Source organism: Streptomyces sp. HB132, from assembly GCF_016909575.1.
Taxonomy (GTDB): domain Bacteria; phylum Actinomycetota; class Actinomycetes; order Streptomycetales; family Streptomycetaceae; genus Streptomyces.
The window spans coordinates 513564-570882 of the sequence record NZ_JAFBGA010000002.1; the positions used below are offsets into that span (position 1 = coordinate 513564).

Genomic DNA, 57319 nt, shown 5'->3' on the forward strand with positions numbered 1-57319 from the left:
CGGCTACGGTCGCCGCCGACCTCTTGCACATCGTTGCCGAGGCGGAGCCCAGGATCCCGGAGGCATGGCGCCCGCTGCCCGAGGTCGACGAAGAACTGCTGGCCCTGACCGGGCCCTGGTACTGGGGTACGCAGGTCCACGGCCTGAGGCTGCTCGCGGACAGGGAGCTCGAGTTCCAGCCGCTGCGGGGAGTGGGTCGCGCGGCCCGGTTCCGAGCATGCCCCGACGGGACCTGGACGGGTCTGAACGGTTACTACGCGGGGGAGACGCTCCGCGTCGTACGCGCCGACGACGGCTCGGTGGACCACCTCGACCTCGGATCGTTCGTCTTCACGCGGGAGCCCTACGACCGTGGTGCCGGCATTCCCGGTGGCGTGGACGAGGGCGGCTGGCGAGGGCTGACCACCTGAGGTGCTCGGGCGGCGTTTCACGTGAAACGCGACAGGCCGTCCCAGCTACGGCCGTGCTCATCGGGGTGAATCGATCAGCCCGCCAGCTCGCGTTCCAGGGGCGTGCGGAAGCGCGGAGTCACCCGGACGTCGCCCGTCCACGCCGACAGCCGGGCAGCCTCTGCCTCGATGAGCAGCGAAGCCTCACGACCGACGTCGGACAGCAGACGCCAAACCGGCTCGCCATCCGGGCGCTGGGCCCAGCCACCCACGATCCCGCCGTTCCACCACACCGTGGGGCCGATGTTGCCGGCACGGTCGAAGAGCGCGGCACGATGATCGGCTGGCAGTTGGAAACCGCGATCGGCCCAGCCCATCGCGCTCGGGTCCAGGGCGGGGAGCAGGGCCGCCCAGGGCTCCGGAGAAGGTTCCGTGGTGTGATCGCCCGGGGCGGCCCAGCCGACGGCTCCGCTGTCGAGCAGGACCTCCTCGGCGCCGGCCGCGGCCAGGGCCGTACGCGTTTCACGGATACCCCAGCCGGTCCACCACTTCAGATCGCCTTCGGTCGCCGGGCCGTAGGACCGGAGCCATCGTCCGGCCACCTCTGCCCTGGCCTCGCCGGGATCCGACGCGGGCCACGGTTCGGCCGTCGTCCAGCGGAACTGGCTGGAGGTCCATGAACCGCGGGGCCGGTCCCGGCGTATGCGGCCATCAGCGGCCAGCACCCGGATCACCCGGGAAGCCACTCCCTGCACTGTCTCCTGCTTCGTCCCGGGAAACACGGTGATCTTCGTGCGCAGGGCGGGTACGGCGGCCGAGAGCTCGCTGCCCGTGGCACGGCCCCGAGCGGCGAGAGCAGCGAGCGTCTGCCGCTCGGTATCGGCGAGCCATCGCTCGTCCAGCCCGTTGCCGTCCTCACGCAGATGTCGGAGGAGCTTCTGACGTTCCTTGGCCGCTACGGGCCGTGCGCTCGACGCGTCGACGGCAGGCGCGACGTCCGCGGACACCGTGAACAACGTGTTTCGCATGGACAGCAGCCGTACCAGTGAGACGTCCTCGTACAGCGCGTCCTCGACTGCTCCGACTCCGGGCTCGGACAGTCGGGCGCAGATGGAGAGATAGACCGTGGCGGGGTCGGTCGCATGCAGGGCGACGACGGCGTCGGCCACCGCGACCGCAGAGGCGGCCCGTACGGACGGAGCCAGGAGGTGCCGCCGTCCGAGCCTGATCCTGCGCTGCTCGTCGCTGACGCGGTACACGTAATGCCTCCCGGAGTGGCGAGTTGGCCGGAACCCGCGTGGTTCACAGAGCGAGTTTGAACCCCACGTGGCTCGAGGTGAAGCCGAGCCGTTCATAGAAACGGTGGGCGTCGGTACGGGTGGCGTCCGACGTCAGCTGCGCCAACTGGCAGTCCTGACGCCTGGACTCGTCGACCGCCCACTGGATCAGCTGGGTGCCGAGGCCGCTACCGCGCTCGTCGGCGTGGACGCGGACACCCTCGATGACGGAACGGGTCGCACCACGTCGGGAGAGTCCGGGAACGATCGTGAGCTGGAGGGTCCCCACGACACGGCCCTCGCGCACGGCTACGACCAGATGCTGGTTGGGGTCGTCGGCAAGTCGCCGGAACGCGGCCTGATAGGGGCCGAGGTCGTCCGGGGACTCGCGCTCGGCACCCAGAGGATCATCGGCGAGCATGGCCACGAGTGCGGGGATGTCGGCGAGTGTTGCGGGACGTATGTCGAGATCGCTCATGATCGGCAGACTACGCAGAACCGCTGTCTCAGGCAGGGACCTTGAGCGCCTCGACCGTGCGGACCAGTGGGGTGAGCTCCGGGTTCTCCGCAGCTTCGTCGAGAGCGGCCCGGAGTGCGGTGTCGTTCGTCGGCCTTGCCTCGTTCAGTAGCGCGAGGCCTGCCTCGGTGACGTCCGTGTAGATGCCTCGTCGGTCCGTGTCGCACAGATACCGGGTCAGCAGTCCACGGTCCTCGAGCCGGGTGACCAGCCTGGTGGTGGCGCTCTGGCTGAGGACCACGGCATCCGCCACCTGCTTCATCTGCAGGTGGCCGCCCGTGCCGCTGTGCTGGCGGCTCAGGACGTCGAGCAGGGAGAACTCGCGCGCGCTCAGGCTGTGCCGGGACTGCAGGGCCCGCTCGATACGGGCTTCGATCTTGCCGTGGAGCAAGGAGAGGGCGCACCAGCTCTGCGCGAGGGCCGTCAGTGCGGGATCTGCCGCTGTCATGGGTCTCTCCTCCGTGCGGGAGCTGCTGCTTGCCTCCAGGATAGGGCACGACTGCAATAGTCGGCGCTTGCAAATAGGCGGCGTCTGCAATTATTGTGGACGCTTGTAAGGCGCACACGCAATCGTCAGGAAGTGACACTCATGCCGCTCGCGCTCCTCGCCCTCGCCATAGGGGCATTCGGTATCGGCACCACCGAGTTCGTGATCATGGGATTGCTCCCCGATGTCGCGGCGGACTTCCAGGTCACGATCCCCGCCGCTGGGTTCCTGGTCACGGGATATGCCCTGGGTGTGGTTTTCGGTGCCCCGCTGATGACCGTCCTGGGCACCCGGGTGACCAGAAAACGCATGCTGATGTTCTTGATGGGGCTGTTCATCGTGGGGAACGTGATCTCTGCCCTCGCCCCCGTCTTCGGTGTGATGCTTGCCGGACGGGTGATCGCCTCACTCGCCCATGGAGCCTTCTTCGGCATCGGATCGGTCGTGGCTGCGGATCTGGTCGCTCCGGAGAAGAAGGCGGGTGCCATCGCCATGATGTTCACGGGGCTCACCGTTGCCAACGTCGTGGGGGTCCCACTGGGGACCTCGATCGGCCAGAACTTCGGCTGGCGCGTCACATTCCTCCTCGTCGCCGGGCTCGGTGTCCTGGGGCTTCTCGGTGTGGCCAAGCTCGTTCCGGAGCAGCCGAAACCTGAAGGCGTCAGGATCCGCCACGAACTGGCGGCGTTCCGCAACGTTCAGGTGCTGCTCGCCATGGCTATGACGGTTCTGGGGTTCGGTGGAGTCTTTGCGGCGATCACCTACATCACCCCGATGATGACCGAGACCGCCGGTTTCGCGACGTCATCGGTCACCTGGCTGCTCGTTCTCTTCGGGCTCGGCATGGTCGGCGGGAACCTGCTCGGCGGCAAGTTCGCCGATCGCCGTCTGATGCCGATGCTGTATGTCTCACTCGGCGCGCTCGCCGCGGTCCTGGCCCTCTTCACGCTGACCGCGCACCACAAGATCGCTGCCGCGGTGACCATCGTGCTCATCGGGGCCCTCGGCTTCGCCACCGTCCCGCCGCTTCAGAAGAGAGTCCTCGACCAGGCTGCCGGTGCGCCCACCCTGGCCTCGGCGGTCAACATCGGGGCCTTCAATCTCGGGAATGCGCTCTCGGCGTGGCTCGGCGGCATGGTCATCGCGGCCGGGTTCGGGTACACCGCACCCAACTGGGTCGGCGCCGCGCTCGCAGCCTCGGCATTGCTCCTGGCGGTGCTTTCCGGTGCGATCGAGCGCCGGACCGTCAACGATGGACGGCCGGGTGTCCCGGGCTCTCCCGACCCCGCCGCGAGTGGCAACCTCCAAGGCGCGGTCCACCCGGCCTCGGTGTCGGTACCGCGGTGATGAAGCCGCACAAGGCCGTGGCCATCAAGAGTGCGGCAGCCGGAGCCCCGTCGGTCGCACCTCGGATCAGCCGACAGAGCGGTCGAGTGGTTTCACGTGAAACACGGCGGCCCGCGCCGCGCCGAGCGGGCTGTGATCCGGGGCGTCAGCCCAGATCGGGGGCGTGCATCGCCCGGATCCCCTCGATGTTGGCGTCCAGGTAGTGCCGCAGCGAAAGCGGCACGAGATGCACCGCCGCGATTCCCATACGGCTGAAGGGGACGCGAACGATCTCGTACTCCCCACAGGGTTCATCGATCTCCGGCCCGTGACGGCGTGAGAGGTCCATCGAAGCCAGTCGGCAGACGAAGAAGTGCTGCACCTTCACGCCTTTGACTCCGCCGCCGGCGATGTGCTCGACGGTATCGACGAAGCAGGGCACGACATCGAGGACCTTGGCGCCGAGCTCCTCGTCGACCTCGCGGTGCAGTGCCTCGACGACGGTGGCGTCCTCCGGCTCGACCCCACCGCCCGGTGTCAGCCAGTACGGGTCAACACCTGGCTTGGTGCGCTTGATCAGGATGAGGTCATCGCCGTCGAGCAGGACGGCGCGGGCTGTGCGCTTGACCACGGGACGTTCGGTCATGGCAAGAGAGTGGCCCAGGAAAGCGGGTCTGAAACTCCTGTCGGCCGACCGGTCACCAGTCCACAGCAGCACGCACCAGCCATTCGTGCGCCCGCGCAATGTGCGGCAGGCCGAGTGTGCCGGCCCTGGCATTGAGGAAGTACGTGCGCAGGGGCGGTATCGGAGGGTCCAGCAGCGCTACGACTTCTCCTCGCTCCAGCGCGTTCTCACAGAGGTAACGGGGCAGCACGGCGAGGCCGGCGCCCGCTGCCGTGCTCTCCAGAACCGCTCGTAGATCCGGTGCGATCACGGCGGCGGAGGCGGCGGGACGGCTGTCGAAGACCGTGGCCCAGTAGCGGCTGACCAGAGGCAGGCTCTCGTGGACCTCGACCACCGGCAACTGTTCCAGCAGTACGGAGCCCTTGTGCCGCAGAGTCCCCGGCCCCAGTCGTCCTGCCCAGCGTGGCGCCGCGACCAGTACGTGCTCTTCGTCGCAGAGGGTGGTCGACGTCAGCGGTCCACCGCGCGGACGGGTGGTGGTGATGGCCAGATCATGATGTCCGGCCGCCAGTCCTGCCAGGGTGTCCTCGGCGTTCACGGCGAAGGTGCTGCGCAGGGCGAGCCCTTGGGAGACCAGCGGAGTGAGAGCCGGAAGCGCTCGTAGGGAGGTGAACTCGGGGGGCCCCGCCAGGTGCAGTGTCCTCGCCCCCGAGACGTCGTCGATCCCTGCCTCGACGATGTCGACCAGCGCGTCCAGGTGAGGGGCGGCACGGTGGGCGAGGTCGTCGCCGGCAGTGGTCGGGGTCACCCCCCGGGCCCTGCGCAGAAACAGCGGCCGGCCCAGTTGCCGTTCCAGGGCGCGTATCTGTGAGGTGACGGCGGGCTGGGACAGTCCGAGCAGCGCGGCGGCACGGGTGAACGAACCGGCCCGGTGCACCGTGACGAACGTGCGCAGCAGGGCCAGGTCCATGGTCCGCCCCCTTCACCTCGCGGACGCCGCGCCGTCCCGCACCGCCCCTCACGACTGCTCCAACCATAAATATGTCGATAGGCCGCTGTCGCTACTGTGATTGGACACTGACGCACAGTCAATTAGCCTTGCTCAGGCGGTTCTCAGTGCAGGAACCGGGGTGGTCCGAGCCATGAGGGGGGAGGCTCGGACCGCCCGCCCGCCCGGTCAGGACCGTCCCGGTGGACGGGGGGCGCTCGTCCCGGACCGGTCCTGACCGGACTGCGAGGGGCCGTTCAGCGCACGGACTCGTCCAGCGCGCGCTGCACGTCTGCCAGCAGGTCCTCGGGGTCCTCTGCGCCGACCGAGAACCGCACGAAGCCCTCCGGCACCGCGTCTCCACCCCAGCGCGCCCTGCGCTCAGCCGTGGAGCGCACGCCGCCGAAGCTCGTCGCGTCGTCGACCAGCCGCAGTGCGGCCAGGAAGCGTTCCGCGGTGTCCTCGTCCGCCAGCACGAACGAGACCACGGACCCGAAGCGCCGCATCTGCCGGACGGCGGTCGCGTACGAAGGGTCGCCGGGGAGCCCCGGATACCGGAGACCCGCCACGTCCGCCCGCTCGGCCAGGGCTTCCGCGAGAGCCAGCGCGGTCGTGCACTGGCGGTCGACGCGCAGTTGCAGCGTGGCCAGCGACCGGTGCGCGAGCCAGGCTTCCATGGGGCCGGGGATGGCGCCGACCACCTTGCGCCAACGGCGTACTCCGGCTGTGAGCTGCGGGTCACGGCAGCTCACATGGCCGAGAAGGATGTCCCCGTGCCCGGTCATGCCCTTCGTGTCGCTGGCCACCGAGAAGTCCGCCCCGAGCTCGAGTGGGCGCTGGCCGAGGGGCGTCGCCAGGGTGTTGTCGACGGCGACCAGTACGCCCGCGGCATGAGCGGCCTCGACCAGCCTGCGCACGTCGCAGACGTCGAGTCCGGGGTTGGAGGGCGTCTCGATCCACAGCAGCTTCGCCCCGTCGAGAAGGGCCAACTGTGCATCGCCGCCGGTCGGTGCGGTCCGCACTTCGACGCCGTACGCCTCCAGCTGCTCACGTACCAGGGGAAGTGCCTGATAGCCGTCGTCCGGCAGTACCACGACGTCGCCCGTACGCGCCTGGGACAGCAGCACGGCCGAGACGGCCGCCATTCCGGAGGCGAAGACCGTGGTGCCGACCCCCTCCCCCGGCGCCTCCAGTTCGCCGATGGCTCGCTCCAGGTGGGTCCAGGTCGGATTCGTCTCCCGGCCGTAGGTGTAGGGGCCGACCGGCTCGCCGGACAGATGGAAGTGCGCGGCGAAGACCGGGCCGGGAAGCGTGGGCTCGTACTGCTCGGGCTCGGGCAGCCCGGCTCGCACCGCTCGTGTCCCGTCGCCTGTGGTGCTCATTCTCACTACCTCATCTCTCCCCGGCGTTCACCGGTCCGCTGTGCACTGTGTCATCGGTGGACGGTTCAGTCCTCGTCGGGGAGCACGACGTTCAGGGCCCAGGAGACGACCGAGATGATCAGGCCGCCCAGGACCGCGGTCCAGAAGCCGTCGACATGGAAGTTCAGATCGACGACACCGGCCAGCCAGGAGGTGAGCATCAGCATCAGCGCGTTGACCACGAGCGTTATCAGCCCGAGCGTCAGGATGAACAGGGGCAGGGTGAGCAGCTTCACGACGGGCTTGACGACGATGTTCACCAGGCCGAACAGCAGCGCCACCACGATCAGGGTGAGCACCTTGCGCCCGGTGTTGTCACCGGTCAGCGTGATGTCCTGGAGCAACCAGATGGCTACGGCAAGCGCACCGGCGTTGGCGAGCGTCTTGACTACGAAATTCTTCATGTGTCTGATCGTGGCAGACATGATCGGTGGCGGACACCGCCGGGACGGACGAGCACGGGCGCGAGGGGCGGACTGACGATGAAGGCATTCAGACTGGACGAGCTGGAGGCGGAACGCGCCGCCAATGACGGCGCCTATCTGCAGTTCATCCGGGAACGCACGATGTCCGTGGGCCTGTACGCCCTGGACGCCGGTGCACTGGATCCCCAGCAGCCGCACAAGCAGGACGAGGTGTACCTGGTCGTCAGCGGCCGGGCCTCGATCACGGTCGGTATGGAGACCACGCAGGTGGGCCGGGGGAGCGTCGTGTTCGTACCGGCGGGGACCGCCCACAAGTTCCACCACGTCACGGAGGACCTGCGGGTCATGGTGATCTTCTCCCCGCCGGAGGGCTGAGAAGGGCGTTCCCGACGTCCAGTCCGGTGCCCGAGCCCGCCCGGGGGCTCGCTGTTCCCTAGGGGATCGCTCAGGGGACTTCAAGGGCTCCCGGCCTCCGCGGGCCGCCTCCGCGCATCTAGCATCGGAGCAGGTACTCACAGAGACGAGGTAATGGCGATGGCTGTGCGGGAGATTTTCGCGGGGATGCCCTGGTGGGTGAAGTGGGTCGCGGTGCCTCTCATCGCGATCGTCCTGTTCGGCGGCCTGATCGCCAGCGTGGTCGGCTTCGTCATCGGCCTGCTGTTCAAGGTGCTCGTATTCGTCGTCCTCGTGGGTGGTCTGATCTTCGTGGTGCGGAAGTTCATGTCCTCGTCCGAGCGCGGCGACCGTTGACGTCGGTGAGCTGACTCCCGATCGCGTGGCGATGCGCCGGGTCCGCGTGACGGGTCCCGGCTTCGGCGATTAGCCCAGCTGAGCTAAGTCCACGACGAAACCTCACTCGTGACTCTACGTACGGATACAGTGGCGTACCGCTGCCGCCAGCTGGGAAATGACGGTCCGTCACCATCCTGCCCAGTGGTTTGTGCGACCGTCCGGTCTCCGGACCCCAGGCTCGCGGCGGGCCCGTGGGGGCGGCCCCCGCGGGAGGGCTGAGAGCCCGTCACCATGCCTGGGGGTGACCTGTGACCACGGCATCGAGCACCACTGTCCCGACGTTGATCGGTTCGGTTCAGCGGGCGTTGAGACTTATGGAGGCTGTGGGCACCCATCGTGACGGCGCGCCGGCCAAGCAACTCGCCCGGGAGGCCGGGTTGCCCCTCCCCACCGCCTACCACCTGCTGCGCACCCTGACCCATGAGGGGTATCTGCGCAGGGAGAACGGCGTCTTCCTGTTCGGAGCCGCGGCCGAGCGGCTCGGTGGCGGCCCCGCGACTCCGCGTCCCGGTGTCATCGTCGACTCGCTCGCGCACTGGGCGGACGTCATCGGCGCCCCGGTCTACTGCGCCCTGTACAAGGATGGCGAGATCGAGATGGTCGCCGTCGCCGAGATCCCCGCCGTTCCCGCGGTGCGCGAGTGGGCCTCGTTCCGCGAGACGGGCCATGCCCACGCCCTCGGGCAGTGTCTTCTCGGGCAGCTGGACGAGCGTGCGCGCGAGGATCATCTGGACCGGCACCCCGTCCGGCCGCTGACGCGATACTCCGTAAGGGATCGTCAGGCGCTCCTGGACCGCCTGAGATCGATGAAACGTACGGAACCTGTCATCGAACGGCAGGAGTACGCAATGGGAACTGTCTGTGCGGCCATTCCGATCACGGTCGGCTCAGCCGTTGCGGCCATGGCTGTTTCTCTCCCTCTGCACCAAGAAGAACGGTTGCTCCCCGCAGTCGAACAACTACGCTGCGAAGTGACCACCCTCTTGCGCTCGTTCGTGTTCTCTATCAGTATCTGAAAAATCACTCCTTGTGATCTGCTATCGCGTGCACCACGATGGCGTCAATAGGGCCATGGGGGATCATTCCTGGCCAGTTTCATCTACTGCGGGGTTGAACGATGCGCGAGTCGGTTCAAGCAGAGGTCATGATGAGCTTCCTCGTCTCCGAGGAGCTCTCCTTCCGTATTCCGGTGGAGCTCCGGTACGAGGTCAGCGATCCGTACGCGATCCGAATGACCTTCCACCTGCCGGGTGACGCCCCCGTCACCTGGGCATTCGGCCGTGAGCTGCTGCTCGACGGCCTCAACAGCCCCAGTGGTGACGGCGATGTGCACATCGGGCCGATCGAGCCCGAAGGGCTGTCGGACGTCCACATCCGCCTGCAGGTCGGTGCGGACCGCGCGCTCTTCAGGGCCGGCACGGCGCCTCTAGTCGCATTCCTCGACCGGACGGACAAGCTGGTGCCACTGGGGCAGGAGCACACGCTGGGTGACTTCGACGGAAATCTGGAAGAGGCGCTGGGCCGCATCCTCGCCAAGGAACAGAACGCCGGCTGAACCCGGAGGTCCGGCTGAGCAGCGAACGCCGACGACCCGGGGTCATGCGTCCGGTGGCCGGTCTCACGCCTTGCGGCGTCGGCCCCTCCCGGTCCGTGCGGGTGCAGGAGCTCCGGCTTCCGCGCCGAGCCCCGTGCGGTCCGCGGAGACCACCAGGGCCGCTAGCGCCGTCGTCACCGGCACCGAGGCGACCAGTCCGATCGATCCGACCAGGGTCCGGACGATCTCCTCGGCGACCAGTTCGCTGTTGGCCACCGTGCCGACGCTGCTCTGCGCGATGGAGAAGAGCAGCAGCAGGGGCAGCGCCGCGCCCGCGTAGGCGAGTACGAGCGTGTTGACCACCGAGGCGATGTGGTCGCGCCCGATCCGGATGCCCGCGCGGTAGAGCCCGCGCACGCCCATCTTCGGGTCGGCCTGGTGCAGCTCCCAGACCGCTGACGTCTGGGTGACGGTCACGTCGTCGAGCACCCCGAGCGATCCGATGATCACACCGGCCAGCAGCAGACCGCTCATATCGATGTCCGGGTACAGCCCGTGGATGAGGCCGGTGTTGTCGTCCGTGTTCCCGGTCAGACCAGCCCACCCGATGAAGAGCGAGCCCAGCAGCCCGATCAGCAGCAACGAGATGAGCGTGCCGATGACGGCCACCGAGGTGCGGGCCGTCAGCCCGTGGCAGGTGTAGAGGGCGATCAACATGATCGCGCTGGCCCCGATCACCGCGACGACCAGCGGATTCGATCCCTGCAGGATCGCCGGAAGGATGAAGAGGGTCAGAACGCCGAAGGAGACGGCGAGAGCGATCAGTGCCATCAGCCCGCGCAGCCTGCCGACCGCGACCACCGCGAGCGCGAAGATGCCCGCGAGCAGCGCCATCGGCACGGTGCGGTCCACATCGGTGACCGAGTACTGCAGATCCCGGGGTGCGTCGGGTGCGTACGCCACGACCACCCCCTGGCCCTCGTGCAACTGCCGTGGTGCATCGGGCTGGACGACCTCGACGAACGTACGCCCCTTGTCCTTACCGGTCGTCACTTCGACCGTCGCCTTCTTGCACTGACCCGACTGCTCGTTGACGGCCTCCCGTCCGGAGGGCGTGGAGGTGTCGCCGGTCGCCGGCACCTGGGAGGCGTTGACGTCGGCGCAGTCGACCGAAACGACCTTCGTCACCTGTCCGTCCTGGGTCTGCCGGTCGAATCCGACGCCGGTGCGCTCATGGGCGGGAGCTCCACCGGGCCAGAACGCCACGAGGCCGACCAGGACCGCGGTCGCGAAGGGGATCACCACGGCCGCGATGACCTTGCGCAGATGCTTGGACACCGGCGCGGCCGGGCCGTGGCTGTGGGTATGGCCATGGGCATGACTCGGCGTGCTGCCTGATGCGTGGCCGTGGGGTTCGGGGGCGCTTCCGGGGGACGTCACCCGCCGATCATCCCAAGAACGGTGGAGGCCCTCTGGCCAGCACGCCAGAGGGGAGGTTAGCGTGGAGGCGCATTTGTACACGCGGGAGCTCGGAGCACCGGGCTGAGAGGGCGCTGACCTCCGTATATCCATACGGGACACGCTGCGCCGACCGCCGAACCTGTTACCGGGTAATGCCGGCGTAGGGAGTAGGTCTCATGACCACAGCGGACGCACGCACGCCTGCCTCGACGCAGAATGCACAGAACGCGCCGTCACCGGCGGGAAACGCGGACACGGCTGACGCCGTGGACTCCGCGAACGGCGACGGTGCGGGGAGCGAAGAGCCGGGAAGGTCCATCGGCTGGCACAAGGGGTACGTCCAGGGCTCACGTCCTGACCTCCGGGTGCCGGTCCGTCAGGTGCACCTGACCAACGGCAAGGACGTGACGTTGTACGACACGTCCGGGCCGTACACCGATCCCGCCACCGACACCGATGTGAGCCGAGGGCTCGACCCGCTCCGTGCGGGCTGGATCACCGCCCGCGGGGACACCGAGGAGTACGCGGGGCGTCCCGCGCGCCCCGAGGACGACGGACTCAGGCGCCCCTCGCCGCGAACGGCGTCTCCCCTGCACGGGCGGAGGGGAGAGCCGGGGGAAGGTCTGCGCAACCTCGACGCCGTCTTCCCGGGCCGCCCGCGGCAACCCCGTCGCAGCCGTGACGGCCGGCCCGTCACACAACTCGCTTACGCCCGGCGGGGGGAGATCACCCCGGAGATGGAGTACGTCGCGATCAGGGAGAACGTCGAACCGGAGGTCGTGCGCGAGGAGATCGCGGCGGGCCGGGCGGTCCTGCCGGCGAACGTCAACCACCCGGAGATCGAGCCGATGATCATCGGCAAGCGCTTCCTGGTGAAGGTGAACGCCAACATCGGCAACTCCGCGGTCACCTCCTCCATCGAGGAGGAGGTGGACAAGATGACCTGGGCCACCAAGTGGGGGGCCGACACGGTCATGGACCTCTCCACCGGCCGCAACATCCACACCACCCGCGAGTGGGTCCTGCGCAACTCCCCCGTGCCGATCGGCACCGTCCCCCTCTACCAGGCGCTGGAGAAGGTCGACGGCCGGGCCGAGGAGCTGACGTGGGAGATCTACAAGGACACCGTCATCGAACAGGCCGAGCAGGGCGTCGACTACATGACGGTGCACGCCGGTGTCCGGCTGCCGTACGTTCCGCTGACGGCCCGGCGTAAGACCGGAATCGTCTCGCGCGGTGGGTCCATCATGGCGGCCTGGTGCCTGGCGCACCACAAGGAGTCGTTCCTGTACGAGCACTTCGAGGAGCTCTGCGAGATCCTCGCGGCGTACGACGTGACGTACTCGCTCGGTGACGGGCTGCGCCCCGGTTCCATCGCCGACGCCAATGACGCGGCGCAGTTCGCCGAACTCCGCACGCTCGGCGAGCTCAACACCGTCGCCAAGCGGTTCGGCGTCCAGACGATGATCGAGGGCCCGGGGCACGTCCCGATGCACAAGATCAAGGAGAACATCGACCTGCAGCAGGAGATCTGCGAGGAGGCGCCGTTCTACACGCTCGGCCCCCTCACCACGGACGTGGCTCCCGCGTACGACCACATCACCTCGGGCATCGGCGCCGCGATGATCGCGTGGTGGGGTACGGCGATGCTCTGTTACGTCACGCCCAAGGAGCACTTGGGGCTGCCGAACCGTGACGACGTGAAGACCGGTGTCATCACGTACAAGATCGCCGCCCACGCGGCGGACCTCGCCAAGGGGCATCCCGGGGCTCAGGAGTGGGACGACGCGCTGTCGGACGCGCGGTTCGAGTTCCGCTGGGAGGACCAGTTCAACCTGGCGCTCGACCCCGACACCGCACGGGAGTTCCACGACGAGACCCTCCCGGCCGAACCGGCCAAGACGGCGCACTTCTGCTCGATGTGCGGTCCCAAGTTCTGCTCGATGAAGATCAGCAGAAGCATCTCCGAGCAGTTCGGCGGCGACGCGGATGCCACCTCGGAGGAGATCGAGGCCGGGATGCTTGAAAAGTCCAAGGAATTCGCCGCAGCCGGCAACCGGGTCTACCTGCCGCTGGCGGACTGAGCCGGTGGGCGGGGCTCTGCCGTCCCGGCGCCTCGCCCACCACCGGGGCGGCGAAGACCGGCAAGAACCAGCCATGAGGTCCATGTTCTCGGCAGACTGGGGCCATGACGACGAGATCCCTCAGCAAGGGTGCCAACGTATCCGTGGAGTCTTCGGCCCTGCGCGTCGAGCTCGTCTGGTCCCATGGACCGGGCGTGCCCGACGTCGATGCTTCGGCATTGCTGCTGACCTCGACCGGCCGGGTCCGTGACGACGGCGACTTCGTCTTCTACAACCAGCCGCGGCATACGTCCGAAGCCGTGGCGCACCTGGGGAAGCAGAGCGCCGCCGGTGTCACCAGTGACACCGTGGCAGTGGACCTCCGCTCACTCGACCCCGAGGTCGAGCGCGTCGCGTTGTGCGCCTCGGCCGACGGCGGAACCTTCGGTCAGGTGCCCGGGCTGACGCTGAGACTCCTCGACGCGGCTTCGGGGAGCGAGGTGGCGCACTTCGCCATGACGGCCGGCACCGAGACGGCGTTCATCTGCGGCGAGCTGTACCTGAGGCAGGGGCAGTGGAAGTTCCGGGCGGTGGGCCAGGGTTACGCCGCAGGGCTCGCCGGTCTGGCCACGGAGTTCGGCATCTCGGTCGACGAGCCGTCCTCCGACGCCGCGCCGCCGGCGCCCGCGCCCACGGCAATGGTTCCGCCCGCCGTACCGGCATCGAGCGTGTCGTCCGGGGGCCCGCGCCTCGGCAAGGGCGAGGAGCATCTTCCCGTTGACATGCGCAAGCGCCTGTCGCTGCGCAAGGAACAGGTGGCGGTCAGCCTGCGCAAACAGGGCGCGGAGGGGGTCGTCGCGCGTGTCGTCCTGGTGCTGGACGCATCGGGCTCCATGAGCTTCCTGTACACGCGGGGCGTCGTGGCCGACGTGGTGGAGCGGATGGCCGCGATCGCCGCGCAGCTCGACGACGACGGTGAGATGCAGGCATGGACGTTCGCCTCTCAGCCGGCCCGTCTGCCCGACCTCCGACTCGGTGAACTCCCGGATTGGCTGCGCCTGCACGTACGGGTCGGACAAGTGGGTCTCTTCCGTCGCAACAAGAGGCCGAGGGGGCTGGAAGCCGGGCAGGTCGACATGCGGGCCGTGGGCATCCAGAACGAGGAGCAGCGGGTCATCGCGGAGGTGCGTTCCCACGTCGCCCAGAATCCCACGACCGCCCCCACCTTGGTGCTGTTCTTCTCCGACGGTGGTGTCTACCGCAACGCCGAGATCGAGCGGGAGCTGCGCGCAGCGGTGGAGGAGCCGATCTTCTGGCAGTTCGTCGGCCTGGGCCGGTCCGACTACGGAGTGCTGGAACGGTTCGACTCCCTGCCGGGACGGCGCGTCGACAATGTCGGCTTCTTCGCTGTCGACGACATCAGCACGGTCCCCGACCAGGAGCTCTACGACCGGCTTCTGTCCGAGTTCCCGAGCTGGACGACCGCGGCGCGCCGGGCAGGCATCCTCTGAACGGGACCTGCCGGGCTGTGTCGTGAGTGGGGCGGCCCTGGATGAGGATCGCCCACGGCATCCGGCCGGAGCACAGGAGTGAAGAGGCCGAGACCGGGACGACGCCGCCTCTTCTCCGGGACCGGACCGGTCGGGCAGGCGACAGGGCAAGCAGGCGAAGTGGGCGGCCCCGGCACCGAGCCCGCTCAGGAACACCGCCGCCCCGGCACCGAGCCCGCTCAGGACCACGCGGTCGAAGCCGTGCGGCGGCCGGATCACTCCGGCTGGTGTTCGGGGCCGCCGAAGTCCGGGCTGGTGAAGTCGGGGCTGGTGAAGGTCGGACGGGGCCCGGCGGAGGGCCCGTCCCCCGGCCCTGAGAAGTCCGGCCTGCTGTAGCCGATCTTCGGGATCCTGCGGGCCGAGTGGTGCGGTGTCCCAGCGGCGGGCCCAGCGGTCGGGTCTGCCAGCGCGTCCCGGAGGAAGGGCAGGATGCCGCGTTCCAGCAGGGCGTGGCGCCATGCCTCCCGGGCGCGCGCCACGTCCTCCGGCAGTTCCTCCTCCTCGTCCACGGCGGGCAGCGCGGTGGCGCCGTTGCGCAGGGCGGTGACCAGGAGCCCCACGGCGGCGACGAGGATGGCCGCGGCGGCCACGGCAGCGAAGAACCAGCCGGCGGCGACCATGGTCCTGGCGAACGCCGGGGCGGGGCTGAGAGCCATCAAGGGGTAGCCGACGAGCAGGAATATCAGAGCCGCCGTACCCGCGAGGACCGGAGCCAGGACAGCGAGCACCGCGAGCGTACCGGCGCCCGTGGGGTCGGCTTCGTCCGCGGCGGGTCCGAGGACGGATCCCTGAGCGCCCGGGTCGTCCGGCCCGCGCAGCTCGCCGCGGACCTTCACGTAGTGGTCGTACTCGGTGGCGGCCGCCGCGGTGATCAGGGACGTGGCGTCGAGAGCCATCGTCCGGAGTTGTTCCGCGTTGAGCCGGTCGCCGACTCCGTCCAGATCCGGTCGTTCGTGAGCATGACGCAGTGCGTCGGCAAGGATCCGCTCATATTCGGGGCGGTCCTCGGCCAGCAGGTGCGGAGCGCTTTTCATGTGCATCCCCCGATGCTCCGTAGGGCCTGATCGACCGTGTGGACCGGATGATCGGGTGAAACGGAGGAGAGCCTGCTACTGATACGCCGATGGTAGAGCGCCTACGGCACAGGGTGACAGGGGGTTTACGGAAATAGGTGCGTCCGCCGACGGTACCGGGGTGTGGGGGTTCCTCCCCGGCGACCGTCAGTCACGCAGGGGAAGCTGGACGACCAACAGCTTTCCGGCCATGGTCACTCCGCCGTCCATGGCGATGGCGAGGCCGTCCGCGTAGACGTGTGGTCCGTCCACCACGGGCCGTGCCGCGTCCTCGCCCTCCTCCGATCCGACCTCGCCGAGCAGGTACGGAATGGGGCTGTGTCCGTGGACGACGCGCCGGCCGCCGTACGTCGCCATCAGTTCGCGGACGGCCTCCGCACCGCCCTCGTCGCGGAAGGCGAACCGCTTGGTGAGTTTGCGGAAGAGGTCCCAGCACTCATCGGCGTCGTTCCGCGTCAGAATGGCGTGCACCGTGTCGTTGACGTCCTCGATGGTCGATCCGTAGTCGAGGTAAGCAGTCGTGTCGGAGTGCATGAGCAGATGCCCGTCCTCCTCGACGACCGCGTCGAGCCGGGCCATCCACTGGAGATGGACGTCCTGGAGCCGCTCCATGTCCGTCTTCTGGCCGCCGTTGAGCAGCCAGGCGGCCTGGAACGTCGCGGTCCCGGCACCGGAGTTCACCGGGGTGCCGCCGAACCTCTTCGCGCCGAGCAGCAGCAGTTCGTGGTTGCCCATGAGGGCCTTGCAGTAGCCGCCGGCCGCCGCTGCCTCCGCGGAGAGGCGCATGACGAGATCGATGACGCCGATGCCGTCCGGACCGCGGTCGGTGAAGTCGCCGAGGAACCAGAGCCTGGCGTTGTCGGCCGCCCACCGGCCGTCCGCGTCGACGAGGCCCTGCGCACCGAGAGCGGCCAGGAGTTCGTCCAGGTAGCCGTGGACGTCGCCGACGACGTACAGCGGACCTGGGCCGGACTCGCCGGTGGGACGGGTCTCCGGGACGGCCTGCACCTGGACGGTGTCGCCGCGGTTGATCACGGGCAGATCGCGCTCGGTGGGTGTGTACCCCTCCGGGGGCTCGTGGCCCACCGCGACGTTGCCCGGGTGCGGCAAGGGCGCGTTCATCGGCATCTGCGCATACGGCGGTACGCGGAAGTCACGCAACGTCGCAGTCCGCACTACGGGTTCCTGACCGGCCCCCTGAGTCATCGACCCCTCCACCACCGTCGCGCCTCCGTACACCTGACGGGCCCTGCCTGGTAGAGGTGGTCCGCGGTGTCGTGCGCCCATCATAGGAATGCGGATCGTGCTGTGTGACGCACCAGGGGTGGTGAATCCTCGCGCGCACCCGGTTCATCGGCCGTTTGGTCCGGATTAATCCGATCAATCCCCGGCGGGGGATCGCGGAGCGCTGACCGTGGTGCGTGGTGGACGCCGCTGGGAGGACGTCCGGACGATGAGCTCAGTCGGTATGACCTGCTCCACCGGCCCGTCGTGTTCGACCCCTTCGATGGCGTCGATGAGGAGTTGGACGACCGCCGTACCGATCCTTCGGGGCTTCAGCGAGAGTGTGGTGATGGGGGGTTCGGTCGACGCGTACACGGTGGATTCGCTGCAGCAGACCAGCAGCAGGTCCTCGGGGACACGCAGACCGTAGCGCCGTGCGGCGGCGAGCAGATCTGTCCCGTTGGGGTCGAAGAGCCCGTAGACGGCGTCGGGGCGGTCGGGACGGGCGAGCAGGCGGTCCGCGGCCACGGCGCCCGCGCAGGGGTCGTGGGCGGGATAGGACTCGTAGACGGGATCCTGGCCGACCCGCTCGCACCAGTGGAGATAGGCGGTGGTGGAGAGGCGGGTGTACGTGTCGGTGGTCGTGCCGGTCAGCAGCCCGATACGGCGGGCTCCCGCGGCCGCGAGGTGGTCCAGGAGGTCGAGGACGGCCGCCCGGTGGTCGTTGTCGACCCAGGCGGTGACCGGAAGGGTGCCCGCCGGGCGCCCGTCGGAGACGACGGGCAGACCCTGGCGGACGAGTTCGGTCACCACCGGGTCCTGGTCGGAGGGGTCGATGACGACCGTTCCGTCCAGCGCGACGTTCGACCAGACGTCGTGGCGCGAGGTGGCGGGGAGGATCACGAGGGCGTAGCCGCGGGCGAGCGCGGCCGATGTGGCGGCTCTGGCCATCTCCGCGAAGTACGCGAACTCGGTGAAGGTGAAAGGTTCATCCCCGTACGTGGTCACGGTCAGGCCGATGAGCCCGGACTTGCCGGTACGGAGGGTTCGGGCCGCCGCGGAAGGGCGGTAGCCCAGTCGTTCGGCGACCTCGCGGACGTGGCTGCGGGTGGCATCCGGGAGCCTGCCCTTGCCGTTGAGAGCGTCGGACACGGTCGTGATGGAGACTCCGGCCGCCGCTGCTACGTCCCGGATCCCCGCCCGTCCTTGTCGGCCGCTTCGCCGGGGCGTCTCTGTCCGGCTCACCTGGTGCTTCCCTGCTGCTGTCATGGCGAGCCGATAGTAGGGCTCCGGCGGTGGGTAGGGCCGGTCGCATATGCACACGTCGGCAGGCACGTTTCTGCATGGTCAGGAGGAGCTAAATGCCTTGAGAATAAAGGGTGTTGAGGGTGCCAGGGTCGATGTGTCATGCATCGACGCGTGCGAACCTGCTGAATGGTCCATGTCTCGAAGAGGTCTCAACTCACCTTTTCGAGGGATGCGCGCCACGGCGTGAGCGACCGGCGCGCGGAGGGACGCGTGACGCTCCCCCTCTCCGGGCCGGTCGACGTCTGCCGGAGCGACGCGTGGTCGGCGTCTCATGCCGGAGAGGTCAATTCCGGATCCTGGCCATTCGCACAGGTGCCCAATCCTCATAAGGTGAGCAGTATTGATGTGTACGGATGGTCGAGGAGGACCTGCGGTGAGCGAGAAGAGCCCCAAGCTGCGTGCCGAGCTGGACGGCGTTCCTGCGTATGTGCCGGGCAAGCCGGCGTCCGCGGAGGGACCGGTCGCCTTCAAGCTGTCCTCCAACGAGAACCCGTATCCCCCGTTGCCCGGCGTCATGGAGTCGGTGCTCTCCGCGGCCGCGGCGTTCAACCGGTATCCGGACATGGCCTGCACCGGTCTGATGAACGAGCTGGCCGAGCGGTTCGGTGTGCCTGTTTCCCACCTGGCCACGGGTACGGGCTCGGTCGGTGTCGCCCAGCAGTTGCTGCAGGCCACCTCGGGTCCGGGTGACGAGGTCATCTACGCCTGGCGGTCGTTCGAGGCGTACCCGATCATCACGCAGATCAGCGGTGCGACGTCGGTCAAGGTGCCGCTGACCGCCGGCGAGGTGCACGACCTCGACGCCATGGCCGGGGCGGTCACCGACCGTACTCGGATGATCTTCGTCTGCAATCCGAACAACCCGACCGGAACCGTCGTGCGCCGGGCGGAGCTGGAGCGGTTCCTGGACCGTGTCCCGGAGGATGTCCTGGTCGTGCTCGACGAGGCGTACAAGGAGTTCATCCGCGACGCCGATGTGCCGGACGGCATCGAGATCTACCGTGACCGGCCCAATGTCGCGGTGCTCCGGACCTTCTCCAAGGCGTACGGCCTCGCGGGGCTGCGGGTCGGCTTCGCGGTGGCGCACGAGCCCGTGGCGGCGGCCCTGCGCAAGACGGCCGTGCCCTTCGGCGTCAGCCAGGTCGCCCAGGACGCGGCCGTCGCCTCGCTGCGTGCCGAGGACGAGCTGCTGGGGCGGGTGGGATCGCTGGTCGGTGAGCGTGCCCGGGTGTACGACGGGCTGGTGCGGCAGGGCTGGACCGTCCCCGAGTCCCAGGCGAACTTCGTGTGGCTGCGGCTCGGGGGCCGCACGTTCGATTTCGCCGGGGTCTGCGAGCGGGCGGGTGTGGTCGTGCGGCCCTTCGCCGGTGAGGGCGTGCGGGTCACGATCGGGGAGGCGGAGGCCAACGACGTGTTCCTGAAGGTGGCGGAGTCCTTCCACCAGGAGAAGTAGCGGCGCGGCCGACGGACCACCGGTGGCCCCGGACCTCGATCACCGAGGTCCGGGGCCACCGCTCTTTTCGAACCGGGACTGCGCCTGTGACGCCTGTCCGGTTTCGGGCGGGTCGGCAGGATCGGCCGGAAAGCACCCCCCACTCGAAACCTTCGAAGACATGTGCGCCATAATGCTTGTGAATGTGAACGCGTTCACAAGCGCGCCCCGTTTCCTCCCTTGATCGGGTGGATTGACCGGGCACTCTGCGGCTGTGATCACGGCGACGTAAGGAGAAGAGTCGTGGACCTGGCTCTGGCACCAGAGACTCTGGCGCGATGGCAGTTCGGCATCACCACCGTCTACCACTTCCTGTTCGTCCCTCTGACGATCTCTCTCGCCGCGCTCACGGCCGGCCTGCAGACCGCCTGGGTGCGCACGGACAACGAGAAGTACCTCAGGGCGACCAAGTTCTGGGGCAAGCTGTTTCTGATCAACATCGCCATGGGCGTGGTCACCGGCATCGTCCAGGAGTTCCAGTTCGGGATGAACTGGTCCGACTACTCGCGGTTCGTCGGTGACGTCTTCGGCGCCCCGCTCGCCTTCGAGGCGCTGATCGCGTTCTTCTTCGAGTCCACCTTCATCGGCCTGTGGATCTTCGGCTGGGACAAGCTGCCGAAGAAGATCCATCTCGCCTGCATATGGATGGTGTCCATAGGCACGATCCTCTCGACGTTCTTCATCCTGGCCGCCAACTCCTGGATGCAGCACCCGGTCGGTTACCGGATCAACGAGGAACGCGGCCGTGCCGAGCTCACCGACTTCTGGAAGGTGCTCACCCAGGACACCGCGCTCACCCAGTTCTTCCACACCATCACGGCGGCCTTCCTCGTCGGCGGCGCCTTCATGGTCGGCATCTCCGCCTTCCACCTGGCCCGCAAGAAGCACATCCGGGTGATGCGCACCTCGCTGAGGGTCGGGCTGGTCACGGTGGTGGCGGCAGGGATGCTCACCGCGGTCAGCGGAGACACCCTCGGCAAGGTGATGTTCAAGCAGCAGCCGATGAAGATGGCCGCGGCGGAGGCGCTGTGGGAGGGCGAGGACGGTGCCCCCTTCTCGCTCTTCGCGGTCGGGGATGTCGCCGAGGGGCACAACGACGTGGAGGTCTCCATACCCGGAGTGCTCTCGTTCCTCGCGGACAACACCTTCACCTCCTACGTTCCTGGCATCAACGACATCAACAAGGAACTGCAGGAGACCTACGGGCCCGGTGACTACCGGCCCAACATCCCGGTCGCCTTCTGGAGCTTCCGCTGGATGATCGGCTTCGGCATGGCGTCGTTCGGGCTCGGTCTGCTCGGGCTGTGGCTGACGCGGCGGAAGTTCCTGCTGCCACCGGCGTTGCGCACGGACGAGGACGAGGTGCCGAACCTGGTGCTGTTCAGGAACAAGGCGCTGAGCCCGAAGCTCGCCAAGCTCTACTGGATCACAGCCCTGTGGACCATGCTCTTCCCCCTGATCGCCAATTCCTGGGGCTGGATCTTCACCGAGATGGGGCGGCAGCCCTGGGTGGTGTACGGGGTGTTCCAGACCCGCGACGCGGTCTCACCGGGGGTCTCGCAGGGGGAGGTCCTCACCTCCATGATCGGCTTCACGGCGCTCTACGCGGTGCTCGCCGTCATCGAGGTCAAGCTCCTCCTGAAGTACGTCAAGGCGGGTCCGCCCGAGCTCACCGAGGCCGACCTCAACCCGCCCACCCGGATCGGCGGCCACGACGAGGACGCCGACCGGCCGATGGCCTTCTCCTACTGAGATCAAGCGGAGCTGAGAGATGGAACTCCACGACGTCTGGTTCGTGCTCATCGCCGTCCTGTGGACCGGCTACTTCTTCCTGGAGGGATTCGACTTCGGAATCGGGGTCCTCACCAAGCTGCTGGCCCGGGACCGCAAGGAGCGCCGCGTCCTGATCAACACGATCGGGCCGGTCTGGGACGGGAACGAGGTGTGGCTGCTCAGCGCGGGCGGTGCGACCTTCGCGGCCTTCCCCGAGTGGTACGCCACCTTGTTCTCCGGTTTCTACCTGCCTCTGCTGGTCATCCTGCTCTGCCTGATCGTGCGGGGGGTGGCGTTCGAGTACCGGGCGAAGCGGCCCGAGGAGCGCTGGCAGACCAACTGGGAGCACGCGATCTTCTGGACCTCGCTGATCCCGGCCGTTCTCTGGGGCGTGGCCTTCGGGAACATCGTCCGCGGCGTGAAGATCGATGCCGACATGGAGTACGTCGGCAACCTCTGGGACCTGCTCAACCCGTACGCCATCCTGGGTGGGCTGGTCACGCTCTTCCTCTTCACCTTCCACGGAGCGGTGTTCGCCGCGCTCAAGACCGTCGGTGACATCAGGAAGCGTGCGCGCGGGCTGGCCCTGAAGCTGGGCCTGGTCACCGCGGTGCTCGCGCTGGGCTTCCTCCTCTGGACCCAGGCGGACAACGGCAACCGCTGGAGTCTGGCAGCGATGATCATCGCTGTCCTGTCGCTGGTCCTGGCAATCGGCGCCATCGCGGCGGGACGTGAGGGCTGGTCCTTCGCCTTCTCCGGGGTGACCATCGCTGCGGCGGTCGCGATGCTCTTCCTGACGCTCTTCCCGAACGTCATGCCGTCTTCGCTGGACGACGCCTGGAACCTCACGGTCTCCAACGCCTCCTCCAGCCCGTACACCCTCAAGATCATGACCTGGTGCGCCGGCATCGCCACGCCGGTGGTGCTGCTGTACCAGGGGTGGACGTACTGGGTGTTCCGCAAGCGCATCGGTACGCAGCACATCGCCGATACGCACTAGTCGCCCTGACACCCTGGGGAGCTGTTTCACGTGAAACCGATCGACCCTCGTCTGCTCCGGTACGCCCGAGCCACCCGGTTCTTCCTGGCGGCCGTGGTGGCACTGGGCGTGGTCGGAGCCGCACTGGTCATCGCCCAGGCCATGCTCGTCGCCGAAGTGGTGGTGGGCGGATTCGAGAACGGGCTGACCGTTGCCGGGCTCCGCACCCCACTGCTCCTGCTCGCCGCTGTCGCTCTGGGACGGGGGTTCGTGGCCTGGCTCACCGAACTGGCCGCCTACCGGGCCAGCTCCGCGGTCAAGTCCGAACTGCGCGGCCGCCTCATGGAACGGGCCTCCGAACTGGGGCCGGACTGGCTGAGCGGGCAGCGCACCGGGTCGCTGATCGCCCTGGCCACCCGGGGCGTCGACGCCCTTGACGACTACTTCTCGCGCTATCTCCCGCAGCTCGGACTCGCAGTCGTCGTTCCGGTGGCGGTGCTGGCCCGGATCGTCACCGAGGACTGGGTCTCGGCGGCGATCATCGTCGTGACGCTGCCGCTGATTCCGCTCTTCATGATTCTGATCGGATGGGCCACCCAGTCCCGGATGGACCGGCAGTGGAAGTTGCTGTCACGGCTCTCAGGGCACTTTCTCGACGTGGTCGCCGGGCTGCCGACGCTGAAGGTCTTCGGGCGGGCCAAGGCCCAGGCCGAATCGATCCGCAGTATCACCTCGGAGTACCGCCGGGCCACGCTGAAGACCCTCCGGATCGCCTTCCTCTCCTCCTTCGCCCTGGAACTGCTGGCGACTCTCTCCGTGGCCCTGGTGGCGGTGACGATCGGAATGCGGCTCGTCCACGGAGAACTCGACCTCTACACGGGACTGGTGGTCCTCATCCTGGCGCCGGAGGCCTATCTGCCCATCCGCCAGGTCGGCGCGCAGTACCACGCGGCTGCCGAGGGACTCTCGGCAGCCGAGGAGATCTTCGCCGTACTGGAGACCGAGCCGGCGGCCGACGGCACCCAGGAGGTGCCACAGTCGCTGCGGCTGGAACTGGAGGGAGTGGCGGTGCGGCACCCGGGCCGGACCGAGCTTTCCCTGGCTGCCGCATCCCTCGTGGTGGAGCCGGGGGAAACGGTGGCCTTGGTCGGCCCCAGCGGAATCGGTAAGTCCACGCTCCTCGGTGTGGTGCTGGGGTTCACCACGCCCGACGAGGGGCGGGTAAGGGTCGGCGGAACCCCTCTGTCCGACCTCTCCCCCGAACGTTGGCGTGAGCAGATCGCCTGGGTGCCGCAGCGTCCGCACCTCTTCGCCGGGACGATCGCGGAGAACGTTCGACTGGCCCGCCCGGACGCGGACGATGCGGCGGTCATGGCCGCGCTCCGGGACGCAGGGGCGCTGGAGTTCGTCGACGCGTTGCCGGGCGGCGCCGGGACCGTACTGGGCGAGGACGGTGCGGGACTCTCCGCGGGGCAGCGGCAGCGGCTGGCGCTGGCGCGGGCCTTCCTCGCCGACCGGCCTGTGCTGCTGCTGGACGAGCCAACGGCGAGCCTGGACGGCGAGACGGAGGCCGGCATCGTCGAGGCGGTGCGAAGGCTGGCCGCGGGACGAACGGTGCTGCTGGTCGTGCACCGGCCGGCGCTGCTCTCGGTCGCGGACCGGGTGGTGGCGCTCGAGCCGGGTACGCGCGATGCGCCGCCCCAAAGTGAGGAGCCGGACGGTGGGGCGGCCCCTGGGCCTGTCGCTCCGCGTGTCCCGGACAGCCCCGAGGGGCTGGGTGCGGGGGAGCCCGCGCTGCTCAAGGACACCGTCCCGAGGGCCGGCGGCCGCGTGCTCACGCGGGTCCGGGAGGCCGCCGGTTCCCAGCACGGGAAGCTGGGGTTGGCCCTGTTGCTGGGCAGTCTCGCCGTGGGGTCCTCGGTCGGACTCATGGCCGTCTCCGGATGGCTGATCTCACGCGCTTCCGAGCAGCCGCCGGTGCTGTATCTGATGGTCGCGGTCACCGCGACCCGGGCGTTCGGTATCGGCCGGGCCGTCTTCCGCTACGCGGAGCGGCTGGTGTCCCACGACGCTGTGCTGAGGATGCTCGCCGAGCTCCGGGTGTCCGTCTATCGAGGGCTGGAGCGCATAGCGCCCGCCGGTCTTCGGGCCACGCGGCGGGGCGACCTGCTGTCCCGGCTCGTCTCCGACGTCGACGCCCTGCAGGACTACTGGCTGCGCTGGCTGCTGCCCGTGGGAACCGCCCTCGCGGTGGGGGCGGGGTCGGTCGCCTTCACCGGCTGGATGCTTCCGGAGGCAGGTGCTGTCCTGGCCGCAGGGCTGCTTCTCGCGGGTGTGGGCGTGCCGTGGCTGAGCGGAGCGTGCTCCCGTCGTGCCGAGCGCCAACTGGCCCCCGCGAGGGCCGCGCTGGCCGTCCGGGTCGCCGACCTTCTGGGCGGGACGGCCGAGCTGGCTGTCGCCGGCGCACTGCCGTCGCGCAGGGAACAGGTGCGCACGGCGGACGCCCTCCTCACCCGCATCGCCTCGCGCGCCGCGTCCGCGACGGCGCTCGGCGGGGGGCTGTCCGCCCTGATCTGCGGGCTGACCGTCGTGGGTGCGGCGATCGTCGCGCTGCCCGCCGTGTACGACGCACGGCTGGCGGGTATCGAGCTCGCCGTCGTCGTGCTCACCCCCCTCGCCGCGTTCGAGGCGGTGACGGGGCTGCCGCTCGCGGTGCAGTACCGCCGGCGGGTCGAGCGGAGCGCCGACCGGGTCTTCGAGGTGCTGGACGCCCCTGTACCGGTAGAGGAGCCTGCCGCACCGGCCGAGGCGCCGGCTTCGCCCTTCCCGCTCGACGTGCGAGGTCTGTCGGCCCGGTACGAGGGCGCGGAACGCGATGCCCTGCACTCCGTCGGTCTGACACTGCACGCCGGCAAGCGCGTGGCTGTCGTGGGACCGTCCGGCTCGGGCAAGACCACGCTGGCACAGGTCCTCCTCCGCTTCCTGGATCCTCGTGAAGGGACGTACCGTCTCGGAGGTGTCGAAGCTTCCGTGCTGGACGGGGACACGGTCCGCACCTTCGTCGGGCTGTGCGCCCAGGACGCCCACGTCTTCGACAGCTCCATCCGCGAGAATCTGCGGCTCGCCCGCACCGGTGCGACGGACGATCTGCTGAGGGAGGCACTTGCGGGCGCCCGGCTTCTGGACTGGGTCCAGTCACTTCCGGACGGCCTCGACACGCTGGTGGGTGAACACGGGGCCCGGCTGTCGGGTGGTCAGAGGCAGCGCCTGGCGCTCGCCCGTGCGCTCCTCGCCGACTTCCCCGTACTCGTCCTCGACGAGCCCGCGGAGCACCTCGATCTGGCGACGGCGGACGCGCTGACCGCTGATCTGCTGGTGGCCACTCAGGGGCGTACGACCCTGCTGATCACCCATCGCCTGGCCGGACTCGAAGCGGTGGACGAGATCCTGGTGCTGGACGCGGGCCGGGTCGTGCAGCAGGGCCCGTACGCCGCGCTCGCCGCCCAGGACGGTCCGCTGCGTCGGATGCTCGAGCGTGAGCAGGACCCGGTGGGCACCGAGCAGGATCAGATGCGTCCGGCCGCGGCGGCGTCCGCACGGGCCTGAGGACAGGGGCCGACTTGAAATCCGACTTTCCGGAACATTAGGTATTTATTAGGCTCAGGTCATGCCTCAGCAGGATCCGAAGTACTCGCCCGGAGCCGCGCAGCAGACCGCCGGAAGCCTGCGAGGCCTTTCCGCGGAGTTGACCGCACGCGTTCCGCAACTGCTGAAAGCGACGAGGTCCGTCGGTACGGGTCTGGAACTCCACTCGACCCTCGAGCGCATCTGTGAGACCGCGGCGGAGCTCGCCCACGCCCGCTATGCGGCCATCGGCGTCGTCGAGAATCCCGGTGAGAGCCTCAGCGACTTCATCACTCATGGGGTATCGGAGGAGACCGCCCGGGCGATCGGCCGCCCGCCCGACGGGCACACCGGGCTCCTGGGCGCACTGATCAAGGACGGGGTTCCCATTCGGCTGGAGGATCTGGAGGCCGATCCGCGTTTCGCGGGATTCCCGGCCGCGCATCCGCGTATGCGCACCTTCCTCGGGGTCCCGATCCGGGTCCAGGGCAGGATCTTCGGCAATCTCTACGTGACGGAGAAGCAGGGCCACGGCGCATTCGGCGATGACGAGCTGCACATTCTGCGCGTGCTGGCCACGGAGGCCGGGATCGCCATCGGCCACGCTCGGACCTACGAGGCGGCCCGGCAGCGGGAACAGTGGATCGAGGGCTCGGTGGCTGTCACCACCGCCCTGCTCTCGGGCGGGGACGCCGACGAGGCGCTCGCCGTCGTCGCCGAACAGGCGCGCCGCCTCGCCGACGCCGCGGCCGGCATCGTGCTGCTTCCGGCCGCAGGGGGAGGTCTTGAGATCGTCGCCGTCGCCGGGGACAAACCGTCCGCCTCCCTCGGAGTGATCATTCCGCCGAAGAGCCCCGTGGTCGCTGCGCTGCTGAGGGGCGAGGAGGTGTACCTGGAGGACCCGGTGGCCGACCCCCGCATGATCACCAGGCTGGCCGGTCAGTTCGGCCCGCACGTGCTGCTCCCCCTCCGCAGCGGTGGCCGGGTGCTGGGGGCGCTCTCCATCCCCCGGGCCCGGGGCGGCAGGCCGTTCACCCGGGCGGAGAGGCTGCTCGCCACCCACTTCGCCGCCCAGGCCGCACTGGCCCTGAAACTGGCCGAGGCCCAGCGCGACCGGGAGAGGCTGGCCGTGTACGAGGACCGGGACCGCATCGCCCGCGACCTCCACGACCTCGTCATCCAGCGTCTGTTCGCCACCGGGATCATGCTGGAGGGTGCTCAGCGGCGCTCTCCGGTTCCCGCGGTGCAGGACGGCATCGGGCGGGCCGTCGACGAACTGGACGTGACCATCCAGGAGATCCGTACGGCCATCTTCGCGCTGCAGCACGAACCGGAGGAGGCGCCCGCCGGGCTGCGGACCCGAGTGCTGCGGGAGATCAACATGGCGGCGGTGCCGCTGGGGTTCATGCCCTCGCACCGATTCCTCGGCCCCGTCGACTCACTGGTGGGGGAGCTCCCGGGCAAGAATCTCATCGCGGCTCTGCGCGAGGCGCTGTCCAACACGTTCCGTCACGCCGGAGCGTCACGCGTCGAGGTGAGGGTGGACGCGACCGCTGTACTGCCCGACGGGCGCGACGCGGTGCGGCTGACGGTCACGGACGACGGGGTGGGCATCCCCGACGGCGGGCGGCGCAGCGGACTGCGCAACCTCGCCAGGCGGGCCGAGTCGCTGGGCGGCGAGAGCTGGTTCGGGCCGGGGGACGGCGAGGGCGACAGCGGTACGACGGTGACGTGGCAGGTCCCGCTCTGACGGCACGGTGGGCCCCAGGACGCGTCGGCTCACAGTGCGCTTCGGGTGAGCGGCCCATGAAGGGCCTCGTCAGGCGGCCTCGGTGAGCGGCCTCGGCCGGTGGTTCGGCGGCCGCTTCGGCGTGTGGTTCAGCGGCCGCTTCAGCGTGTGGTTCGGCGGGCGGTGAGGATCCGCTCGATGACGACCGCGACACCGTCCTCGTCGTTCGTGAGCGTCACTCCGGACGCGGCGGTCACAGCGGCCGGGTGGGCGTTCCCCATGGCGAACGAGGCACCGGCCCAGCTCAGCATCTCCACGTCGTTGGGCATGTCCCCGAACGCGACCACCTCGTCCGGAGCGATCCCGCGCTCCGCGCAGCAGGCTGCCAGCGTGCGGGCCTTGGAAACCCCGAGGCCACTGATCTCCAGGAGCGCGGTGGGGCTGGACCGGGTGAACGAGGCCTGGTGTCCCGCGATTTCGCGGGCCAGCGCGAGGAAGGCGTCGGGGGCCAGTTCGGGGTGGTGGGCGAGGACCTTGAGGACCGGCGTACCGGTGCCCGGAGCCTCCTCGTACAGGAGCTTCTCCGCGACGGCGACCGTGGCGCCCGGGTCCATGTGGAACGGGGGGTAGGCGGGTTCGTAGTGGATGCCGGTGGCCAGCTCGACGGCGAACGACACTCCGGGGGCGGCTTCGCGCAGAGCATCGACCACGCCCAGGGCGATCTCGCGGTCCAGTGGATGGACACTGAGCAGCCGGCCGTCGCGGAGATCGGCGACAGCGGCCCCGTTCGCGCAGATCGCCATGCCGTGGCCCTGTACGTACGGGCTGACGACGTCCATCCAGCGGGCGGGCCTTCCCGTGACGAAGAAGACTTCGATTCCGGCCTCTTCGGCGGCTGCCAGGGCGGCGATCGTACGGTCCGACAAGGTCTTGTCGTCGCGCAGGAGCGTGCCGTCCAGATCGGTGGCGATCAGCCGGGTCACGGCAGGCAGGGGCGAGTCGGTAGCTGAGGTCACCCGCTCATTCTCCCGTACGGAGTCGCACGGGCGTGCAGAGGGGCGCCCATTTGAGTAAGCGCGCCCCTGAGCTGCGGAACCTGACAGAGGCATATGCCGACGGCGCCCCGGGCGCGCCGCCGGGCCGGAAACGGTGCACCCGGAGCGGCGGCCCGTCCTCGCAAGGGTCGTCGGACGCGGGGTCGGGGCCTGTCCCGGCCGCCCACGGGAGCCGGACGGAGGTCAGCTCAGCTGGGCCAGTGCCTCGGTGGCGATACGTTCGAACACGTCCTGGTCCTGGGCGAAGTCGGAGTCCGGCACGGGCCAGTGGACGACGATCTCGGTGAAACCGAGGTCGAAGTGCGTTCCCGCGAAGTCCACGAACGCGTCGAGCGACTGCAGGGGGCGGCCGGGGGTGAAGCCGGTGAGCAGGATCTTGTCCAGCTCCGACACATCCCGGCCGATCTTCTCGCAGGCCGCACCGAGCCGGGCGATCTGGCCGCGGATGGCTGCCACGGACTCCTCGGGGCTGCCGGTCCCGAACAATTTCGGATCACCCGTGGTCACCCACCCCTGGCCGTACCGCGCGGCGAGCCCGAGTCCGCGTGGTCCGGTCGCGGCGACCGCGAAGGGCAGCCGCGGGCGCTGTACACAGCCGGGGATGTTCCGGGCCTCGTTCGCGGCGTAGAACCGGCCCTCCTGCGTCACTGAGGGCTCCCGCAGCAGCCGGTCGAGCAGAGGGACGAACTCGTCGAAGTGGTCGGCGCGTTCACGTGGGGTCCACGGCTCCTCGGCACTCCCGCGCAGTGTGGTGGCGTCGAAGCCGCTGCCGCCGGCACCGATGCCGAGCGTGATCCGTCCGTCGGAGACGTCGTCCAGGGTGATGAGGTCCTTGGCGAGCGTCACCGGGTGCCGGAAGTTGGGTGAGGTGACGAGCGTGCCCAGGCGCAGCCGCTCGGTCGCGGCGGCCGCTGCCGTCAGCGTCGGTACGGCTCCGAACCACGGGCCGTCGCGGAACGTCCGCCAGGCCAGGTGGTCGTAGGTGTACGCGGCGTGGAATCCCAGCTCCTCGGCGCGTACCCACAGCGGTCGGCCGCCGTCGTGCCAGCGGTGGATGGGCAGGATCACTGTGCTCAGTCGACGGGAGGAGGTCATGGCCACGACTCTACGGCGACGACGCCGTGGCATCGCCGACCACCCGAAACGGTGGGAACCACGTGCGGATCGCTGCCGGGAGCGGGTGGCAGTGGTTGCCGGGGTGCGGAGCCGGGGCGACGCTGGAGAGGAACCCGGCCGGCCCCGCCCGCGCGTGTGCACGGCACCGGGCGTGGTTCCCGGAAGGAATGAGTCGTCATGAGGATGCTGCTCACCGCACAGATGGACACCGAGACGGCGAACAGGGCGGCAGCCGACGGGACGATGTCCAAGATGATCGAGGAGATCGTCGAGCGGCTCAAGCCGGAAGCGGCGTACTTCACCGTCCAGAACGGTCAGCGCGGCTGCCTGATGGTGTTCGACATGCAGGACTCCGCCCGGATGCCCCCGCTCCTGGAGCCGCTGTTCCAGGCGGGTTCCAGGATCGACCTGCGGCCCGTCATGAACCTCGACGACCTGCGTGCGGGCCTCGGTGGCATGGAGCGCTGATCGCTGAGGCGCGTCATTCGCGCAGGCGGAGGTAGAGCGCCGGCACGGAGTCGGTGAGCCATACCCCGTTGGCGCTGACGTGGAAGTGGTGACCCGCCCGGTGCATGGCGCCCGCGTCGACGGCGAGGACGACCGGCGCGCCGCGCCGGGCGCCCACCCGGACCGCGGTCTCGCGGTCGGCCGAGAGGTGGACATGGTGACGGCTCATGGGCCGGAGCCCCTCGGTGCGGATGGCGTCCAGCACACGCGCCACGGTGCCGTGGTAGAGGTACGCGGGCGGCTCGGCCCGGGGCAGGTCGAGGTCCACGGTCACGGAGTGCCCTTGGTTCGCTCGGATCCGTCCGCCCTCCACTGCGAAGCGACGCTTGTCGTTGGTCGCCACGACGTGGTCGAGCTCGCCTCGGGTGATCGGGAACGCGTGCCGTGCGCAGGCGCGCAGCAACTCGTCGACTGGCACCCACCCATTGGGGTCGAGACTGAGCCCGATCCTGGCGGGTTCGTGCCGCAGATGCTTCGAAAGGTACTTGGACACCTTGACGGTGCGTTGTTCGTTCATCCCGCCAGAGTGCGCGCGTCGCGTCCTCCCGTGCATGCCAATTTTGACCAGGCTTTGGAGACTCGTTGCCGACGGCAGGTTTGATCCACAGCCAACTCAACTTATCCACAGAGGTGTTGGCCATTCTGTGGACAACTAGTGTGCCGATTAAGCGCTTTGCGCAAGTAGCTCTCGCTTGAGCCAACTTGCGTATTTGCGAAAACTGTCCGTCACCCAAGGGTCGTGCACAGGAAGGGCTGTGGCGAAGTCCGCTGCGCCGCAGCCGTGTTGGCGCCGCCCGCTGCACGGCCGAATCAACCCGCTGTCTGGGACGTTGTGTTGACGTAAAGGAAGGGCGCCGCCGCGGCACCGTTCAGAGCGGCAGCCTCAGTCGAGCGACGCCTCGTAGAATCCGAGGACTGATCCGCGACAGCAGCCGCGCACCATGAGCCTCAGGTGTCACCGGCACCACCGCCCGGTTGTGCACCACGGCGTCGAGAATCGCCCGAGCGACCTTTCCCGCAGGATAGTTGCGACGTCCGTAGAGCTGGGCAGCCCGTCCGCGAAGGCGCTGCTCCTCCGTCTCGTCGGCCCCGGCGAAGTGTGCCGTCCCGGTGATCCCGGTGTTGATGAGGCCCGGGCATATCGCGCTGACCCCGATCGACCGGTGGGCCAGTTCCGCGCGCAGGCACTCGCTGAGCATCAGCACAGCCGCCTTGGACGTGCTGTAGGCGGGCAGGGCGCGTGACGGCTGATAGGCGGCCGCGGAAGCGACGTTGACGATGTGGCCGCCCTGGCCCCGGTCTGCCATCTGCCTGCCGAAGACACGACAGCCGTGGATGACTCCCCACAGATTGACGTCGAGAACATTCCGCCAGTCCTCGCTCGTCGTGTCGAGGAAGGAACCCGCAAGTCCGATACCGGCGTTGTTGACCAGGACGTCCACGACGCCCAACTCGGCGGCCACCTTCTCCGCGAGCTTCTCCATGGCCTGTTCGTCTCCGACGTCCACCACCTCGCCCCACGCGGTGGGTGCGCCGATCAGTCGTGCGGTCCCCGCCGTCCGGGCAACGCCCTCCGCGTCGCGGTCCACGGCAACGACCCGCGCTCCCGCCTCCGCGAACGCCAGCGCCGTGGCGCGCCCGATGCCTGCTGCGGCACCCGTCACCAGCACCAACCGGCCGCCGAAACGCTGCGCGTGGGCGCCTTCGACCGTTGCGCCGGATACGCCGGTCGCAGTGGGATCATCCGCTCCGCCGGTTTCGCCCCCTTCGACGAACTCGCTGATCCAGGCGGCCAGCTGATCCGGCCTGGTGCGCGGGACCCAGTGCTTCGCCGGCAGAGCGCGGCGTACCAGCCGGGGCACCCACTGCTCCAGTTCGTCGTAGAGCGACGGAGACAGGAAGGCGTCGCCGGTCGGTGTGATCAACTGCACCGGCACATGAGCACGCGCGTCCGGGCGAGGCCGACGCAGGCGGGCCCGGACGTTGTCACGGTAGAGCCAGGCTCCGTGCGCCGCGTCCTGAGGGAGGGACGTCGTCGGATACCCGTCCGCGGGCACCTTTTCCATCAGCCGCAGGATGCGTGGCCACTGCCTGCCGAGTACGCCGCGCCAGGCCATCTCGGGCAGAACCGGCGTGTGCAGGGCGTACACGTACCAGGACTTGGCGCCCTGGCCGAGCAGCTGTCCCACGCGACGCGGGCTCGGGTGGGACAGCCGTCCTTTGATCCAGTGCCCGAAATGGTCGAGGGACGGGCCTGACATCGAGGTGAACGAGGCGATGCGGCCCTTGGTGCGCTCGACCGTCGCGAATTCCCAGGACTGGACCGACCCCCAGTCGTGGCCGACCACATGGACCGGCCGGTCCGGGCTCACGGCGTCCACGACGGCGAGGAAGTCGTCGGTCAGCTTCTCCAGCGTGAAGCCGCCGCGCAGCGGCGCGGGTGCCGTCGACCTGCCGTGTCCGCGGACGTCGTAGAGAACCACATGCCACCGCTCCGCCAGTCGTCCGGCGACCTCGGACCAGACCTCCTTGCTGTCCGGATAGCCGTGCACCAGCACGATCGTCGGCTGTGTCGCATCGCCCAACTCGGCCACACACAGCTCGATCCCGCCCGTACGTACCCAGCGCTCACGCGCGCTTCGCAGCTCCACGCCGCCTCCTCGTCCAGTGCCGGCGTCGCGGTACGCGTCCGTAACGTGGCACCGCTGAATGTGGCAACCGACCCGCGGCCGCGTCAAGGGATGGCCCGCACCTGTGGACAACGCCATGTGGACAAGCCTGCGCGGGACGTTCGGACGGTCGGCCCCCGCACGCCGGACGGGCCGGCGTCGCGGCCCGCGCCCCGGGCGGCGCCCCACCGGTCGTGCGCCGCGGGCCTCCTCCCTCGTGGGGTCCCCCTACGGGCCCGTACGCCTCGAGTCGGACGTCGATACAACCGTCTGGTCTGACGACTCCTGTCGGTGCGCGCCATTACCTTCGAAGACGTGACTGTGATCGCAACCGAAAGCCTGAGCAAGCGGTTCCCGAGGGTGACCGCGCTTGACCGGCTCTCCTTGGACATCGGACCGGGCGTAACCGGCCTGGTGGGTTCCAACGGGGCCGGCAAGTCCACGTTGATCAAGATCCTGCTGGGTCTGTCCCCCGCCACCGAAGGCCGGGCCGCGGTGCTCGGGCTCGATGTCGCCACCGAAGGCGCCGCGATCCGGGAACGGGTCGGGTACATGCCCGAACACGACTGCCTGCCGCCCGACGTCTCGGCGACCGAGTTCGTCGTCCACATGGCGCGGATGTCCGGACTGCCGCCGACCGCGGCGCGTGAGCGCACCGCGGACACCCTGCGGCACGTCGGTCTCTACGAGGAGCGCTACCGCCCGATCGGCGGTTACTCGACCGGAATGAAGCAACGGGTCAAGCTGGCCCAGGCTCTGGTCCACGACCCGAAGTTGGTCCTTCTCGACGAGCCGACCAACGGGCTGGACCCGGTCGGCCGTGACGAGATGCTCGGTCTGATCCGCCGCGTCCACACCGATTTCGGCATCTCCGTGCTGGTCACCTCCCACCTCCTGGGAGAACTCGAGCGGACCTGCGACCACGTCGTCGTCATCGACGGGGGCGCGCTGCTGCGTTCCAGCTCGACCAGCGACTTCACGAAGACCACCACGACGCTGGCGGTCGAGGTGACCGACAGCGACACCCACCCCGACGGCACGGACGCCCTGCGCAAGGTCCTCACCGGAGCCGGGACGAAGCTCGTGGGGCATGACGGACTCGACGCCGAAGGGCTGCCGGGCGCGGGTCACATCCTCCTGGTGGAGGCTACGGGCGAAGAGACCTACGACCTGGTCCGCGACAGCGTCGCCGAGCTCGGGCTGGGGCTTATCCGGATGGAACAGCGACGTCACCGCATCGCCGAGGTCTTCCGCGCCCAGGAGGCGCCCCAGGCGGCTCCGGCCGCGGCAGCCGGTGTCGGACAGGAGAAGGGGAGCGGTCAGGATGAGCACTGAGACCGGAACCGTGGCCGGGAGCGACAGCTCCCGCATCCACAACATCGGATACCGCTCCTACGACGGTGTCCGGCTGGGCCGGGCCTACGCCCGGCGCTCGCTCTACTCGCAGTCCCTGCGGGGCTCGTTCGGGCTGGGCAGGTCCGCCAAGTCCAAGGTGCTGCCGATGCTCCTGTGCGGGGTGATGTGCCTCGTGGCGCTGATCCTCGTCGCGGTCGCCATCGCCACCCCCAACATGACGAAGCTCCCGATCAAGTACACGGACTTCGCCATCTACCTGCAGGCCGTGATCGGGCTCTTCATCGCCTCCCAGGCCCCGCAGTCCGTGTCCAGGGACCTCCGCTTCAAGAGCGTGCCCCTGTACTTCTCGCGCCCGATCGAGCGGGTCGACTACGTGCTCGCGAAGTTCGCGGCCATGGCGTCGGCCCTGCTCATCCTCACCGGGCTGCCCCTCGTCATCCTCTACGCGGGCTCGTTGCTCGCGAAGTTCGACTTCGCCGACCAGACCAAGGGCTTCGGGCAGGGGCTGGTCTCCGTGGCACTGCTCTCCGTGCTCTTCGCCGGGCTGGGTCTGGTCGTCGCCGCTCTGACACCGCGACGTGGCTTCGGGGTCGCCGCGGTGATCGCCGTACTGACCATCACCTACGGCGCGGTGTCCACGGTCCAGGCCATCGCCTGGCAGACGGACTCGGCCGATGCCGTCACGTGGCTGGGGCTGTTCTCTCCGATCACGCTGATCGACGGGGTGCAGACCGCGTTCCTCGGTGCCTCCTCCGCCTTCCCGGGGGGTGGAGGACCCGGAGCCGCCGCCGGCGTGGTCTACCTGATCGTTGTTCTCGCGCTCGTCGCCGGCTCGTACGCCGTACTGATGCGCCGCTACCGGAGGGTCGGGCTGTGACCACCATCGAGATCGACCACACCTCCCGCTGGTTCGGCAACGTGGTCGCCGTCAACGACGTGAGCATGACCGTGGGGCCCGGAGTCACCGGGCTGCTCGGCCCCAACGGAGCCGGCAAGTCCACGCTGATCAACATGATGGCCGGGTTCCTGGCGCCGTCGACCGGCAGGGTCACGCTCGACGGCACACAGATCTGGCGCAACGAAGCGGTCTACCGGGCGATCGGGATCGTGCCGGAGAGGGAGGGCATGTACGACTTCCTGACCGGCCGCGAGTTCGTCGTCGCCAACGCCGAGCTGCACGGACTGGGCGACGCGGCCGCGCACAAGGCCCTGGCCACGGTCGAGATGGAGTACGCGCAGGACCGCAAGATCTCGACGTACAGCAAGGGCATGCGCCAGCGGGTGAAGATGGCGTCCGCGCTGGTCCACGACCCCTCGGTGCTGCTCCTCGACGAGCCGTTCAACGGCATGGACCCGCGGCAGCGGATGCAGCTCATGGAGCTGCTGCGCCGGATGGGCGCGGAAGGCCGCACGGTGCTCTTCTCCTCCCACATCCTGGAGGAGGTCGAGCAGCTCGCCTCGCACATCGAGGTGATCGTGGCGGGCCGCCACGCCGCGTCCGGTGACTTCCGGAAGATCCGCCGGCTGATGACGGACCGGCCGCACCGCTACCTCGTCCGGTCCAGCGACGACCGTGCACTCGCCGCGGCGCTCATCGCGGATCCCTCGACGGCGGGGATCGAGGTCGACGTGACGGATCGGGCGCTGCGCGTCCAGGCGGTCGACTTCGGACGCTTCACCACGCTGCTGCCGAAGGTCGCCCGCGAACACGGCATCCGGTTGCTCACCGTCTCCCCGTCCGACGAGTCCCTCGAATCGGTCTTTTCCTATCTCGTAGCGGCCTGAGTAGTGGCCTGAAAGGAGCTGTGAAGCGTCATGTACGACCCCACAGTCGCCCGGCTCACCTACCGGGCCCTGCTCGGCCGGCGCCGGGCCGCCATCCTGTTCGTCCTGCCGGTGCTGCTGGTGGCCATCGCCGTCGCGGTGCGGGCCTTCGCCGGTGCCGACGACGGTGTGGCCTCCGGCGTGCTGGGCGGGTTCGCCATCGCCACGATGGTCCCGCTCATCGGTGTCATCGCGGGCACCGGTGCCATCGGGCCCGAGATCGATGACGGCTCGATCGTCTATCTGCTGGCCAAGCCGGTGAAGCGGCCCACGATCATCTTCACCAAGCTGATCGTCGCCATCGCGGTGACGATGCTCTTCTCGGCGCTGCCCACGCTGATCGCGGGCTTCATCCTCAACGGCAACGGCGGCCAGATCGCCGTGGCGTACACGATCGCGGCCCTGGTCGCCTCGATCGCGTACAGCGCGCTGTTCCTGCTGCTCGGAACGGTCAGCAGGCACGCGGTGGTCTTCGGCCTGGTCTACGCGCTGGTGTGGGAGGCGCTCTTCGGCAGTCTGGTGCCGGGGGCCAGGACGCTCAGCGTGCAGCAGTGGTCCCTGTCGGTCGCCGAGAAGGTCGCCGGAGAGGGCATGGTCACCTCGGACGTGGGCCTGCCGCTCGCGACCGTCCTGCTGGCCGGTGTCACGGTCGTGGCCACCTGGTATGCGGGTCAGAAGCTGCGGGCGCTGAAGCTCGCCGGCGAGGAGTGAGAACCGACGCCGTGCAACCCCCGCCCCTCGGGCGGGGGTTGCTCCACGTGCGCGAGCGGCCCGCGTGACGGTGCGCTTATCGGCTCGTTGTACAGGGCGCGTGGAGGCAACTGGAATCCGTGGCGTCGAGCTTTCGTGAATTCGGGGAATGCCGGCATCGGTGGGGCAGTGCCCGCCGGCCGGTCATCGAGCAAGTGGCAACCGTGAGCGCCCTCCACCCCCGCAGCCCGGGGACAGGGCCGTCCTTGCCGTTCCCGCGCACGAAAGGCACACCCATGCCCACCGAAGTCGCCCTGCTCGAATCCCGCGCTCTCCGGGCCGAGCGGATGGGGCGCGTCGAAGCTCTGGACAAGGTCAAGAGCCTTGTCATGCTCCCCGATGGAATTCACCTCCGCACGGAGGAGGTGGCCCGTTACTTCGAAGTATCCACAGAGGTCGTCAAGAAAGTGACGCAGCGGCACCGAACCGAGGTGGCGGAGAACGGGCTCAGGCTGCTGCGCGGCGCTGAGCTGCGCGCCTTCCATGGGGACATGGTGTCCCTATGGGGCGGTGAGCTGGGCGAGAGTTATCCACAGGCGGCCACGCAGCTTACGCTCTACACCCGCAGGACCGTCCTCAACGTCGCCATGCTTCTTCGCGACAGCGACATCGCTCGTAGCGTCCGGACCCGGCTCCTCGACGTCGAGGAGGATCTCCGGACGTCGTACGTCTCCCTCGAACGGCGTGTCACCCGTATCGAGGACTGCCTCCTCGGTGTGGGAAACGCACTTCAGGAGCTCGGCCCCGTGCTGGTGCGGATGTCGCAACGGCTGGACTCCCTCGACAGGAAGCTCGACGTCACGCATCAGCTCGTCGGTGCCATCAGCCTCCGGCTCACCGACGTCTCGCAGGATGTCGTCCGGCTCGATGCGCGCATGGATGACCTCGCTGAGAGCCTGAGGGAGATGAGCCGCCGCACAGGCTGAGACCCCACCCGGGGCCGCCCGCGGAAAATGGGTGCTCCCGGGCGAAGGCCTCGGCACGGTGAAGGGCACGGCGCGAACGGCGGCGTCCGTGAAGACCGGGAGAGGGCCGCGGCGTTGACCGGTGGTACGAGTCCGTCGCGTTGCCCGCACGGCGGTCCGCAGCCGCCATCGCGGTAGCCTCATCAGCTGCCCGGCGGCGCTGCGGCAGGCCCTCGGGTGGGCCTTCGGCGGCGCGTCGCGCGGCCACCTCCTGGAAGGTCGGCAGGGCGCGGCCTGCCGAGCCGTCTCCGGGGCGCCCCGGCGCGCGCGATCCGCGCATCTTCCGCACCACGGCGATGGTCGGCGGCCGACGCCGGAACGGCCCGCATCAGGCGCGCGGGGCCGTCCGGAGCAGTTCCTCCAGCACGACCGCGATGCCGTCGTGCTCGTTCGACGCGGTGATCTCGTGCGCCACGGCCTTCAGGTCCTCGTGCGCGTTGGCCATGGCGACGCCGTGCTGCGCCCATCCGAACATGGGGATGTCGTTCGGCATGTCACCGAAGGCCAGCGTGTCCGCCGCCCTGAGACCCAGACGGCGTGCGGCCAGCGAAAGGCCGGTCGCCTTGCTCAGCCCCAGGGGCAGGATCTCCACGACCCCCGGGCCCGCCATGACGACGTTCACCAGGCTGCCGACGGCCTGCTGCGCCGCTTTCGCGAGGGCGTCGTCGTCGAGCTCAGGGTGCTGGATGTAGACCTTGTTCAGCGGAGCGGTCCACATCTCGGCGGGGTCGTCCATGTAGAGGGCGGGGAGGGGGCCTTCCTGGACCCGGTAACCTGGCCCGACCAGCACCTCGCCGTCGAGCCCGTCCCGGCTCGCGGCCAGGGCGAGCGGGCCGACCTCGGCCTCGATCTTGGAGAGTGCGAGCCCGGCCAGCTGCCGGTCCAGGGTGAGGGAGGTCAGCAGCTTGTGCTCGCCCGCGTGGTAGACCTGCGCGCCCTGACCGCACACCGCGAGGCCCTCGTATCCCAGGTCGTCCAGGATGTGCCGGGTCCACGGAACCGCTCGTCCTGTGACGACGATGTGCGCGGCGCCGGCCGCGGTGGCCGCGGCCAGCGCCTCCCGGGTGCGGTCGGAGACCGTGTGGTCGTCACGCAGCAGGGTGCCGTCGAGATCGGTCGCGACGAGCTTGTAGGGAAACGTCACTTGGCGACCGGCTCCAGCAGCTCGCGCCCGCCCAGGTACGGACGGAGGAGCTCGGGCACGCGCACCGAACCGTCGGGCAGCTGGTGATTCTCCAGGATCGCCACGATTGTGCGCGGTACGGCGCAGAGGGTGCCGTTCAGCGTTGCCAGCGGCTGGACCTTCTTGCCGTCCCGCATACGCACGGAGAGCCGGCGGGCCTGGAAGCCGTCGCAGTTCGACGCGGAGGTCAGCTCGCGGTACTTGCCCTGGGTCGGGATCCACGCCTCGCAGTCGAACTTCCGCGAGGCCGAAGCCCCCAGGTCACCGGTGGCGACATCGATCACCTGGAACGGCAGCTCGAGGGCCGTGAGCCACTGCTTCTCCCAGTCCAGGAGCCTGCGGTGCTCGGCTTCGGCGTCCGCGGGGTCGACGTACGAGAACATCTCGACCTTGTCGAACTGGTGCACACGGAAGATGCCCCGGGTGTCCTTGCCGTAGGTGCCCGCCTCGCGGCGGAAGCAGGGCGAGTAGCCGGCGTACCGCAGGGGCAGCTTCTCGGCGTCGATGATCTCGTCCATGTGGTACGCCGCGAGGGGGACTTCCGAGGTGCCGACGAGGTAGAGCTCGTCCTTCTCCAGGTGGTACACGTTCTCCGCGGCCTGGCCGAGGAAGCCCGTGCCCTCCATCGCGCGGGGGCGGACCAGCGCCGGGGTCAGCATGGGGACGAAGCCGGCCTCGGTCGCCTGCGCGATCGCGGCGTTGACCAGGGCCAGCTCGAGGAGCGCGCCGATGCCGGTCAGGTAGTAGAAGCGTGATCCGGAGACCTTGGCGCCGCGCTCCATGTCGATGGCGCCCAGGGCCTCGCCGAGCTCCAGGTGGTCCTTGGGCTCGAAGCCCTCCGCGCCGAAGTCACGGATGGTGCCGTGCGTCTCCAGGACGACGAAGTCCTCCTCGCCGCCGACCGGTACGTCCTCGTGGACGATGTTGCCGAGCTGCAGGAGCAGTCGCTTGGCCTCGGCGTCGGCCTCGTCCTGTGCGGCGTCGGCCGCCTTGACCCCGGCCTTCAGCTGATCGGCCTTCTTGAGGAGCTCGGCGCGCTCCTCGGGGGTGGCCTTGGGGATCAGCTTGCCGAGCGACTTCTGCTCGGAGCGGAGTTCGTCGAAGCGGACGCCGGACGACCTGCGCAGCTCATCGGCGGAGAGAAGGGCGTCGACGAGCGCGACGTCCTCTCCACGGGCGCGCTGGGAGGCGCGAACACGGTCGGGGTCCTCACGGAGCAGGCGAAGGTCAATCACCCCTCAAGGCTACCGGTGCGCAGATCCGTCACTCGAACCGATATCGACGAGCGTGGCGCTTTGCCCGAATTGCCGGAATCGATAACCCTGAAGGAATCCGTGGGCCTGCCGACGGGGAAGATCGCCGATAAAAGGGGCTCGGCGTATCGAAAAGGAGCAAACGCTCCCGCTCCTTGACGCATCGCCGGTGCGGGTGAGGGGAGTTGGGGGCCCAGGGCGGGCGTGTTGTCCACAGGGGTCCATTGATTCAATTAGTTATCCACAGGCTGTGAGGAAGATCTGTGGATGCCGGACGAGATCGTTCCGAAAGCGGCATGCCGGGGCGCAGATACCCGACTCAAACCCGATCCGCGCACTCGTTCGGGTGGGTATTGCCCATCTTGATGAGTTGATCAACGGAATTCGGTCGGCACAGCTGGCCTGTCGTCCCATGAGGGCTCTGCGGTCACTGGGGCGATTTGTCGACCATGTCGCGTTGTGGTGTCGACTTGTCCCCAGCCCCGAGAGGTGCCCTGTGGATAACTCTGTGGAACGAGAATCTGCAGGTAGGACCGGACGATGAAAATGCCGGCCCCTCTCCGCAGACCTCAGACCCGGCCGTCCTGGCTGCGGGCCAGCCAGTCGGACGCCTCGGTGAAGTCCGTGTCGGACGTCCCGATGCGCAGAGCGCTCACCTCTTCGGGTGTCACCCCCGCGCGCGGGTACGAACCGAGGAACCGCACATTCGGGCAGATCCGCTTCAGCCCCATCAGCGCCTCGCCGACCCGGCGGTCCGCGATGTGCCCCTCCGCGTCCACGGCGAAGCAGTAGTTGCCGATGCCCTCCCCGGTGGGCCGGGACTGGATCAGCATCAGGTTGACCCCGCGGACGGCGAACTCCTGGAGCAGTTCGAGGAGGGCACCCGGACGGTCGTCGCCGAGCCAGATGACGACGGAGGTCTTGTCGGCTCCCGTAGGTGCGGACGGCCTGGCCGGGCGTCCCACCAGCACGAAGCGGGTCTGGGCGTTCTCCGCGTCGTGGATCTCCGTCACCAGTGGTTCCAGCCCGTAGGTTGCTGCGGCGAACTCTCCGGCGAAAGCGGCGTCGTAGCGCCCCTCCTGCACCAGCCGCGCACCGTCCGCGTTGGAGGCCGCCGACTCCCACACCGCTCGGGGCAGATGGGCGGCCATCCAGTTGCGTACCTGCGGCTGTGCGGCCGGATGGGCCGTGACGGTCTTGACGTCGGCCAGCTTCGTCCCGGGGCGCACCAGCAGCGCGAACGTGATGGAGAGCAGCACTTCGCGGTAGATCATCAACGGAGCACCCGAGGCCAGCTCGTCGAGCGTCGTGCTGATCCCGCCCTCCACGGAGTTCTCGATGGGGACGAGTGCTGCCGCGGCCTCCCCGCTGCGCACCGCGTCCAGCGCGGCCGGTACCGAGACCATCGGGACGAGCTCGCGGGTGGCGGCTTCGGGGAGAGTGCGGAGGGCGACCTCGGTGAAGGTGCCTTCTGGACCGAGGTAGGCGTAGCGCGTGGCTGACATACGGTCACCCTAATAGCCCGACGGAGAGGGCCGGTGCCCTACGCCTCCAGCAGGCGCTGTCCCACGTACTCCCCGGAGGCGGCCCCGCCTGGCACGGCGTAGAGGCCGCTCGCCTCGTGCCGGATGAAGGGTGAGAGCGCGTCCCCGCGGTCGAGCTTGCGCTGCACCGGGATGAACCCCTTGAACGGATCGGCCTGCCAGCAGACGAAGAGCAGCCCGGCGTCCGGAGTGCCGTCGTCGGAGATGCCGTCGTGGTACGAGAAGGGGCGGCGCAGCATCGCGGCACCGCCGTTCCTGTCGGGGGAGGAGATCCGGGCGTGGGCGTTGCCGGGGATCAGCAGCTTGCCGTCCGGCCCCATCTTGTCCAGATCCATCGCGCTGCCCTCCGAGCCGCCGCTGAGCGGGGCACCGTCCGACTTGCGCCGCCCTATGACCTGCTCCTGCCGCTCGACCGTGAGTTCCTCCCAGTCGTCCAGGAGCATCCGGATCCGCCGGACGACGGCGTAGGAACCTCCTGCCATCCAGGCGTACGCCGACGAGCCGCCGGCGGGCACGAAGATCCGCTCCTCGAAGTCGTCCTCGGCGGGTTTCGGGTTGTTCGTGCCGTCGACCTGGCCCATCAGGTTGCGTGCGGTCATCGGCCGGCCCGTCGCGCCCGGGGTGCGGTTGAAGCCGTTCATCTGCCACCGCACCCGGGCCGTCGACCCGGCTTCCTTCTGCAGGGCGCGCAGCGCGTGGAAGGCGACGAGCGCGTCGTCGGCGCCGATCTGCACCCAGAGGTCGCCGTCGGACCGCCTGGCGTCGAGCTGGTCGGAGGAGAAGGCCGGCAGCGGGTCCAGGGCGGGCGGCCGGCTGCCTGTCAGCCCTGTGCGGGTGAAGAAGGTGCGTCCGAAACCGAAGGTGACGGTCAGGGACGAGGGCCCGGCGTCCAGGGCCACCCCGGTGTCGTGCCCCCGGCTGTCCGACGGCTCACCGGACATCAGCCTTTCCGCGGCGGCCGACCAGCGGCGCATCAGGGCGGCTGCCTGGCCGCGCCCCGCGCCGGGCGCCAGGTCGAAGGCCACCAGGTGCCCGCGGGCCTGAAGCGGAGTGGTGATCCCCGCCTGATGTTTCCCGTGAAACATCGCCTCCGTCGATCCGACCGAGGCCAGGGGCGTCGGGGCCGAGCCGCGCGTCGCGGCGTAGCCACCCGCACCACCCGCCGCGCCCAGGACGAGGCCTGCCGCACCGGCCGCTCCCGCGCCGCCGATGAGCCGCCGCCGGGAGACGACACTCCCGCCGCCGGGGGCGGCGGCTTCGCGGTGGGCGGCGGCGGGGATGCCGTTATCCCTGAGGTCGTGCTTCTTCTTGCTCACCCTGCTCAGCCGATCTTCACGTTCTTCTCGATGGTTGTCTGGTCGATGTCCGACGTACGCACCGTCACGGCGACCGTCCAGTCACCCGCCATCGGGATCTGTACGCCGCTCGACGTCCAGTGCCCCTCGGTCAGGCGGTCGGGGACGACGGGCAGCGGGCCGATGTCCTTGGACTCCAGGGTGAAGGCGAGCTTCACCTCGGGGACGTCCAGAGGGCGTTCGTCGATCCCGTCGATCCAGACGTGCACGTTGTTCGAGCCGGTCCCGCCGGGCGAGATGTCCAAGCGCACCGTCCCCTTGCCGTTCTGGCCGCCGGTGTCGAAGGGAAGGCTCAGATTCAGCCGGCCGCCGGTCACCGGCGCGGCCGCCGGCGTGGTGCCGCCCCGGGCGGCCTCCTCCTCGGTGCGGCCGGGCTCGGTGGACGTCAGGATCGTCGTGACGACGAGCAGCACCACGGCGATACCCGTCTCCACCAGCACGGAACGGCGAAGACCGGAGCGGCCCGGGTCGGAGTCGCGGGCGCGCTTCTCCTTCGTCGCCGTCAGAGCGGCGCGCTGGCGGGCGAGCTGGGCGGCGCGCTCCGGCGTCTGCTTCTCCTCGGCCGCCCTGGCCGGGGCCACCGAGGAGGCCGGCTCCATCGCTTCCGTCGTCTCGGCCGAATCCACAGCCGGAGCTGTCTCGTCGGCGGACTCGGTGAGCTCCGTCAGCCGCCCCGTCCACCGCCCCGTCCACCGCCTGGATATCCACGCGACCCCGACGAGCACGGCGACGAGTGCCACCTTGACGAGCAGCACCTGCCCGTACCGGGTCCCGGTCAGCGCGGACCATGAACCGACCTGGCGCCAGGACTGGTAGAGCCCGGTCGCGGCGAGTACGAGCACACTGCCGAACGCCACGCGTGAGAACCGTCGTACCGCACCGCTCGTGATGTCCGGCGTCCGGTACAGGGCGACCAGCAGTGCGGCGAGTCCGCCCAGCCAGCCGGCGACGGCGAGGAGGTGGAGCACGTCGACGGGCATGGCGATGCCGGGCTGTATACCCGTGGAGGCGTGCTCGGCCAGGGCCCACGTACCGGCGATCCCCGTGGCGATGACCGCTCCGCCTGCGGCGAGTCCGAAGGTGAGGTCCTGCTTCTCCTTCTCGTCCTCGCGCTTGGCGTACGCCCCGAAGAGGACCGCGATGAAGAGCGCGGAGGCGCCCAGGAGGAGCAGCCGGGAGACCAGCGCGGCCCCCGGCTTGGTGTCGAGCACGGCCTGGAGACCGTCGAGGTCGAAGGCATCCGCGAGCTTGCCGGAGCCGGTGTAGGGGCTGCGCAGGAGCAGCATCACGAGCGTCGCAGCGGTCAGCGTGATCCAGCCGCGTACGACGAGCCGTTGCAGCGGGCGCGCCCCGGCCCCGCGCTGCCAGCAGGCGAGTACGAAGGCCGACCCGCCCGCGAGCAGGATGAATCCGGCGTACGCGGCGTAGCGGGCGATGCCGTAGAGCGCGCCCACGATTCCGCCGCCGGCGTCGTCCGAGGGCAGCGCCACGGTGGTTTCCGAGGGGGCGCCGACGGAGAAGGTGAAGGCTCCGGAGACCGGATGGCTGTCGGCGGACACCGCCTGCCAGGCCACGGTGTACGTGCCGTCGGGCAGACCGCTGCGGAGCTGGACGCCGTATCGCACGGTGCCCCCGCTCGTCAGATCACGGGGAGCGCCGTCGTCAGCCCGCTCGCCGCTCGGGTCGAGGACCCGGATGGAGTCGTCGCCCATGGCGATCTGCTCGGAGAAGGTCAGCGTGACGTCCTGCGGAGCGGTGGCGACCACCGCCCCGTCCTGCGGGTCGCTCCCCGTGAGAGCGGCGTGCGCGGACGCGGGGCTCGCGCCGGCCAGCACCAGACCGAACAGCAGGCTGATCAGCGCGGCGAGGAGCGCGACCGCGGCGAGCGGCCGTCGTGTCGGGGAGGGCCCGAAGCGCGGGGCGGTGGCTGTCATGGGTGTCAGTACCTCACTGCTTCTTCGGGCTGTAGGTGGTCTCCTTCACGGGGATGTCGACCGTGATGGGTTCGGCTTTCTCGAAGTGCAGTTCTACGGAGACCGTCTCTCCCTGTCTGGGCCGCTTCTTCAGGTCCGTGAACATGATGTGGTTGCCGCCGCGTTCGAGGTCGAGCGCGCCGCCGGCGGGCACCTCGAACGACGTGACCATCCGCATCGTCCGGTCCTTCGTCTCGTGGATGGACACGTTGTCCGACAGGGAACTGGTCACCGAGGTGAGCCGGTCGGTGGTGTCGCCGCTGTTCTTCACGAGCAGGAAACCGGCTGCCATGTCGCTGACGGGCTGCGGCATGAAGGCACCGGTCACCTCCAGCTGCGGCACGCTTTCCGACGTACATGCCGTCAGCGCCATGCCTGTCGTGAGGGCGAGGGCGCCCGCGATGGCCGTGCGGCGGTTCACGGGGTCTCCCCCTTGACGAGCTCCGGGAGGTCCTCGGTGTAGTCCTCGGCCGTGGTGTCCTCGCTGTAGAGCACGTACCCCTTGTCGGTCTTCGGGGAGAACGCGATGACCTGGGCGCCGTGCATCGAGACGACCGTGCCGTCCTTCTCCTTCTTCGGAGGGTCGATGCCGATGCCGATCTGCCGTGCTCCCGCCTGGATGGTCGGGAAGTCGCCGGTGAGGCCGGTGAAGTCGGGATCCTGAGCCTCGAGCCAGCTGCCCAGGGACGCCGGGGTGTCCCGTTCGGGGTCCGTCGTGACGAAGACGACCTGGAGCTCGTCCTGGTCGGCCTTGGGCAGTGCCCGCTTGGCGACGGCGATGTTGCTCATGGTCAGCGGGCACACGTCGGGGCAGTTGGTGTAGCCGAAGTAGATGAGAGTCGGCTTGCCCTGGGTCTGCTCGCGCAGGTCGTACTTCTTGCCGTGTGTGTCGGTGAGGACGAGGTCGGGCTTGGTGAAGGGCTGGTCGAGCACGGTGGCCGGCTCGGACCCGGTCCCGGAGGAGACCTCGGCGACCGGATCGTCCGCCTGGTCGCCGCTGCTGCCGCAGGCCGACAGGGTCAGTGCGGCCACGGCGGCGAACGCCGCGGCCAGCACCGTCTTCTTGCTGTGCATGGAGAGCTGATTCCTGATCTGTGGAATGCGGGTGGTGGAGTCGGTGGCGTCAGACGCTGCGGCGACGGCCCGCGAGGACGCCGAACGCGACCCCCGCCACACCGACGACGATGCCGACGATCCCGAGGACGCGGGCCGTGCTGTCCGTGCCGGAGGAGGAGGCGTCGTCCGACGACGCCGTCGTCTGCTTCGTCTCCGCCGCCTCGCTGTCCTTGTGATCCGGGGCGGCTGCACCGTGTGCGCCGGCCGACGGGGCGGTCAGCGCGAGCACGGGGGCAGGGCTCTCGGGCTCTTCGCCGCCCTCGGTGGGCTCCTCGATCCAGCGGACGACTTCCTTGTTGCTGTACGTCTGGAGCGCCTTGAAGACGAGCTGGTCGGCGTCCTCGGGCAGCTGGCCGACGGAGAGCGGGAACTGCTGGAAGTAGCCCGCCTCGATGCCGTCACCCTCCGCGGTCCAGGTGACCTTGGAGACGGCTTCGTTGATCTTCTTGCCGTGCACGTCGAGCGGCTCGGCCAGCTTGCTCTTGGTGACGTCGATCTTCCAGCCGGCCACCGGTTGCGGGCTGACGGACGCGAGCGGGTGGTCCGTGGGGAAGTTGACCTCGAGCTTCACGGTGGAGGCGTCGTCGCGCTCGTTGGGGACCTTGAAGTTGACGGTCGCGTAGCCACCCTTGGCGGCCTCGCCCTGCGGCTGCACGCTGACGTGCGCGGAGGCGGTACCGGCGAGCAGCAGGACGGTGGACGCGGCGACGCCGCCGGCGAGGGCGATACGGGAAACGTTCATGGCAGGGATCACTCCACAGGTCATGAGGGAAAGGTGGTCCGGCGCGCGGAGGCACGTCGGCATCACGACCACCTCGTCACCGTGTTCCCGGCGGAGGGGTCGCGTCAGGCTGCGCGTACGTATACGGGCGGCGGCCCGCGCCTGATCACCATGTGCTGCAGAGGGTCCCCGGCGGCCGGAGCGGGAGCGTCGACGGCGCTGCGGAGAGGACGCGGCCCGGTCGTGGGCCGCCCCGGAAGGCCCGCACGCAGGGCGCGTACGAGTGCCATCGCGGCACGCAGTGCGCGCAGCCTGGCCACGGCCGCGAGCCGGAGGCCGCCCTGCGCCGAGATCCTGGCGAGCCGGAACAGCGCGATCTCGCCCCGGCGAAGCAGCCAGCCGGTGACGAGTGCGGCCAGCAGGTGCCCCAGGAACATGGGCAGGCTGGGCAGGCCGGACATCATCGTGGCCAGCGCCGTCGGGTCCGCGCCGGAGGCGACGTCCGGAGCGGCCGTCGCGCCGGACGCGAGGTGTGTGTGTCCCTGGGCCACGGTGGCGGGGTCCAGTCCCGCGGTCGTCACGATGCGGTGCGCCTCACCGGCGCTCAGCTGCGCGGGTCCGGCACCGCACACCAGCCCGGCGGCGAAGCGGATCAGGGAGTCGTCACCCGATCCCGTCGCGGTGGCCGCGGTGTGCCGCCCGAGTCCGAAGAGGACGTGCAGGGCCAACTGCCCGCCCACGAGGGCGGCGCTGATCGGGAGGAGGGTCCGCTCACGTCCGGCGAGCGCCGCCGCGACGACGAAGACTCCGGCGAAGCCGGCCAGCAGGGTCCACCAGGGCACACCCGCGCCGGCGGCAAGGCCATGCCCGGCGGCTGCGAGCACGACGCAGACCGCGGTGAACACCGCGGTCCTCAAAAGCCGCATACCGGCTCCGGCGCGTGCGACAGGCATAGACATGGCCGGGTCATCATCCCACTGTGCCCCCGGTCCCGGTACGGCAGGTCCGGAAGGTCGGCATCCGTCCCCATCAGGTGGTGATCAGGGGGTGTTGCACCTGTTCATGGCTGCTCCGAGGCCGTTGCCCGGATGCTCCGGGTACCTGTTCCGGGCCCGTCATACACCGGCGAGCGGAATATCCGCATCCGCCGAATGAGCGCTGTCACAGCGGATCCGTGCTTACGGAGCGTCCGTTGCGGCAATACGTAACGGTATGTCGAGCCGCAGCCAGGAGGCTGGAGCATGAGCATGTGGTGGTCACTCCATTTGCGGCGCGAAGCCGCGAGCGTTCCGCTCGCCCGTCGTTTCCTGCTCGGCACCATGGAGACCGCGGGGGTGGACCCGGACATCTCCTACGACCTCTCCGTCGCACTCAGCGAAGCCTGTGCGAACGCCGTCGAGCACGGCGGTGCCCGACGGGACGCGGACGAGGTCCATGGCGCCGGTCCCGCCTCCGCCGGAGACGGATCGTCCGGACAAGCCTGCGGGCAGTACCGGGTCACCGCCTATCTGGACGGCGAGAAGTGCCGTATCGAAGTCGCCGACTCGGGCCCCGGATTCTCCGCCCGGCGCACGCTTCGCACCGCCGCACCGTCATCCGTCGGGTATCCGCCGGACCCGCACCCGTCCGCCGCTCACCCGGCGGGCGATCCTTCGCACACGCGCACCGCCGCGCACCCTCCGGCCATGGCTGAGAGCGGCCGCGGGCTCTGCCTGATCGAGGAGCTCGCCGACCACGTCCACTTCGGCAACCGGCCGGGACGCGGTGCGGTGGTCAGCTTCGACAAGGTCCTGAAATGGCGGGAGGGCGCGCTGCTCATGGTGTCCTGAGCAGCGCGCCCTCCGGCCGCGCGTGGCGCGGTCTGCCGGGTCAGCCCTTGAGCCGGGCCATCCAGGCCTCGACCTCGTCGGACCGGCGCGGCAGCGCGGCGGACAGGTTCCGGTTGCCGTCCTCGGTCACGAGGATGTCGTCCTCGATACGGACGCCGATCCCCCGGTACTCCTCGGGCACGGTCAGGTCGTCGGCCTGGAAGTAGAGTCCCGGTTCGACCGTCAGGCAGACTCCCGGCTCCAGGGTGCCGTCGACGTACGACTCGGTGCGTGCGACGGCGCAGTCGTGGACGTCCATGCCGAGCATGTGACCGGTGCCGTGCAGCGTCCAGCGGCGCTGCAGGCCCAGCTCCAGGACCTTCTCCACGGACAGGTCGCCCAGCAGGCCCCACTCGACCAGCTTCTCGGCGAGCACCCGCTGCGCCGCGTCGTGGAAGTCGCGGAAGGCGGCGCCGGGCTTCACGGCCGCGATGCCCGCCTCCTGGGCCTCGTACACCGCGTCGTAGATCTTCCGCTGCAGCGGCGAGAACGTTCCGTTGATGGGAAGTGTCCGCGTCACGTCGGCGGTGTAGAGCTCGTTGGTCTCCACGCCCGCGTCGAGCAGCAGGAGCTCGCCGGAGCGGACCGCGCCGTCGTTGCGGACCCAGTGCAGCGTGGTGGCGTGCGGGCCTGCCGCGCAGATCGAGCCGTAGCCGATGTCGTTGCCGTCGACGCGTGCGCGCAGGAAGAAGGTGCCCTCGATGTAGCGCTCACTCGTGGCCTCGGCCTTGTCGAGGACCTTCACGACGTCCTCGAAGCCGCGCGCCGTGGCGTCGCAGGCCTTCTGGAGCTCGGCGACCTCGAAGGCGTCCTTGACCAGGCGGGCCTCGGAGAGGAAGACGCGCAGCTCTTCGTCGCGTTCCGCGGTGACCTTGTCGGTGAGAGCGGCCTCGATGCCCGCGTCGTGTCCGCGGACGTTGCGCACAGGGCCGGTCGCCTCGGTCAGCGCGGCCGGGAGCTCGCGGACGTCCTTCGCCGGGATGCCCAGCAGCTGCTCCGCCTCGGTGAGGGAGTGGCGGCGGCCGACCCAGAGCTCGCCCTGGCCGTCCAGCCAGAACTCGCCGTCCTCACGGTTGGAGCGGGGCAGCAGGTAGACCGTCGCCTCGTGCCCGTCGTCGGCCGGCTCGAGCACCAGGACGCTGTCCTGTGTCAGATCGCCGGTGAGGTACGCGTACTCGGTGGAGGCGCGGAAGGCGTACTCCGTGTCGTTGGAGCGGGTCTTCAGGTTGCCCGCGGGAACGACGAGCCGCTCGCCGGGGAAGCGCGCGGAGAGCGCGGCGCGGCGGGCGGCGGTGTGCGAGGCCTGGGCGATCGGCTCCAGGCCGTGCAGCTCGGTATCGGCCCAGCCTGATGCCATGTTCTCGGCGAGCTCATCGGAAATGCCCGGGTACAGGCCGTTCTTCCGCTGCTTGACCGGCTCTGCTTCTGCTGTTTCCGGGGTCTCCGGGGCGAGCTCCTCAGACACGTTATGTCCTCCTTGTACGACACTGGGCCCTCTCATCGTACGGGCGTACGGAAGGGGGCCCGGTGCGGGAAGACCCGTGACGGTTCCGACGCGGCCCGCGTCGCTGCCGTCGGCCGGCTCAGTCGAAGCGCGCGGCCAGCAGGGCGACGTCCTCGGCGCCGTCGCCGCGGGCCGCGCCGTCGGGCAGGACGGCCCTCAGGATGTGGTCCGCGACGGCTCCGGGGTCCTGGCGCAGGACCTTCGGTACACCGGCTGCCGCCGAGTGCAGCCGCGCGAACGCCCGGTCCGTGGTGTCTCCGGTGAGGCGCAGCAGTCCGTCGGTGTAGAACAGCACGGTCTCGCCGGGGCGGAGCGTGAACTCCACGCTCGGCGCCTCCCAGCAGGAGAGCATGCCCAGCGGGACGGAGACGGTCGTCTCCACGAATTCCGTGCGCCGCTCGCCGGTCACGAGCGGTGGGGTGTGCCCGGCACCGGCGAGCAGGATCGTGCGCCGGCCGGGCTCGCAGTACGCGAAGAGAGCGGTCGCCGCGCCGGCCGGTTCGGTCAGCCTCAGCAGCAGTTCGAGATCGGAGAGCACGGCGACGGGGTCCTCTCCCTCCATCACGGCGTAGGCGCGCAGACCGGCGCGGAGCCGGCCCGTCGCGGCAAGGGCGGCGGGTCCGGAGCCGCCGACCGAGCCGACGGCCAGGCCGAGCGCGTCGTCGGGCAGGGCCAGCGCGTCGTACCAGTCACCGCCGCCGGCGGGCCCGGCCCGGCGCCGGGCCGCCAGCCGCACTCCCGGGATCCTGGGCAGTCGGTCGGGGAGGAGTTCCTCGGCGATGGCCGCGGCCTCCGACCTGGCGCGTTCCAGCTCGCGCAGGCGGGCCAGGTGCTCGGCGGCGTAGCGGGCGTACACCCCGACGAGATGGCACTGGCGTTCCAGCGGTTCGGCCGGTTCGTCGTACAGCCAGACGGCCACCCCCAGCCGGCCTGCGCTTTCGGTGGCGAGGGGCTGTGCGTAGCTCGCGGCGTATCCGAGCCGGGCGGCGACCTCGCGGCAGCGGGGGTCCAGGCCGGTGTTGCCGAGGATGTCGGGGCTGGCCCGGGGGCTGTCGGAATCCGGAAAGCCGTCCAGGAAACGGCCGTACGCGGTCGCGCTGCGGGGCACCGTCTCGATGTGGCCCAGCTCGGCGTGGGCGAGGCCGAGCCCGATCGTGCGGGATGGCCCGCCGCCGTCGGCAGGTTCGAGGACGAGGAGCCCCCGTCCGGCTCCGACCAGGGCCGCCCCGGCGCCCAGGAGTTCGCGAAGGGCGCTGTCCAGGGTGCTGGTCGCGGCCAGCCGTTCGGTGAGTTCGTGGAGCGTGGTGAGGTCGGAGACCCAGCCGGCCAGCCGGTCCTGGATGAAGGCTCCCGGCGCGAAGGGAGGGCCGTCCGCAGGCGCTGCAGTGTGCGTTGAAACAGGAACCATGGGATCGATTCCAGCCACTTTCGGAGGGTGGGGGGCGCTCATGGCAGTCGGCTTACCGACAGGTGCGTTGTGTCGAATAGCATCGCAAACCCCCATGTCGTTCCGCGCCGCTATCGGTGCAACCACATGTACACGCACCCACATGTACACGCACAACTGAGGTCATGTCCAGTATTGTCCTCACGGTATTTATGGTGTCCATGAGGCAGTTAACTTGGCCGGAAAATGCACCCCCGGGCCGCATTTTGCGGTCGACTGGGTGCGCTCGACAGGGGGCGCCCTCGGGGTGAAATGCCGGAGGGAGCGTCATCCCGGGCATGCTGGGTACGTAATCGTGGATGACCGGGGGCGGTTGTGATCGCCCCGGAACCCGACAGCGAGCCCGGGCGTCCTCACTGGTGACGGACGCCCGCCCACCCCCGAGTTGCGGGGTTGCACAAGGGACGGCACGCGCGACGCGCACGCCGACCGCGCGATGTTTTGACTGAACTCGGCTCGGTTCAACACGGTTCGGCTCAGCCCCACTCTGTTCGGTTCCACTCTGCTCTGCTCGGCTCACGCGCGATACCGACTACCCGTCCGTACCGCAGACCTGATGAGCGAGCACGTACAGCGAAGAGACACACACGTGGCGTAACGGGTGCGTGTGTGATGTGGACCTCGGCGTTCAACGGAAAGGAACGAGCGCTCATGCGCGAGATCCTCGGAAGGCGACGCAGGCCCCGGCGCAAGGGAAGCTCCGCCCAGCTCGACGCGGCGCTGACCTGTGCCACCCTGCGGAAATGGCCCGTGCTCCCCGGAGCGGGGCTCGCGGCGGGAGCCGTCCGTGGCGAGCGCGGCCCCGGCTGCGCGTGTCACGACCCCGAGTGCGCCGTGCCCGGCGCACATCCCCTCGACCCCGGTCTCCTCGCGGCGACCACCGACGAACGCATGGTGCGCTGGTGGTGGACCAACCGGCCCACCGCCCCCGTCGTCCTGGCCACCGGCGGCCGGGCGCCCTGCGCTCTGAGTCTCCCTGCCGTCGCGGGATCCCGGGCGCTCACCGCGCTCGACGGCATGGGGCTGAGGCTCGGCCCCGTGGTGGCCACACCCACCAGGTGGTCGCTGCTGGTCGCCCCCTACTCCCTGGAGCGGCTCGGCGAACTGCTGCACGCCCAGGACCGGGTGCCCAGCTCGCTGCGGTTCCACGGCGAGGGCGGCTATCTCCTTCTGCCGCCGTATGAGGCGGATGCGGGTCAGGTGCGCTGGGAGCGCGCGCCGGCGGACGGGAACGCCACGCCGTGGCTCCCCGATGTGGAGTCGGTCCTGGACGCGCTCGTCGAGGCGAGCAACGGCGCCCCGGACGGCGGCAGCCGCCTCACGTACTGAGCGGCCGGCTACGCACCGCGCGCGGTTACGTGGGGTTGCGGCTCACTCGTCCACGGGAAGTGGGGCCGCCCGTATACCGTGCGATCAGGCGCGTACCGGGCAGGTGCAATTGCATCCTGGGAAAAACCATGGGTCCAGGCTTTCCGACTGCCTATTCGCAGTTCGTGGAATCGGTGTGCGCGGTGATGCCGGAGTGAATGTCTCCAGGTGCTGTGAGCCCATTCCCGGCGCGGCGGGCCTCTCGATTTTCTGTCCGAAAGCGAACGCCCGGTGCGTCCTGAGGCCCGGCGTGCGCCGGGCCCCGGAGCATGGCGGAACCCGTGCCTTACGCAGGGATGCAAGGGGTGCGGACGGGCGCGGACCAGTGGCGGGAGGGATGCGCGAGGGTGAGGCGTCGGCGTGGGGCCGGGCTGTCGCCGCAGGCCGCCGACGCGCCGAGTGCTCCGGCGTGCGCCTCCCGGCCGTACGGGCCCGGAAACGGGGGCGTCCGGCCGCTGGCGACGGGGGATGCACCAGCGACCGGACTTCCAGAACCGTAACAAGAGATCTGCCGTTAGCAAATTCGATCTCGCCTATTCGGACAGTGATTTACCGACGAGTACGGGGAGTTGTGACGGGAGTCACCGTCGCGCGTCGGCGCTCGTCACTGTCAGCTGAGCGTCACTTGGCGGTTGGTGAGCCCACCGCGCGCCCGGCGCTCCTCGCCCGTCAGCGGAGCGTCCGACGCGAGGGCTTCCGCGAGCCGCTCCGCGAACTGCGCCGCGGGCTTCTCGCACTCCTCGGCCCCCATCGCGCTCGGCAGGTCCCAGACGGGGACCATCAGCCCGTGGGCGCGGAACGAGCCCACCAGCCGGGTTCCTTCGCCGAGCGAGGAGGTGCCCGCCGCGTGCAGCCGGGCGAGCGCGTCGAGGAGCTGCTCCTCCGGGTGCGGCATGACCCAGCGCAGGTGGTTCTTCTCCGGAGTCTCGCACCAGTAGGCCGCGTCCACGCCGGAGAGCCGGGTGGTGGGGATGGCCGCCGCGTTGGCGCGCTCGAGGGAGGCGGACACCTCCGCCGCGGCGTTCTCCGCGTCAGGGACCCAGAACTCGAATCCGGAGTGCACGACCGGCTCGAAGACGGCCGCGGGGTCGAGGACGTCCTGCAGGCGCGGGCCGTCGGCGGGCACCCGGCGGGCGGCGACCGGCGAACCGGGGTCGGCCTCCAACGCACGCTGCAGGGTGTCCGCGAGATCGCGGCTGAGGTCGCCCGACGAGGTGTCGTTCTGCAGGGCGAGCAGGACGGAACCGTCGTCGCGGCGCAGCGCGGGCCAGGCCATCGGCAGCACGGTCGCGAGCGACACGGACGGCACGCCCTCGGGAAGTCCGCCCTTCAACGTCAGCTCGACGGTGGCGGCCGGGACCAGCTCCCGCAGGGCGACCCAGTCGCACTCCCCGGCGATTCCCTCGAAGGGGCGCTGGACCAGCTCGGTCACCGCGTGGGCGGCGGCGCGTCCGTGACACGCCTTGTAACGGCGGCCCGAACCGCACGGGCAGGGCTCGCGGGCCCCTACGACCGGAATCTCACCGTCCTTGAGCTGCGGCTTCCCGGCCTTGGTCTGAGGGCGCTTCTTGGCCATGGTGGGCGTCTCCCGATTGCGACAGTGCGGTCTCGGGCGCGAGCCTAGCCGTCCCCGCCATCGCCGGTGCACACCTGCCTCGGCGCCCTCGCGGCCCGCTCCGTCGTGCCGCGTGCCCGTGGCGCTCTCAGCCCGCGTCGTCGAAGGCGTTGAGCACGTCGGTGAGCTCCAGTCCGTCGAGCGAGCCGAATCCACTCATACCGCGGAGCCCGTCCAGTCCGTTCAGCCCGGGCCGTTCGCGGCGGGCGGACCTCGCGGGGGCGGGACCCGCGGTCGTGAAGCCGCCGTGCCCGTGGTCCGCGGAGACCAGCGCCCAGACGGTGACCTCACCGACGGTGTCGTCCCGGACGCCCCACTCCCGGGCGAGGGCGCTGATGATGTTGAGCCCACGCCCGCCACGCGCGGTGACGGACGGGGTGGACGGGACCGGCCTCGTCGGCCCGCCGCCGTCGGTGACCTCCACGGTCAGGTCGCCTCTTCTGTCCACACGCCATGCGGCGCGGATGTCGCCGTCACCCACCTCCGAGTGCTGCCCCAGCGGCCTGCCGTGCCGGCAGGCATTACTGAGGAGTTCGGAAAGGATCAGCACGGCGTCGTCGACCACGGTGTCCGAGACTCCGTTGCTGCGCAGTTGTTCGCGCATACGGTGTCGCGCCTGCCCCACGCCCGCAGGGCCATGGGGTACGGCCATGCTCGACGACGTCGGCACTTCCTGTGCCACCACAAACGCCACCCCCGAGACCTCCTTTGCCCCACGCCACGGATTGGATGCCCTCCTGGACTGCGCCGGAAACCGGCCAAAGCCCTGTCAGTGATGCACTCGTAACGATCGATTGCGGAGTGAATGCGCCGGTGCACCCCCTGTAACTGATATTAAGAGCGACCGAGTTGCGACAGAACCTGTTTCGGGCGGTTGGTAATGATTGCTTCCACCCCGAGGCGTACACAGAGCTCGACGTCCGCCGGCTCGTTCACCGTCCATACGTGCACCCGGTGCCCCGCACGGTGCAGTCGCTCGATGTACCCGGGGTTGTTGCGTACGATCCGCATCCCCGGACCGGCGATCCGGGACCCGGCCGGGAGCCGCCCGTCGCGTAGTCGCGGCGAGACGAACTGCATCAGGAAGACGGTGGGCAGGGTGGGGGCGGCGGCCCGGACGCGGTAGAGGGACCGCGCGGAGAAGCTCATGACGCGCACCGGCGACGGACCCTCCGGCGGCGGAGTGTCGAGACCGAACCGTTTGAGCAGGTGGAGCAGGCGCTCCTCGACCTGTCCTGCCCAGCGCGTGGGGTGTTTGGTCTCGATGGCCAACTGGAGCGGTCGACCGGCCGCCCGGACGTCGTGGGCCAGTTCGAGGAGCCGTTCCAGGGTGAGTACGGACGTGAGCTCACCCGGCACGGGGTCCCAGTCCGGCGACTCCTCGTGGTCCTTCCAGGAACCGAAGTCGAGGGTGGCGAGATCGGCCAGTTCCAGGGCGGAGACCGCTCCCCGGCCGTTCGACGTGCGGTTCACCCTGCGGTCGTGGACACAGACCAGCTGACCGTCCGCGGTGAGACGCACATCGCATTCCAGGGCGTCGGCCCCGTCCTCGATGGCTTTGCGGTACGCGGCCAGGGTGTGCTCGGGGGCGTCGTCCGACGCCCCGCGGTGGGCGATGACCTGGATGGGAGGCCGGTGCGAGGGTAGGCGTGCGTGGGTCACCGCGTCATCGTGTCACCGGGAGACGCCCGGGGCGGACAGCTTGTTGCGTAGGACCGTTTTGCCTGATGTAAGGAATGGTGTGCGGATGCACAGGTCCTGCTTACAGTGGCCTGACGTGCTGTGGGAAAAGCTGACTGCAGACACTGCACAGCGGATCTCTTGCCGAACGCCGAGTGGAACCGAGGAGTAAAGAGCTGTGAGCACCGAGAACGAGGGCAACGAGGGCAACGCGGTTCCGTCCGCACCGTCTGTTCCGTCCGCACCTCCCGTGCCGGCTGCCGCTCCCGAGGGCACCCCACAGGGAGGTCCGCCCGCGCCGGAGGCACCGCCCGCCGCTCCCGCGGACGCGCCGACGGCCCAGGTTCCGGCGGCCACACACCACGACGGCACCGGCCGGGCGCACCATGACGG

At 69.5% G+C, this 57319-nt stretch carries 51 protein-coding genes and 1 riboswitch (2 of these 52 only partly in view); of the genes, 22 read left to right on the plus strand and 29 right to left on the minus strand.

Translation table 11 applies throughout. The annotated features are described in order from the left end of the window. Positions 1-410, plus strand: the 3' end of a protein-coding gene (locus JOC24_RS06595) for a serine hydrolase domain-containing protein (RefSeq protein ID WP_205019148.1). The gene continues 970 nt to the left of window position 1, outside the view; 410 of the gene's 1380 nt are visible here — the last part of the coding sequence; its start codon lies off the left edge, out of view; it ends in the stop codon at positions 408-410. A gap of 74 nt (positions 411-484) precedes the next feature. On the opposite strand, the gene JOC24_RS06600 is transcribed toward JOC24_RS06595, so the two are convergent. From JOC24_RS06600 to JOC24_RS06610, 3 genes are read right to left on the minus strand one after another with little or no spacing between them, the layout of a single operon-like run. Continuing rightward, positions 485-1648 (minus strand): winged helix DNA-binding domain-containing protein, encoded by a 1164-nt coding sequence (locus JOC24_RS06600; protein WP_205019149.1) that lies wholly within the window; start codon positions 1646-1648, stop codon positions 485-487. Between the two features lie 43 nt (positions 1649-1691). Further along, positions 1692-2144, minus strand: coding sequence for a GNAT family N-acetyltransferase (locus JOC24_RS06605; protein ID WP_205019150.1), 453 nt, complete (start codon positions 2142-2144; stop codon positions 1692-1694). 28 nt (positions 2145-2172) lie between these two features. Continuing rightward, entirely contained in the window at positions 2173-2631 is a 459-nt protein-coding gene (locus JOC24_RS06610; RefSeq protein WP_205019151.1) for a MarR family winged helix-turn-helix transcriptional regulator, read from the minus strand. A gap of 141 nt (positions 2632-2772) precedes the next feature. On the opposite strand from JOC24_RS06610, the gene JOC24_RS06615 reads away from it, so the two are divergent. After that, positions 2773-4017 (plus strand): MFS transporter, encoded by a 1245-nt coding sequence (locus JOC24_RS06615; RefSeq protein WP_205019344.1) that lies wholly within the window; start codon positions 2773-2775, stop codon positions 4015-4017. 145 nt (positions 4018-4162) lie between these two features. Here the strand turns inward: JOC24_RS06615 and JOC24_RS06620 are convergent, their stop codons facing one another. The 4 genes from JOC24_RS06620 to JOC24_RS06635 all read right to left on the minus strand — a co-directional run bounded on the left by JOC24_RS06620 (position 4163) and on the right by JOC24_RS06635 (position 7434). Continuing rightward, on the minus strand, positions 4163-4642 hold the full coding sequence (locus JOC24_RS06620) for an NUDIX domain-containing protein (protein ID WP_205019152.1): 480 nt from the start codon (positions 4640-4642) through the stop codon (positions 4163-4165). A 52-nt stretch (positions 4643-4694) separates the two neighbouring features. Next, on the minus strand, positions 4695-5591 hold the full coding sequence (locus tag JOC24_RS06625) for a LysR family transcriptional regulator (RefSeq protein ID WP_205019153.1): 897 nt from the start codon (positions 5589-5591) through the stop codon (positions 4695-4697). Positions 5592-5866: 275 nt separating this feature from the next. Then, positions 5867-6991 carry a cystathionine gamma-lyase gene (locus JOC24_RS06630; protein ID WP_205019154.1) on the minus strand — a complete coding sequence of 375 codons (1125 nt, stop codon included), beginning with the start codon at positions 6989-6991 and terminating at the stop codon, positions 5867-5869. A gap of 65 nt (positions 6992-7056) precedes the next feature. Next, the gene (locus JOC24_RS06635; protein ID WP_205019155.1) at positions 7057-7434 is read right to left on the minus strand and encodes a phage holin family protein; all 378 of its coding nucleotides are present in this window, start codon (positions 7432-7434) and stop codon (positions 7057-7059) included. A gap of 78 nt (positions 7435-7512) precedes the next feature. On the opposite strand from JOC24_RS06635, the gene JOC24_RS06640 reads away from it, so the two are divergent. The 4 genes from JOC24_RS06640 (at position 7513) to JOC24_RS06655 (ending at position 9802) form a co-directional block, all read left to right on the plus strand. Next, positions 7513-7830, plus strand: a complete 318-nt coding sequence (locus JOC24_RS06640; RefSeq protein ID WP_205019156.1) for a cupin domain-containing protein — start codon at positions 7513-7515, stop codon at positions 7828-7830. 165 nt (positions 7831-7995) lie between these two features. Continuing rightward, on the plus strand, positions 7996-8205 hold the full coding sequence (locus JOC24_RS06645) for a DUF5326 family protein (protein WP_205019345.1): 210 nt from the start codon (positions 7996-7998) through the stop codon (positions 8203-8205). A 290-nt stretch (positions 8206-8495) separates the two neighbouring features. Next, a complete protein-coding gene (locus JOC24_RS06650) occupies positions 8496-9263 on the plus strand; it encodes an IclR family transcriptional regulator (protein ID WP_205019157.1) in 768 nt (255 codons plus the stop codon). Between the two features lie 101 nt (positions 9264-9364). Further along, entirely contained in the window at positions 9365-9802 is a 438-nt protein-coding gene (locus JOC24_RS06655) for an SsgA family sporulation/cell division regulator (protein WP_030123081.1), read from the plus strand. A 63-nt stretch (positions 9803-9865) separates the two neighbouring features. Here JOC24_RS06655 and JOC24_RS06660 read toward each other — a convergent pair whose 3' ends face one another. Then, a complete protein-coding gene (locus JOC24_RS06660; protein WP_205019158.1) occupies positions 9866-11221 on the minus strand; it encodes a YibE/F family protein in 1356 nt (451 codons plus the stop codon). Positions 11222-11292: 71 nt separating this feature from the next. Continuing rightward, positions 11293-11426, plus strand: a riboswitch (TPP riboswitch). Here JOC24_RS06660 and thiC point away from each other — a divergent pair. Both thiC and JOC24_RS06670 read left to right on the plus strand, forming a co-directional pair. Continuing rightward, a complete protein-coding gene (gene thiC / locus JOC24_RS06665; RefSeq protein ID WP_205019159.1) occupies positions 11419-13326 on the plus strand; it encodes a phosphomethylpyrimidine synthase ThiC in 1908 nt (635 codons plus the stop codon). It overlaps the preceding riboswitch by 8 nt. Positions 13327-13430: 104 nt before the next feature. Beyond that, positions 13431-14816, plus strand: coding sequence for a VWA domain-containing protein (locus JOC24_RS06670; protein WP_205019160.1), 1386 nt, complete (start codon positions 13431-13433; stop codon positions 14814-14816). Positions 14817-15070: 254 nt separating this feature from the next. Here the strand turns inward: JOC24_RS06670 and JOC24_RS06675 are convergent, their stop codons facing one another. The 3 genes from JOC24_RS06675 to JOC24_RS06685 form a co-directional block, all read right to left on the minus strand. Then, a complete protein-coding gene (locus JOC24_RS06675; RefSeq protein WP_205019161.1) occupies positions 15071-15895 on the minus strand; it encodes a hypothetical protein in 825 nt (274 codons plus the stop codon). Positions 15896-16075: 180 nt separating this feature from the next. Then, positions 16076-17134 carry a metallophosphoesterase gene (locus JOC24_RS06680; RefSeq protein ID WP_205019162.1) on the minus strand — a complete coding sequence of 353 codons (1059 nt, stop codon included), beginning with the start codon at positions 17132-17134 and terminating at the stop codon, positions 16076-16078. Between the two features lie 174 nt (positions 17135-17308). Next, entirely contained in the window at positions 17309-18421 is a 1113-nt protein-coding gene (locus JOC24_RS06685; RefSeq protein WP_078850484.1) for a LacI family DNA-binding transcriptional regulator, read from the minus strand. Between the two features lie 412 nt (positions 18422-18833). On the opposite strand from JOC24_RS06685, the gene hisC reads away from it, so the two are divergent. From hisC to JOC24_RS06710, 5 genes are all read left to right on the plus strand, one after another. Beyond that, positions 18834-19913 (plus strand): histidinol-phosphate transaminase, encoded by a 1080-nt coding sequence (gene hisC, locus JOC24_RS06690; protein ID WP_205019163.1) that lies wholly within the window; start codon positions 18834-18836, stop codon positions 19911-19913. Between the two features lie 282 nt (positions 19914-20195). Further along, the gene (locus JOC24_RS06695) at positions 20196-21704 is read left to right on the plus strand and encodes a cytochrome ubiquinol oxidase subunit I (protein WP_205019164.1); all 1509 of its coding nucleotides are present in this window, start codon (positions 20196-20198) and stop codon (positions 21702-21704) included. Positions 21705-21723: 19 nt separating this feature from the next. Continuing rightward, entirely contained in the window at positions 21724-22725 is a 1002-nt protein-coding gene (cydB, locus tag JOC24_RS06700; protein ID WP_205019165.1) for a cytochrome d ubiquinol oxidase subunit II, read from the plus strand. Positions 22726-22755: 30 nt separating this feature from the next. Beyond that, a complete protein-coding gene (gene cydD / locus JOC24_RS06705) occupies positions 22756-26310 on the plus strand; it encodes a thiol reductant ABC exporter subunit CydD (protein ID WP_205019166.1) in 3555 nt (1184 codons plus the stop codon). Between the two features lie 61 nt (positions 26311-26371). Further along, positions 26372-28078, plus strand: a complete 1707-nt coding sequence (locus JOC24_RS06710; RefSeq protein ID WP_205019167.1) for a sensor histidine kinase — start codon at positions 26372-26374, stop codon at positions 28076-28078. 140 nt (positions 28079-28218) lie between these two features. Here JOC24_RS06710 and JOC24_RS06715 read toward each other — a convergent pair whose 3' ends face one another. Both JOC24_RS06715 and JOC24_RS06720 read right to left on the minus strand, forming a co-directional pair. Continuing rightward, a complete protein-coding gene (locus JOC24_RS06715; protein WP_205019168.1) occupies positions 28219-29073 on the minus strand; it encodes a Cof-type HAD-IIB family hydrolase in 855 nt (284 codons plus the stop codon). Positions 29074-29295: 222 nt separating this feature from the next. Beyond that, positions 29296-30207, minus strand: coding sequence for an LLM class flavin-dependent oxidoreductase (locus tag JOC24_RS06720; RefSeq protein WP_205019169.1), 912 nt, complete (start codon positions 30205-30207; stop codon positions 29296-29298). 198 nt (positions 30208-30405) lie between these two features. On the opposite strand from JOC24_RS06720, the gene JOC24_RS06725 reads away from it, so the two are divergent. Next, positions 30406-30696 (plus strand): hypothetical protein, encoded by a 291-nt coding sequence (locus JOC24_RS06725; protein WP_205019170.1) that lies wholly within the window; start codon positions 30406-30408, stop codon positions 30694-30696. Positions 30697-30709: 13 nt separating this feature from the next. On the opposite strand, the gene JOC24_RS06730 is transcribed toward JOC24_RS06725, so the two are convergent. Further along, positions 30710-31252 (minus strand): RNA 2'-phosphotransferase, encoded by a 543-nt coding sequence (locus JOC24_RS06730; RefSeq protein WP_205019171.1) that lies wholly within the window; start codon positions 31250-31252, stop codon positions 30710-30712. A gap of 352 nt (positions 31253-31604) precedes the next feature. Continuing rightward, positions 31605-33386 carry an SDR family oxidoreductase gene (locus JOC24_RS06735; RefSeq protein ID WP_205019172.1) on the minus strand — a complete coding sequence of 594 codons (1782 nt, stop codon included), beginning with the start codon at positions 33384-33386 and terminating at the stop codon, positions 31605-31607. 339 nt (positions 33387-33725) lie between these two features. Between JOC24_RS06735 and JOC24_RS06740 the strand changes: the two genes are divergently transcribed. The 5 genes from JOC24_RS06740 to JOC24_RS06760 all read left to right on the plus strand — a co-directional run bounded on the left by JOC24_RS06740 (position 33726) and on the right by JOC24_RS06760 (position 38260). Continuing rightward, the gene (locus tag JOC24_RS06740) at positions 33726-34739 is read left to right on the plus strand and encodes an ABC transporter ATP-binding protein (RefSeq protein ID WP_205019346.1); all 1014 of its coding nucleotides are present in this window, start codon (positions 33726-33728) and stop codon (positions 34737-34739) included. Then, a complete protein-coding gene (locus JOC24_RS06745; protein ID WP_205019173.1) occupies positions 34729-35637 on the plus strand; it encodes an ABC transporter permease in 909 nt (302 codons plus the stop codon). Before JOC24_RS06740 ends, JOC24_RS06745 begins: the two co-directional genes overlap by 11 nt. Then, positions 35634-36545, plus strand: coding sequence for an ABC transporter ATP-binding protein (locus JOC24_RS06750; protein WP_205019174.1), 912 nt, complete (start codon positions 35634-35636; stop codon positions 36543-36545). The genes JOC24_RS06745 and JOC24_RS06750 overlap by 4 nt, the downstream gene beginning before the upstream one ends. Before the next feature lie 30 nt (positions 36546-36575). Beyond that, on the plus strand, positions 36576-37295 hold the full coding sequence (locus JOC24_RS06755; protein WP_205019175.1) for an ABC transporter permease: 720 nt from the start codon (positions 36576-36578) through the stop codon (positions 37293-37295). A gap of 275 nt (positions 37296-37570) precedes the next feature. Further along, entirely contained in the window at positions 37571-38260 is a 690-nt protein-coding gene (locus JOC24_RS06760) for a hypothetical protein (protein ID WP_205019176.1), read from the plus strand. 367 nt (positions 38261-38627) lie between these two features. Here the strand turns inward: JOC24_RS06760 and JOC24_RS06765 are convergent, their stop codons facing one another. The 9 genes from JOC24_RS06765 to JOC24_RS06805 form a co-directional block, all read right to left on the minus strand. Further along, positions 38628-39443 (minus strand): HAD family hydrolase, encoded by an 816-nt coding sequence (locus tag JOC24_RS06765; RefSeq protein WP_205019177.1) that lies wholly within the window; start codon positions 39441-39443, stop codon positions 38628-38630. After that, positions 39440-40717 (minus strand): serine--tRNA ligase, encoded by a 1278-nt coding sequence (gene serS / locus JOC24_RS06770; protein ID WP_205019178.1) that lies wholly within the window; start codon positions 40715-40717, stop codon positions 39440-39442. Before serS ends, JOC24_RS06765 begins: the two co-directional genes overlap by 4 nt. A 587-nt stretch (positions 40718-41304) precedes the next feature. Next, positions 41305-42240, minus strand: a complete 936-nt coding sequence (gene pheA / locus JOC24_RS06775; RefSeq protein WP_205019179.1) for a prephenate dehydratase — start codon at positions 42238-42240, stop codon at positions 41305-41307. A gap of 38 nt (positions 42241-42278) precedes the next feature. After that, on the minus strand, positions 42279-43559 hold the full coding sequence (gene efeB / locus JOC24_RS06780; protein ID WP_307792651.1) for an iron uptake transporter deferrochelatase/peroxidase subunit: 1281 nt from the start codon (positions 43557-43559) through the stop codon (positions 42279-42281). Positions 43560-43600: 41 nt separating this feature from the next. Continuing rightward, positions 43601-45568: a copper resistance CopC/CopD family protein gene (locus JOC24_RS06785; protein ID WP_205019181.1), complete on the minus strand. Its 1968-nt coding sequence runs from the start codon at positions 45566-45568 to the stop codon at positions 43601-43603. A 13-nt stretch (positions 45569-45581) separates the two neighbouring features. Beyond that, entirely contained in the window at positions 45582-46028 is a 447-nt protein-coding gene (locus tag JOC24_RS06790) for a copper chaperone PCu(A)C (RefSeq protein ID WP_205019182.1), read from the minus strand. Further along, positions 46025-46681 (minus strand): SCO family protein, encoded by a 657-nt coding sequence (locus tag JOC24_RS06795; RefSeq protein WP_205019183.1) that lies wholly within the window; start codon positions 46679-46681, stop codon positions 46025-46027. The genes JOC24_RS06790 and JOC24_RS06795 overlap by 4 nt, the downstream gene beginning before the upstream one ends. Positions 46682-46730: 49 nt before the next feature. After that, complete coding sequence (locus tag JOC24_RS06800) at positions 46731-47465, minus strand: YcnI family copper-binding membrane protein (protein WP_205019184.1); 735 nt, start codon at positions 47463-47465, stop codon at positions 46731-46733. Between the two features lie 104 nt (positions 47466-47569). Beyond that, the gene (locus JOC24_RS06805; protein WP_205019185.1) at positions 47570-48403 is read right to left on the minus strand and encodes a hypothetical protein; all 834 of its coding nucleotides are present in this window, start codon (positions 48401-48403) and stop codon (positions 47570-47572) included. Between the two features lie 282 nt (positions 48404-48685). Between JOC24_RS06805 and JOC24_RS06810 the strand changes: the two genes are divergently transcribed. Beyond that, a complete protein-coding gene (locus JOC24_RS06810) occupies positions 48686-49273 on the plus strand; it encodes an ATP-binding protein (RefSeq protein WP_205019186.1) in 588 nt (195 codons plus the stop codon). Between the two features lie 40 nt (positions 49274-49313). On the opposite strand, the gene JOC24_RS06815 is transcribed toward JOC24_RS06810, so the two are convergent. After that, positions 49314-50777 (minus strand): aminopeptidase P family protein, encoded by a 1464-nt coding sequence (locus JOC24_RS06815; RefSeq protein ID WP_205019187.1) that lies wholly within the window; start codon positions 50775-50777, stop codon positions 49314-49316. A 118-nt stretch (positions 50778-50895) separates the two neighbouring features. Then, positions 50896-52320 carry a PP2C family protein-serine/threonine phosphatase gene (locus tag JOC24_RS06820; RefSeq protein ID WP_205019188.1) on the minus strand — a complete coding sequence of 475 codons (1425 nt, stop codon included), beginning with the start codon at positions 52318-52320 and terminating at the stop codon, positions 50896-50898. 594 nt (positions 52321-52914) lie between these two features. Here JOC24_RS06820 and JOC24_RS06825 point away from each other — a divergent pair. Next, positions 52915-53592 (plus strand): bifunctional DNA primase/polymerase, encoded by a 678-nt coding sequence (locus tag JOC24_RS06825; protein WP_205019189.1) that lies wholly within the window; start codon positions 52915-52917, stop codon positions 53590-53592. Positions 53593-54241: 649 nt separating this feature from the next. On the opposite strand, the gene JOC24_RS06830 is transcribed toward JOC24_RS06825, so the two are convergent. The 3 genes from JOC24_RS06830 to JOC24_RS06840 form a co-directional block, all read right to left on the minus strand. Then, entirely contained in the window at positions 54242-55207 is a 966-nt protein-coding gene (locus JOC24_RS06830; protein ID WP_205019190.1) for a DUF5926 family protein, read from the minus strand. Between the two features lie 127 nt (positions 55208-55334). Then, on the minus strand, positions 55335-55940 hold the full coding sequence (locus JOC24_RS06835; RefSeq protein ID WP_374104478.1) for an ATP-binding protein: 606 nt from the start codon (positions 55938-55940) through the stop codon (positions 55335-55337). A 140-nt stretch (positions 55941-56080) separates the two neighbouring features. Continuing rightward, a complete protein-coding gene (locus JOC24_RS06840; RefSeq protein ID WP_205019191.1) occupies positions 56081-56908 on the minus strand; it encodes a glycerophosphodiester phosphodiesterase in 828 nt (275 codons plus the stop codon). 196 nt (positions 56909-57104) lie between these two features. On the opposite strand from JOC24_RS06840, the gene JOC24_RS06845 reads away from it, so the two are divergent. Beyond that, positions 57105-57319 carry the start of a S1C family serine protease gene (locus tag JOC24_RS06845; protein ID WP_205019192.1) on the plus strand. 1303 nt of this gene lie beyond the right edge of the window, so 215 of the gene's 1518 nt are visible here — the first part of the coding sequence; its start codon is at positions 57105-57107; its stop codon lies off the right edge, out of view.

Coding starts and splice junctions, on each gene's coding strand:
- JOC24_RS06605 (WP_205019150.1), bottom strand. CDS start 2,144: ATGAGCGATCTCGACATACGTCCCGCAACACTCGCCGACATCCCCGCA.
- JOC24_RS06610 (WP_205019151.1), bottom strand. CDS start 2,631: ATGACAGCGGCAGATCCCGCACTGACGGCCCTCGCGCAGAGCTGGTGC.
- JOC24_RS06615 (WP_205019344.1), top strand. CDS start 2,773: ATGCCGCTCGCGCTCCTCGCCCTCGCCATAGGGGCATTCGGTATCGGC.
- JOC24_RS06620 (WP_205019152.1), bottom strand. CDS start 4,642: ATGACCGAACGTCCCGTGGTCAAGCGCACAGCCCGCGCCGTCCTGCTC.
- JOC24_RS06625 (WP_205019153.1), bottom strand. CDS start 5,591: ATGGACCTGGCCCTGCTGCGCACGTTCGTCACGGTGCACCGGGCCGGT.
- JOC24_RS06630 (WP_205019154.1), bottom strand. CDS start 6,991: ATGAGCACCACAGGCGACGGGACACGAGCGGTGCGAGCCGGGCTGCCC.
- JOC24_RS06635 (WP_205019155.1), bottom strand. CDS start 7,434: ATGAAGAATTTCGTAGTCAAGACGCTCGCCAACGCCGGTGCGCTTGCC.
- JOC24_RS06640 (WP_205019156.1), top strand. CDS start 7,513: ATGAAGGCATTCAGACTGGACGAGCTGGAGGCGGAACGCGCCGCCAAT.
- JOC24_RS06655 (WP_030123081.1), top strand. CDS start 9,365: ATGCGCGAGTCGGTTCAAGCAGAGGTCATGATGAGCTTCCTCGTCTCC.
- thiC (WP_205019159.1), top strand. CDS start 11,419: ATGACCACAGCGGACGCACGCACGCCTGCCTCGACGCAGAATGCACAG.
- JOC24_RS06670 (WP_205019160.1), top strand. CDS start 13,431: ATGACGACGAGATCCCTCAGCAAGGGTGCCAACGTATCCGTGGAGTCT.
- JOC24_RS06675 (WP_205019161.1), bottom strand. CDS start 15,895: ATGCACATGAAAAGCGCTCCGCACCTGCTGGCCGAGGACCGCCCCGAA.
- JOC24_RS06680 (WP_205019162.1), bottom strand. CDS start 17,134: ATGACTCAGGGGGCCGGTCAGGAACCCGTAGTGCGGACTGCGACGTTG.
- JOC24_RS06685 (WP_078850484.1), bottom strand. CDS start 18,421: ATGACAGCAGCAGGGAAGCACCAGGTGAGCCGGACAGAGACGCCCCGG.
- cydB (WP_205019165.1), top strand. CDS start 21,724: ATGGAACTCCACGACGTCTGGTTCGTGCTCATCGCCGTCCTGTGGACC.
- JOC24_RS06710 (WP_205019167.1), top strand. CDS start 26,372: ATGCCTCAGCAGGATCCGAAGTACTCGCCCGGAGCCGCGCAGCAGACC.
- JOC24_RS06720 (WP_205019169.1), bottom strand. CDS start 30,207: ATGACCTCCTCCCGTCGACTGAGCACAGTGATCCTGCCCATCCACCGC.
- JOC24_RS06725 (WP_205019170.1), top strand. CDS start 30,406: ATGAGGATGCTGCTCACCGCACAGATGGACACCGAGACGGCGAACAGG.
- JOC24_RS06730 (WP_205019171.1), bottom strand. CDS start 31,252: ATGAACGAACAACGCACCGTCAAGGTGTCCAAGTACCTTTCGAAGCAT.
- JOC24_RS06745 (WP_205019173.1), top strand. CDS start 34,729: ATGAGCACTGAGACCGGAACCGTGGCCGGGAGCGACAGCTCCCGCATC.
- JOC24_RS06755 (WP_205019175.1), top strand. CDS start 36,576: ATGTACGACCCCACAGTCGCCCGGCTCACCTACCGGGCCCTGCTCGGC.
- JOC24_RS06760 (WP_205019176.1), top strand. CDS start 37,571: ATGCCCACCGAAGTCGCCCTGCTCGAATCCCGCGCTCTCCGGGCCGAG.
- pheA (WP_205019179.1), bottom strand. CDS start 42,240: ATGTCAGCCACGCGCTACGCCTACCTCGGTCCAGAAGGCACCTTCACC.
- JOC24_RS06785 (WP_205019181.1), bottom strand. CDS start 45,568: ATGACAGCCACCGCCCCGCGCTTCGGGCCCTCCCCGACACGACGGCCG.
- JOC24_RS06795 (WP_205019183.1), bottom strand. CDS start 46,681: ATGCACAGCAAGAAGACGGTGCTGGCCGCGGCGTTCGCCGCCGTGGCC.
- JOC24_RS06800 (WP_205019184.1), bottom strand. CDS start 47,465: ATGAACGTTTCCCGTATCGCCCTCGCCGGCGGCGTCGCCGCGTCCACC.
- JOC24_RS06805 (WP_205019185.1), bottom strand. CDS start 48,403: ATGTCTATGCCTGTCGCACGCGCCGGAGCCGGTATGCGGCTTTTGAGG.
- JOC24_RS06810 (WP_205019186.1), top strand. CDS start 48,686: ATGAGCATGTGGTGGTCACTCCATTTGCGGCGCGAAGCCGCGAGCGTT.
- JOC24_RS06820 (WP_205019188.1), bottom strand. CDS start 52,320: ATGGGGGTTTGCGATGCTATTCGACACAACGCACCTGTCGGTAAGCCG.
- JOC24_RS06825 (WP_205019189.1), top strand. CDS start 52,915: ATGCGCGAGATCCTCGGAAGGCGACGCAGGCCCCGGCGCAAGGGAAGC.
- JOC24_RS06830 (WP_205019190.1), bottom strand. CDS start 55,207: ATGGCCAAGAAGCGCCCTCAGACCAAGGCCGGGAAGCCGCAGCTCAAG.